55 protein-coding genes, 4 tRNA genes and 1 riboswitch (1 of these 60 running past the window's edge) are annotated in these 54,599 nt (G+C 72.4%); of the genes, 23 read left to right on the top strand and 36 right to left on the bottom strand.

What is annotated here, in order from left to right; genetic code table 11:
• The 5 genes from ACUXPL_RS03205 to ACUXPL_RS03225 all read left to right on the top strand — a co-directional run.
• Window positions 1-449, top strand: a 449-nt coding sequence (locus ACUXPL_RS03205; RefSeq protein ID WP_454181912.1) for an arsenic resistance protein, incomplete at its 5' end; no start/stop codon positions are given.
• Between the two features lie 23 nt (window positions 450-472).
• Complete coding sequence (locus ACUXPL_RS03210) at window positions 473-901, top strand: arsenate-mycothiol transferase ArsC (RefSeq protein WP_002855764.1); 429 nt, start codon at window positions 473-475, stop codon at window positions 899-901.
• 28 nt (window positions 902-929) lie between these two features.
• Window positions 930-2,267 (top strand): FAD-dependent oxidoreductase, encoded by a 1,338-nt coding sequence (locus ACUXPL_RS03215; RefSeq protein ID WP_454181914.1) that lies wholly within the window; start codon window positions 930-932, stop codon window positions 2,265-2,267.
• Between the two features lie 98 nt (window positions 2,268-2,365).
• Window positions 2,366-2,725: a Cd(II)/Pb(II)-sensing metalloregulatory transcriptional regulator CmtR gene (gene cmtR / locus ACUXPL_RS03220; protein WP_041102738.1), complete on the top strand. Its 360-nt coding sequence runs from the start codon at window positions 2,366-2,368 to the stop codon at window positions 2,723-2,725.
• Window positions 2,722-3,318 (top strand): cadmium resistance transporter, encoded by a 597-nt coding sequence (locus ACUXPL_RS03225; RefSeq protein ID WP_002855767.1) that lies wholly within the window; start codon window positions 2,722-2,724, stop codon window positions 3,316-3,318. Before cmtR ends, ACUXPL_RS03225 begins: the two co-directional genes overlap by 4 nt.
• Before the next feature lie 378 nt (window positions 3,319-3,696).
• Here the strand turns inward: ACUXPL_RS03225 and ACUXPL_RS03230 are convergent, their stop codons facing one another.
• From ACUXPL_RS03230 to ACUXPL_RS03285, 12 genes are all read right to left on the bottom strand, one after another.
• The gene (locus tag ACUXPL_RS03230; protein WP_260493016.1) at window positions 3,697-3,825 is read right to left on the bottom strand and encodes a hypothetical protein; all 129 of its coding nucleotides are present in this window, start codon (window positions 3,823-3,825) and stop codon (window positions 3,697-3,699) included.
• A gap of 236 nt (window positions 3,826-4,061) precedes the next feature.
• A complete protein-coding gene (locus ACUXPL_RS03235; protein WP_454181916.1) occupies window positions 4,062-4,280 on the bottom strand; it encodes a hypothetical protein in 219 nt (72 codons plus the stop codon).
• A gap of 238 nt (window positions 4,281-4,518) precedes the next feature.
• Window positions 4,519-5,001, bottom strand: coding sequence for a 6,7-dimethyl-8-ribityllumazine synthase (ribH, locus tag ACUXPL_RS03240; protein WP_454181918.1), 483 nt, complete (start codon window positions 4,999-5,001; stop codon window positions 4,519-4,521).
• Window positions 4,998-6,311 carry a bifunctional 3,4-dihydroxy-2-butanone-4-phosphate synthase/GTP cyclohydrolase II gene (locus ACUXPL_RS03245; RefSeq protein ID WP_010078769.1) on the bottom strand — a complete coding sequence of 438 codons (1,314 nt, stop codon included), beginning with the start codon at window positions 6,309-6,311 and terminating at the stop codon, window positions 4,998-5,000. The genes ribH and ACUXPL_RS03245 overlap by 4 nt, the downstream gene beginning before the upstream one ends.
• Complete coding sequence (locus ACUXPL_RS03250; protein WP_454181920.1) at window positions 6,308-6,964, bottom strand: riboflavin synthase; 657 nt, start codon at window positions 6,962-6,964, stop codon at window positions 6,308-6,310. Before ACUXPL_RS03250 ends, ACUXPL_RS03245 begins: the two co-directional genes overlap by 4 nt.
• On the bottom strand, window positions 6,965-8,098 hold the full coding sequence (ribD, locus tag ACUXPL_RS03255) for a bifunctional diaminohydroxyphosphoribosylaminopyrimidine deaminase/5-amino-6-(5-phosphoribosylamino)uracil reductase RibD (protein ID WP_454181922.1): 1,134 nt from the start codon (window positions 8,096-8,098) through the stop codon (window positions 6,965-6,967). It abuts the gene before it with no gap.
• Window positions 8,095-8,799 (bottom strand): nicotinamide riboside transporter PnuC, encoded by a 705-nt coding sequence (pnuC, locus tag ACUXPL_RS03260; RefSeq protein WP_004167571.1) that lies wholly within the window; start codon window positions 8,797-8,799, stop codon window positions 8,095-8,097. The genes ribD and pnuC overlap by 4 nt, the downstream gene beginning before the upstream one ends.
• Before the next feature lie 82 nt (window positions 8,800-8,881).
• A riboswitch (FMN riboswitch) is annotated at window positions 8,882-9,026 on the bottom strand.
• A 94-nt stretch (window positions 9,027-9,120) separates the two neighbouring features.
• A complete protein-coding gene (gene rpe, locus ACUXPL_RS03265) occupies window positions 9,121-9,792 on the bottom strand; it encodes a ribulose-phosphate 3-epimerase (protein ID WP_406891075.1) in 672 nt (223 codons plus the stop codon).
• Window positions 9,793-9,808: 16 nt separating this feature from the next.
• Window positions 9,809-11,440, bottom strand: a complete 1,632-nt coding sequence (locus ACUXPL_RS03270; RefSeq protein WP_454181924.1) for an RsmB/NOP family class I SAM-dependent RNA methyltransferase — start codon at window positions 11,438-11,440, stop codon at window positions 9,809-9,811.
• Window positions 11,437-12,519, bottom strand: coding sequence for a methionyl-tRNA formyltransferase (locus tag ACUXPL_RS03275; RefSeq protein WP_454182416.1), 1,083 nt, complete (start codon window positions 12,517-12,519; stop codon window positions 11,437-11,439). The genes ACUXPL_RS03270 and ACUXPL_RS03275 overlap by 4 nt, the downstream gene beginning before the upstream one ends.
• Window positions 12,520-12,533: 14 nt before the next feature.
• Window positions 12,534-13,109, bottom strand: a complete 576-nt coding sequence (def, locus tag ACUXPL_RS03280; RefSeq protein WP_454181926.1) for a peptide deformylase — start codon at window positions 13,107-13,109, stop codon at window positions 12,534-12,536.
• Entirely contained in the window at window positions 13,106-14,095 is a 990-nt protein-coding gene (locus tag ACUXPL_RS03285; protein WP_454181928.1) for a cytochrome, read from the bottom strand. The genes def and ACUXPL_RS03285 overlap by 4 nt, the downstream gene beginning before the upstream one ends.
• Window positions 14,096-14,253: 158 nt before the next feature.
• Here ACUXPL_RS03285 and ACUXPL_RS03290 point away from each other — a divergent pair.
• The 4 genes from ACUXPL_RS03290 to ACUXPL_RS03305 all read left to right on the top strand — a co-directional run bounded on the left by ACUXPL_RS03290 (window position 14,254) and on the right by ACUXPL_RS03305 (window position 14,651).
• A tRNA-Gly gene (locus ACUXPL_RS03290) sits at window positions 14,254-14,327 on the top strand.
• An 18-nt stretch (window positions 14,328-14,345) separates the two neighbouring features.
• A tRNA-Cys gene (locus tag ACUXPL_RS03295) sits at window positions 14,346-14,416 on the top strand.
• Window positions 14,417-14,474: 58 nt separating this feature from the next.
• Window positions 14,475-14,546 (top strand) — tRNA-Val (locus ACUXPL_RS03300).
• A 28-nt stretch (window positions 14,547-14,574) separates the two neighbouring features.
• Window positions 14,575-14,651: transfer RNA gene (locus tag ACUXPL_RS03305), tRNA-Gly, on the top strand.
• Window positions 14,652-14,748: 97 nt separating this feature from the next.
• Here the strand turns inward: ACUXPL_RS03305 and ACUXPL_RS03310 are convergent.
• Window positions 14,749-15,003: an SIP domain-containing protein gene (locus ACUXPL_RS03310; RefSeq protein ID WP_454181930.1), complete on the bottom strand. Its 255-nt coding sequence runs from the start codon at window positions 15,001-15,003 to the stop codon at window positions 14,749-14,751.
• A gap of 160 nt (window positions 15,004-15,163) precedes the next feature.
• On the opposite strand from ACUXPL_RS03310, the gene ACUXPL_RS03315 reads away from it, so the two are divergent.
• Genes ACUXPL_RS03315 through ACUXPL_RS03330 form a run of 4 tightly spaced genes read left to right on the top strand, consistent with a single transcriptional unit; the run spans window position 15,164 to window position 20,563 of the window.
• Window positions 15,164-16,759, top strand: a complete 1,596-nt coding sequence (locus tag ACUXPL_RS03315; RefSeq protein ID WP_454181932.1) for a pyridoxal phosphate-dependent decarboxylase family protein — start codon at window positions 15,164-15,166, stop codon at window positions 16,757-16,759.
• Window positions 16,756-18,081, top strand: coding sequence for a lysine N(6)-hydroxylase/L-ornithine N(5)-oxygenase family protein (locus ACUXPL_RS03320; protein ID WP_454181934.1), 1,326 nt, complete (start codon window positions 16,756-16,758; stop codon window positions 18,079-18,081). The genes ACUXPL_RS03315 and ACUXPL_RS03320 overlap by 4 nt, the downstream gene beginning before the upstream one ends.
• 5 nt (window positions 18,082-18,086) lie before the next feature.
• Window positions 18,087-18,731, top strand: coding sequence for a GNAT family N-acetyltransferase (locus tag ACUXPL_RS03325; RefSeq protein ID WP_454181936.1), 645 nt, complete (start codon window positions 18,087-18,089; stop codon window positions 18,729-18,731).
• Window positions 18,728-20,563: an IucA/IucC family protein gene (locus ACUXPL_RS03330; RefSeq protein WP_454181938.1), complete on the top strand. Its 1,836-nt coding sequence runs from the start codon at window positions 18,728-18,730 to the stop codon at window positions 20,561-20,563. The genes ACUXPL_RS03325 and ACUXPL_RS03330 overlap by 4 nt, the downstream gene beginning before the upstream one ends.
• Window positions 20,564-20,631: 68 nt before the next feature.
• Here the strand turns inward: ACUXPL_RS03330 and zapE are convergent, their stop codons facing one another.
• The gene (gene zapE / locus ACUXPL_RS03335; protein ID WP_454181940.1) at window positions 20,632-21,687 is read right to left on the bottom strand and encodes a cell division protein ZapE; all 1,056 of its coding nucleotides are present in this window, start codon (window positions 21,685-21,687) and stop codon (window positions 20,632-20,634) included.
• 222 nt (window positions 21,688-21,909) lie between these two features.
• Here zapE and ACUXPL_RS03340 point away from each other — a divergent pair, with 222 nt between their 5' ends.
• Genes ACUXPL_RS03340 through ACUXPL_RS03350 form a run of 3 tightly spaced genes read left to right on the top strand, consistent with a single transcriptional unit; the run spans window position 21,910 to window position 23,825 of the window.
• Complete coding sequence (locus ACUXPL_RS03340) at window positions 21,910-22,803, top strand: sulfurtransferase (protein WP_350745284.1); 894 nt, start codon at window positions 21,910-21,912, stop codon at window positions 22,801-22,803.
• 37 nt (window positions 22,804-22,840) lie between these two features.
• On the top strand, window positions 22,841-23,299 hold the full coding sequence (locus ACUXPL_RS03345; RefSeq protein WP_454181942.1) for a SufE family protein: 459 nt from the start codon (window positions 22,841-22,843) through the stop codon (window positions 23,297-23,299).
• A gap of 7 nt (window positions 23,300-23,306) precedes the next feature.
• The gene (locus tag ACUXPL_RS03350) at window positions 23,307-23,825 is read left to right on the top strand and encodes an aminoacyl-tRNA deacylase (RefSeq protein ID WP_010078782.1); all 519 of its coding nucleotides are present in this window, start codon (window positions 23,307-23,309) and stop codon (window positions 23,823-23,825) included.
• 20 nt (window positions 23,826-23,845) lie between these two features.
• Here the strand turns inward: ACUXPL_RS03350 and pgsA are convergent, their stop codons facing one another.
• The 5 genes from pgsA to ACUXPL_RS03375 all read right to left on the bottom strand — a co-directional run bounded on the left by pgsA (window position 23,846) and on the right by ACUXPL_RS03375 (window position 31,298).
• Window positions 23,846-24,457: a phosphatidylinositol phosphate synthase gene (gene pgsA / locus ACUXPL_RS03355; protein ID WP_406926342.1), complete on the bottom strand. Its 612-nt coding sequence runs from the start codon at window positions 24,455-24,457 to the stop codon at window positions 23,846-23,848.
• Window positions 24,457-25,137 (bottom strand): HIT family protein, encoded by a 681-nt coding sequence (locus ACUXPL_RS03360; RefSeq protein ID WP_454181945.1) that lies wholly within the window; start codon window positions 25,135-25,137, stop codon window positions 24,457-24,459. Before ACUXPL_RS03360 ends, pgsA begins: the two co-directional genes overlap by 1 nt.
• Entirely contained in the window at window positions 25,134-27,152 is a 2,019-nt protein-coding gene (gene thrS / locus ACUXPL_RS03365; RefSeq protein WP_098471648.1) for a threonine--tRNA ligase, read from the bottom strand. Before thrS ends, ACUXPL_RS03360 begins: the two co-directional genes overlap by 4 nt.
• A gap of 109 nt (window positions 27,153-27,261) precedes the next feature.
• Window positions 27,262-30,975 (bottom strand): DNA polymerase III subunit alpha, encoded by a 3,714-nt coding sequence (locus ACUXPL_RS03370; protein ID WP_454181947.1) that lies wholly within the window; start codon window positions 30,973-30,975, stop codon window positions 27,262-27,264.
• Window positions 30,972-31,298 carry a DUF6504 family protein gene (locus tag ACUXPL_RS03375; protein ID WP_036338972.1) on the bottom strand — a complete coding sequence of 109 codons (327 nt, stop codon included), beginning with the start codon at window positions 31,296-31,298 and terminating at the stop codon, window positions 30,972-30,974. Before ACUXPL_RS03375 ends, ACUXPL_RS03370 begins: the two co-directional genes overlap by 4 nt.
• 444 nt (window positions 31,299-31,742) lie before the next feature.
• Here ACUXPL_RS03375 and ACUXPL_RS03380 point away from each other — a divergent pair, with 444 nt between their 5' ends.
• Together ACUXPL_RS03380 and ACUXPL_RS03385 are read left to right on the top strand one after the other, a co-directional pair.
• On the top strand, window positions 31,743-32,468 hold the full coding sequence (locus ACUXPL_RS03380) for a DUF6318 family protein (RefSeq protein ID WP_454181949.1): 726 nt from the start codon (window positions 31,743-31,745) through the stop codon (window positions 32,466-32,468).
• A 473-nt stretch (window positions 32,469-32,941) separates the two neighbouring features.
• Entirely contained in the window at window positions 32,942-33,412 is a 471-nt protein-coding gene (locus tag ACUXPL_RS03385; protein ID WP_087113816.1) for a PKD domain-containing protein, read from the top strand.
• A 68-nt stretch (window positions 33,413-33,480) separates the two neighbouring features.
• On the opposite strand, the gene ACUXPL_RS03390 is transcribed toward ACUXPL_RS03385, so the two are convergent.
• The 3 genes from ACUXPL_RS03390 to ACUXPL_RS03400 form a co-directional block, all read right to left on the bottom strand.
• On the bottom strand, window positions 33,481-34,071 hold the full coding sequence (locus tag ACUXPL_RS03390; protein WP_454181951.1) for a hypothetical protein: 591 nt from the start codon (window positions 34,069-34,071) through the stop codon (window positions 33,481-33,483).
• Between the two features lie 109 nt (window positions 34,072-34,180).
• Window positions 34,181-35,038 carry an SOS response-associated peptidase gene (locus ACUXPL_RS03395; RefSeq protein WP_454181953.1) on the bottom strand — a complete coding sequence of 286 codons (858 nt, stop codon included), beginning with the start codon at window positions 35,036-35,038 and terminating at the stop codon, window positions 34,181-34,183.
• Between the two features lies 1 nt (window position 35,039).
• The gene (locus tag ACUXPL_RS03400) at window positions 35,040-35,285 is read right to left on the bottom strand and encodes a hypothetical protein (protein ID WP_454181955.1); all 246 of its coding nucleotides are present in this window, start codon (window positions 35,283-35,285) and stop codon (window positions 35,040-35,042) included.
• Window positions 35,286-35,489: 204 nt separating this feature from the next.
• Here ACUXPL_RS03400 and ACUXPL_RS03405 point away from each other — a divergent pair, with 204 nt between their 5' ends.
• From ACUXPL_RS03405 to ACUXPL_RS03415, 3 genes are read left to right on the top strand one after another with little or no spacing between them, the layout of a single operon-like run.
• Window positions 35,490-36,584, top strand: a complete 1,095-nt coding sequence (locus tag ACUXPL_RS03405) for an S-(hydroxymethyl)mycothiol dehydrogenase (protein ID WP_406905476.1) — start codon at window positions 35,490-35,492, stop codon at window positions 36,582-36,584.
• Window positions 36,584-37,240, top strand: a complete 657-nt coding sequence (locus ACUXPL_RS03410; RefSeq protein WP_454181957.1) for an MBL fold metallo-hydrolase — start codon at window positions 36,584-36,586, stop codon at window positions 37,238-37,240. The genes ACUXPL_RS03405 and ACUXPL_RS03410 overlap by 1 nt, the downstream gene beginning before the upstream one ends.
• Before the next feature lie 32 nt (window positions 37,241-37,272).
• The gene (locus ACUXPL_RS03415; protein ID WP_454181959.1) at window positions 37,273-37,893 is read left to right on the top strand and encodes a uridine kinase family protein; all 621 of its coding nucleotides are present in this window, start codon (window positions 37,273-37,275) and stop codon (window positions 37,891-37,893) included.
• A gap of 31 nt (window positions 37,894-37,924) precedes the next feature.
• Here the strand turns inward: ACUXPL_RS03415 and ACUXPL_RS03420 are convergent, their stop codons facing one another.
• The 9 genes from ACUXPL_RS03420 to nrdH all read right to left on the bottom strand — a co-directional run bounded on the left by ACUXPL_RS03420 (window position 37,925) and on the right by nrdH (window position 46,961).
• Window positions 37,925-38,695, bottom strand: coding sequence for a lipoate--protein ligase family protein (locus tag ACUXPL_RS03420; RefSeq protein ID WP_454181961.1), 771 nt, complete (start codon window positions 38,693-38,695; stop codon window positions 37,925-37,927).
• A complete protein-coding gene (locus tag ACUXPL_RS03425) occupies window positions 38,692-39,558 on the bottom strand; it encodes a thioesterase family protein (RefSeq protein ID WP_454181963.1) in 867 nt (288 codons plus the stop codon). The genes ACUXPL_RS03420 and ACUXPL_RS03425 overlap by 4 nt, the downstream gene beginning before the upstream one ends.
• An 88-nt stretch (window positions 39,559-39,646) precedes the next feature.
• Window positions 39,647-40,324, bottom strand: a complete 678-nt coding sequence (locus tag ACUXPL_RS03430; protein WP_195081814.1) for a methionine ABC transporter permease — start codon at window positions 40,322-40,324, stop codon at window positions 39,647-39,649.
• Entirely contained in the window at window positions 40,321-41,415 is a 1,095-nt protein-coding gene (locus tag ACUXPL_RS03435; protein ID WP_454181966.1) for a methionine ABC transporter ATP-binding protein, read from the bottom strand. Before ACUXPL_RS03435 ends, ACUXPL_RS03430 begins: the two co-directional genes overlap by 4 nt.
• 3 nt (window positions 41,416-41,418) lie before the next feature.
• Complete coding sequence (locus ACUXPL_RS03440; protein WP_406890940.1) at window positions 41,419-42,324, bottom strand: MetQ/NlpA family ABC transporter substrate-binding protein; 906 nt, start codon at window positions 42,322-42,324, stop codon at window positions 41,419-41,421.
• Window positions 42,325-42,833: 509 nt separating this feature from the next.
• Entirely contained in the window at window positions 42,834-43,817 is a 984-nt protein-coding gene (nrdF, locus tag ACUXPL_RS03445) for a class 1b ribonucleoside-diphosphate reductase subunit beta (protein WP_205812506.1), read from the bottom strand.
• A 245-nt stretch (window positions 43,818-44,062) separates the two neighbouring features.
• Window positions 44,063-46,189, bottom strand: coding sequence for a class 1b ribonucleoside-diphosphate reductase subunit alpha (gene nrdE / locus ACUXPL_RS03450; protein ID WP_454182418.1), 2,127 nt, complete (start codon window positions 46,187-46,189; stop codon window positions 44,063-44,065).
• Between the two features lie 47 nt (window positions 46,190-46,236).
• Window positions 46,237-46,704 (bottom strand): class Ib ribonucleoside-diphosphate reductase assembly flavoprotein NrdI, encoded by a 468-nt coding sequence (gene nrdI / locus ACUXPL_RS03455; protein WP_454181968.1) that lies wholly within the window; start codon window positions 46,702-46,704, stop codon window positions 46,237-46,239.
• 11 nt (window positions 46,705-46,715) lie between these two features.
• A complete protein-coding gene (gene nrdH, locus ACUXPL_RS03460; RefSeq protein WP_036313172.1) occupies window positions 46,716-46,961 on the bottom strand; it encodes a glutaredoxin-like protein NrdH in 246 nt (81 codons plus the stop codon).
• Window positions 46,962-47,372: 411 nt separating this feature from the next.
• On the opposite strand from nrdH, the gene ACUXPL_RS03465 reads away from it, so the two are divergent.
• A complete protein-coding gene (locus ACUXPL_RS03465; RefSeq protein WP_036338933.1) occupies window positions 47,373-47,678 on the top strand; it encodes a GNAT family N-acetyltransferase in 306 nt (101 codons plus the stop codon).
• A 9-nt stretch (window positions 47,679-47,687) separates the two neighbouring features.
• Here ACUXPL_RS03465 and ACUXPL_RS03470 read toward each other — a convergent pair whose 3' ends face one another.
• From ACUXPL_RS03470 to ACUXPL_RS03490, 5 genes are all read right to left on the bottom strand, one after another.
• A complete protein-coding gene (locus tag ACUXPL_RS03470; RefSeq protein ID WP_454181970.1) occupies window positions 47,688-48,737 on the bottom strand; it encodes a hypothetical protein in 1,050 nt (349 codons plus the stop codon).
• A 196-nt stretch (window positions 48,738-48,933) separates the two neighbouring features.
• Window positions 48,934-50,004: a DUF305 domain-containing protein gene (locus tag ACUXPL_RS03475; RefSeq protein ID WP_454181972.1), complete on the bottom strand. Its 1,071-nt coding sequence runs from the start codon at window positions 50,002-50,004 to the stop codon at window positions 48,934-48,936.
• Window positions 50,005-50,126: 122 nt separating this feature from the next.
• Entirely contained in the window at window positions 50,127-51,002 is an 876-nt protein-coding gene (locus tag ACUXPL_RS03480; RefSeq protein WP_454181974.1) for a class F sortase, read from the bottom strand.
• A gap of 157 nt (window positions 51,003-51,159) precedes the next feature.
• Window positions 51,160-52,335, bottom strand: coding sequence for an Ig-like domain-containing protein (locus tag ACUXPL_RS03485; protein WP_454181976.1), 1,176 nt, complete (start codon window positions 52,333-52,335; stop codon window positions 51,160-51,162).
• A gap of 65 nt (window positions 52,336-52,400) precedes the next feature.
• Window positions 52,401-53,309, bottom strand: a complete 909-nt coding sequence (locus ACUXPL_RS03490; RefSeq protein WP_454181978.1) for a LysR family transcriptional regulator — start codon at window positions 53,307-53,309, stop codon at window positions 52,401-52,403.
• A 146-nt stretch (window positions 53,310-53,455) separates the two neighbouring features.
• Between ACUXPL_RS03490 and gabT the strand changes: the two genes are divergently transcribed.
• Window positions 53,456-54,599 carry the 5' portion of a 4-aminobutyrate--2-oxoglutarate transaminase gene (gene gabT, locus ACUXPL_RS03495; RefSeq protein ID WP_454181980.1) on the top strand. Its footprint extends 179 nt past the window's final position, so 1,144 of the gene's 1,323 nt are visible here — the first part of the coding sequence; its start codon is at window positions 53,456-53,458; the stop codon falls past the right edge of the window.

The raw sequence follows: 54,599 nt of genomic DNA on the forward strand, positions 1-54,599 counted from the left end.
TCGGTGAGCGAGCCAAGGGTCGGACCTGGTACGAGGAGCGGTTCCTCCCGAAGATCGGCCCCTGGGCGCTGTACGGGCTGCTGTTCACCATCGTGCTGCTGTTCGCCCTCCAGGGCGACGCGATCATCTCCGCACCGGGAGACGTGGCCCGCATCGCCCTGCCGCTGCTGGTCTACTTCGTCGTCATGTTCCTGGGGTCCTTCCTGCTCGGCCGCGCGATCGGCCTCGACTACGCGAAGTCCACGACCGTCGCGTTCACGGCCTCGGGCAACAACTTCGAGCTCGCCATCGCCGTCGCCATCGGCACCTTCGGAGTCACCTCCGGCCAGGCCCTCGCCGGCGTCGTCGGCCCGCTGATCGAAGTCCCCGTCCTCGTCGCCCTCGTCTACGTCGCCCTCGCTATGGGGCGGCGCCTGTTCCCCGGCGACACCACCGCCCCCACCCGATGACCCCACAGAAGGATGTCCTCCCGATGACCACGAAGCGCCCTTCAGTCCTGTTCGTCTGCGTGAAGAACGGCGGCAAGTCCCAGATGGCCGCCGCCCTCATGCGCCATCACGCCGGGGATGAGGTCGACGTGCATTCCGCCGGCACCCGCCCGGGCACCGCCATCAACGCCCAGTCCGCGGAGGCGATCGCCGAGGTCGGCGCGGACATGTCCTCCGCCGTCCCGCAGCCGGTCACCCCCGAGCTGCTGCGAAGCGTCGACCACGTGATCGTCATCGGCGACGAAGCCGTCATCAAACCCGTCGAGGGCATGACCGCGCCGGTCACGACCTGGCACACCGATGAGCCCTCTCAGCGCGGCATCGAAGGGATGGAGCGGATGCGCTTGGTCCGCGACGACATCGACACCCACGTCCGCAAGCTCCTGACCGACCTCACCGGCACCGCGAACTGACCGCCGCGCAGCAAGGAGACTCATCATCTTGACCACCGCAACGAACTCACATCCCATTGTCGTCATCGGCGCTGGCCCCATCGGCCTTGCCGCCGCTGCCCACCTCTCTGAGCGCGGCCTGCCGTTCCTGATCCTCGAGGCCGGGACCGCGGCAGGAGCCGCGATCGCCGAGTGGGGGCACACGCGGCTCTTCTCGCCGTGGCAGTACAACCTCGACGCCGCCGCACAGCGTCTCCTCGAAGCTGCCGGCTGGACCGCACCCGACGCCGACGTTCTCCCGACCGGTCACGAACTGCGCGAGCATTACCTCGAACCGCTCGCGCAGCTTCCCCAGCTCGCCGAGTCGATCCGCTACGGGGCGCGGGTCAGCGCCGTCTCCCGCGCCGGCATCGACAAGACCCGCACCGCACGCCGCGAGGAGACCCCCTTCCTCGTCCGGATCCAGACCACCGACGGGCACAGCGAAGACGTGCTCGCCTCCGCGGTCATCGACGCCTCCGGCACCTGGTCCACGCCCAACCCCCTCGGACAGGCCGGGCTCCTTGCTCCCGGCGAGCAGCAGGCCCGCGCCGCGGGCCACATCACCGCGCCGCTGCCTGACGTGCAGGGCCGCGACCGTGACCGCTTCGCCGGCAAGCGAGTCATGGTGACCGGTGCCGGCCACTCAGCCGCCAATACCCTGCTGGACCTCGCGGGCCTGGAGGCCGACACCACCATCATTTGGGCCGCTCGCACCGCAGACCTCACCCGCGTCTACGGGGGCGGCGACCAGGACGAACTCGCAGCCCGAGGAGCGCTCGGCTCGCGACTGCGCCAGCTGGTCGACTCCGGACGCATCGAGGTCCTCACCTCCTTCACCATCACTCGCTTCAGAGCCGACGACACGTTGACCGTCCACGCTGTGACCCCGGACGGGGAGCGAGAAGTGAGCGTCGATGTGCTGGTGCCCGCCACCGGGTTCCGCCCTGATCTCGGAATGCTCTCCGAACTCCGCCTGGCCCTGGACCCGGCCGTCGAAGCACCGTCCCAGCTGGGGCCGCTGATCGATCCCGAGTTCCACTCCTGCGGATCCGTCGAGCCTCACGGTGAGCGAGTCCTCGCCCACCCGGAGACGAACTTCTACATCGTGGGGATGAAGAGCTACGGCCGCGCCCCCACCTTCCTCATGGCCACCGGCTACGAACAGGTCCGCTCCATCGCAGCAGCCCTGGCCGGCGACCGCAAAGCAGCCGACGCAGTCCACCTCGAACTACCCGAGACCGGCGTATGCACCACCGACCTCGGTGGCAGCTGCGACGCCCCAGCCCCAGCCGGCGACGCCTGCTGCAGCAGCCCGCAACTGATCGAGCTCTCCGTCGGCCGATGAGCAAACAGCGGGACGGCACGACGTTCTGTGCCGCCCCGCTGGGGCATAGCTTTACGAGGCGACACTGTAAGTTCAGCTCATACTGTATAGTTCAGTGAATGCTGACTATTGCCTCTCGTGTTGACGTGATGAACCGGTTGGGCCGGGCGATGGCCGACCCCACCCGGTCGCGGATCCTGATGACCTTGCTGGAACGGCCGGCATACCCGGCCGAACTGGCGCGGGACTTGGGGCTGACCCGGTCGAACGTGTCGAACCACCTGGCGTGCTTGCGAGACTGCGGGATCGCGGTCGCCGTTGCCGAGGGCCGCCAGACCCGGTACGAGATCGCCGATGCACACCTGGCGCGGGCGCTGACTGCTCTGGTCGAGGTCACCCTCGCGGTGGATGAGAGTGCCCCGTGCCTGGACCCGGCCTGCTCCGTGCCCGGCTGCTGCGAGAAGGGGGTGGGCGCGTGATCCTGTCCTCAGCCCTCCAGGCGATCGGTCTGTTCCTGGTTACCAACATCGACGACCTCATCGTGCTATCCCTGTTCTTCGGCCGTGGTGCGGGCCAGCGTGGGACCACCGTCCGAATCCTGGTCGGCCAGTACCTCGGCTTCGCCGGCATCCTGGGTGCGGCAGTGCTCGTGTCCTTGGGCGCGGGCGCGTTCTTGCCTCCGGGGGTCATCCCCTACTTCGGGCTCATCCCGCTGGGCCTGGGAGTGTGGGCGGCCTGGCAGGGGTGGCGCAGAGGCGAAGACGATGATGACGCCAAGATCGAGGGCAAGAATGTCGCCGTCTGGACCGTGGCCGGGGTGACCTTCGCCAACGGCGGGGACAACATCGGCGTCTACGCCCCGGTCTTCCTCAGCGTCGGCCCGGGGGCTGTGGCTGCCTACTGCATCGTGTTCCTGGCCCTGGTCGCGGTGCTGGTGGGCCTGGCCAAGTTCGTCGCCACCCGCAGACCGATCGCTGAGGTCCTGGAGCGCTGGGAACACATCCTGTTCCCCATCGTGCTGATCGGCCTGGGTTTCTTCATCCTGGTCAGCGGCGGGGCCTTCGGTTTCTAACCACGCTTCCTGATCGGCGGCCACCACCACAAAGAGATCTCCGGGCATTGTCGATGCCGACGTCCTGGCGATCGTTGCTGGCCCCAGCTTGCGAACAGTGTCGTTCCTGGATGGACGGTCCTTGCCGCCACGTATCTCAGCAAGAATGCCGCCACATACCTGCAACAGTCACAGCCAGACGGCCGAAGACTGACGTCAATCAGTGCGCCACAACACCGGCCCCAGCAGGGTTTGTAGCAGACGCCTTTCAGCCTGCCCACGTTGCGCAGGGAACACGGGGCCAGCACCCAGGACGCACAGGGGTCCTCAGCCCTGGAAGGGATAGGCGTCTCCGATGGCCTGGAGGATCAGCTCAGACCCCTCGACCTGTCGCACCGGTCAGTGCATCAGGTGCGCGCGGACCAAGGCCTCGATGACTGCTGCTTGGCCGGGCGTTGCCGGGTTCGTTGCGGCCTTTCGACGCACCACGTCGCGGATCGCTTCGGGCACCCGCACGTTCAGCGCCACGGTCGGCGCCCCACGCCGGGCCAGGGGCGCGTACCCGCCGGCCGGGACCGAGGCTGTTGCCGGTTCTGCGGGGATCACCGCTCCGGGGGCCGGGGTCTGGGGGGCCGGGGTGGGCTTGCGTCGCTGTGCTCGCAGGCTCAGGTCGGGTTCGAACTGCTTCTCGTTCGTGCGGTGATCCTTTCGGAGATGAGGCCAGCCAGGTCGGCGTAGGCGGTGGCGACGGGTTCGCCCTTCTCCTAGCGGCCCAGCCAGTCGCAGGCCAGACGCGCTTTGGGGACGATGGAGCAGGCCAGCACCAGGGGGGTGAGCAACAGCCCGGTCTCGCGCAACTCCTCGACGGCGACGGTCTGATCCTTGGGAGTGATGTGATCTCGATAGTCCGAGACGACGATCCCCACCTCGGCCAGCCGGTCTGCAGCTCGCCGCAAGGCCATGGACTGCTTGAACGCGGCCACGCTCCGGCGATCGATGACGGGCCGTGGATGCCCCGAGCAAGACGAAGGGCGGGGGCTTCGCGTCTCCGCCTCGACCGTCGGGTCCCCTCCCCCTCCGGCCGACCCCATCCATGACGGCGAGCGGCTGCCGGCGTTCCGGACGGGCACGGCTGACCGGCCGGCGCTCACCCCCACCGGCCCCTGGGACAGGGCCCCATCAAGAGCAGCCGACTCACCAGGCCGCCCCGCCCGGCCATCCTCAGTCCCGCGGCGTGACCGAGCGCAGGGCGAGCTCGGTGAGCACCGCCGCCTCGAGGGCCTCACGGCCCTTGTCCTCGCGGGATCCGGGCAGGCCCGCCCGGTCGCGGGCCTGCTGCTCGGTGTCCACGGTGAGCACGCCGAAGCCCACGGGAACGCCTGTGCGCACCGAGACCTCCGTCACGCCCTGGGTCACGGACTGGCACACGTAGTCGAAGTGCGGGGTGTCCCCGCGCACCACGACACCGAGGACCACGACGACGTCGAAGCGCTCCGCCAGCCGCGCCGCGGCGACGGTGAGCTCGACGGTGCCGGGCACGCGCACGAGCACGGGCTCCAGGCCCAAATCCGCCGCGGCGGCCTGCGCCCCGGCGATCAACCCGTCCATGATCTCGGTGTGCCACTGGGCGGCGACGATCGCCACGTTCAGGCCGGTCCCAGCGGCGGGGTCGGGGGTGAAGGTCGGGGCTCCGGCGCCGCTCATGGGGTGTCCTCCTGGTGGGTGGGGTGGGTCGGGTCGGTGGTCGGGTCATCGGCCGGCGTGGCGGGGCCGCCGGTGGCCGTCGGCGGTTCGAGCACGCGGTCCGCCAGGGCGTGGGCCATGCGGTCCCGCTTGGTGCGCAGGTAGACGACGTTGTGCTCGGTGACGGGCGTGGGGGCCGGGACACGCTCGACGACGTCGATGCCGGCCGCCCGCAGCCCCGCGACCTTCGCGGGGTTGTTGGTGACCAGGCGGATGCGCCGATGGCCGGCGGCCGTGAGGACGGCGGCAGCCCCGGCCCAGTCGCGCGCCTCGGCGGGCAGACCGAGGGCGAGGTTGGCCTCGACGGTGTCCATCCCCTCCTCCTGGAGCCGGTAGGCGCGGATCTTGTTGGCCAGGCCGATGCCGCGTCCTTCGTGGCCCCGGAGGTAGAGGACGGCGCCGCCCTCGGCCGCCGCGCGGGCCAGGGCGTCCTCGAGCTGGGGGCCGCAGTCGCAGCGCAGGGAGCCGAGCACGTCGCCGGTGAGGCACTCCGAGTGCACGCGGACGGTGAGGGGCCGCTCCGGGTCGGTCTCCCCCGCCACGAGCAGCAGGTGCTCGGCCCCGGTCTCGGCGTCCACGTGCACGCTCACGCGGAACAGGCCGTGCCGGGTCGGCAGGGTGGCCTCGGCGGGGACGGCGGTCAGGGCCGGCGTCGTCTCTTCCAGGTGGGCCACGAGGTCCTCGATGGAGATCAGCACGAGGCCGTGCTCGTCGGAGAACTCCCGCAGGGCGGGCAGGCGCATCATGGTGCCGTCGTCGTGGACGAGCTCGGCGATGGCGGCCACGGGCGCGACGCCGGCCAGGCGGCACAGCTCGACGCCGGCCTCGGTGTGGCCGCGGCGGGCCCGGACGCCGCCGGGGACGGCGCGCAGGGGGAACACGTGACCGGGCCGGGTCAGGTCACCGGGGGCGGCACCGGGGTCGGCGAGCACGCGGAGGGTGCGGGTGCGGTCGGCGGCGGAGATGCCGGTGGTGACGCCGGCGGCGGCGTCCACGCTCACGGTGTAGGCGGTGCCCTTGGGGTCCTCGTTGACGGTGGTCATGGGCGGCAGGGCCAGACGGTCGGCCAGGCCGGCCGGCAGGGGCGCGCAGATGACGCCCGAGGTGTGGCGGACGGTGAAGGCGGTGACCTCGTCGGTGGCCAGGGCGGCGGCGTAGATCAGGTCGCCCTCGTTCTCGCGGTCGGCGTCGTCCACGACGACGACGGGCCGGCCGGCGGCGATCGCGGCGATCGCCGCGGGGACGGGGTCCAGACGGATGTGCTCGCTCACGGACGGGCCTCCTCGGTGGGTGCGGCGGGGGCGGACGGGATGAGCGCGAGACGCTCGGCGTACCGGGCGAGCACATCGGTCTCGAGGTTGACGCGGTCGCCCGGCCGCAGGGCGCCCAGGGTGGTGGCCTCGAGCGTGGCCGGGATGATGCCGACCTCGAACCAGTGCGCGGCCGCGCCCGGGTCGGAGACGGCGGTGACGGTGAGGGAGACGCCCTGCAGGGCGATGGCCCCCTGCGCGGGGACATAGCGCGCCAGGCGGGCGGGCAGGCCGATGCGCAGGGTGGTCCAGGCCCCGTGTGGGGTGACCGCGAGGACCTCGCCGGTCCCGTCCACGTGGCCCTGGACCACGTGCCCGTCCAGGTGGTCGGTGGGGCGCAGACAGCGCTCGAGGTTGACCCGGTCCCCCGGGGCGCGGTCGCCGAGGCTGGTCATCCGCAGCGTCTGGCCCATGAGGTCGGCACGGAACACACCGGGGCGCTCCGTGGGCTCGTCGAGGGCCGTGAGGCACACGCCGTCGACGGCGAGCGAGCCGCCGGCGGGCAGCCCGTCGAGGGCGCCGCCGGCGTCGAGGGTCAGCAGGGCGGTGTCGGCGGCCGTGTCGTGCTCGAGGGCGACGACGGTGCCGAGATGGGTGACGATGCCGGTGAACACTCAGTCCTCCTGGAAGCGGGTCGGGGCGGGGGCGGTGGGCAGGCGCGGGGCCGGCACGGGGCTCAGGTGGGTCCAGACGTCGTCCCCGAGGGCACGGACGGGGCCACCCTCCGCGGGGTCAGGGTGCCAGCGCAGTGCCCCGGACAGCGTGGCGATGTCCAGGCCGGCGACGGCGGCGCGGCCCGGGCCGAGCAGCAGGGGCGCGGTGTAGACCATCAGCTCGTCCACGAGGCCGGCGCGCAGCCACGCGCCGAGCACACGGGGCCCGCCCTCGATGAGCACGTGCTCGGCACGGCGGCCGTGGGGCCAGGGCCCGGGATGGGCGGCGAGCGCGGCGAGGACGGCGTGCGGGTCGTGGTCCGGCACGTGCAGCAGGACCGGGTGCGCGCGCAGGGCGGCGCCGTCGGGCACGGGCCGGTGACCCTGGACGACGGGCACGGGCTGGTGCGCGAGTTCGGCGCCGGCGGCGTCACGGGCGGTGAGGCGGGGGTCGTCGGCCAGCACGGTCCCCGTGCCGACGACGATGGCGTCGACGCGGGAGCGCACCTCGTGGGCGTGGACGCGGGAGTCCGGGCCGGTGATCCACTGGCTCGTGCCGTCGGCGGCCGCGGCGTGGCCGTCGAGGGACTGGGCGAGGTGTCCGGTCACCCACGGACGGCCTGCGTCGCGGACCTCGCGCCAGCGGGCGGTGAGCGCGAGTGCGGCCGCCTCGCCGGTGGGGCTGGTGACGTGCACCCCGTGCGCGGCGAGGCGGGCCGCGCCGCCGCCGTCGTGGCCGGTGGGGTCCGCGACGGCGTAGCGCAGTGCGCCGATCCCCGCGTCCAGGACGGCCTGCGAGCAGGGGCCGGTGCTGCCGGTGTGGTCGCAGGGCTCGAGGGTGACGTGCAGCGTCAGGCCGGCGGGGTCGAGGGCGGCCAGGGCCGGATCCGTGGAGCGGGCGGCCCGCCAGCGGGTCAGGGCGTCGACCTCGGCGTGGGCGGTCCCCCGTCCGCGGTGGTGGCCGACGGCCAGGACGCGGCCGGCCTCGTCGGTCAGGACGGCCCCGACGAGGGGGTTGGCGCCGCGCACGCCGCGCAGCGCGGCGCGGACGGCGAGGTCCATGGGGTCGGCGGACGGGGTCTCGGCGGCGCTCATCGGGCGACGTCCCCCTCGGGGCCGTCGGGCAGCAGCGTCTCCACGGCGGGCTTGTCCCGGTCTGTGGCGCGCAGCCACACGAAGAAGCCGATCAGGGTGAAGGCGCCGTAGAAGGCGTACATCACGGCCGAGGCGTAGTAGCCGGTGCTCCACAGCAGGGGCACGCCGACGACGTCCACGGCCACCCAGATCAGCCAGAACTCCACCCAGCCGCGCGCCATGCCGTAGGTCGCCAGCAGCGATCCCACGAACGTCCAGGCGTCCGCCCACACCGGCTCCCACGAACCCAGCGCGCGGAACACGGGGGTGAGGGCGACGGTGCCGACCGCCATGGCCGTCACGAGGAACACGCGCCCGCGCCAGCCGGCCCACTCCGGGGTGATGGCGGGAGCGTCCTCGGCGTGGCCCCGGCGGGCCTGACGCCAGCGCGCCCAGCCGTAGACGGAGACGGCGATGAACATGACCTGTCGGCCGGCCTGCCCGAGCAGGGTGGCGTGATCGGCCCCCGTGAACAGGGAGGCGAGGAAGACCGTCAGCAGGATGAGGTTGCCGAGGATGCCCACGGGCCAGGCCCAGACCCTGCGCGCCATGCCGCCCAGGGCGGAGGCGAGGCCGAAGACGTTGCCCAGCACCTCGCGCATGAGCAGGCCGCCGCCGGCGACCGGGATGGTCCAGTTGAACGCGTCCACCAGCCAGTCCATGACCGTGACGCCACCTCCTCGGATCGGGACTCCGAGGGGTGCGCTCCGCAGCCCTCCCGCGCAGGGCGCGGAACGGCTCCGCCGCGTGCCTCTCCCATCCCGACTGTACGGTCGGCACCGGAATTCCACCGGTCAGGCCGCCCGGCGCCGCCTCGGATGAGGACGGGCCGTGCGGTTAGCGGGCTGTCACCGCCGGTGCGGACTTCCACCGCATCTCGGAGCACGTTGCTGTCCTGCAGTATCGCACGCCCGGCCGGCCGCGCATGCCGGACGTCACCGGGCGACGTACGGCGCGGCGGGCGGGCGACCGCGTCTCCGGGGTCAGTGGCAGGCGCGGGCGGCGGCGGTGCGCAGGCCGACGAGCGCGGCGTCGGGGTCCTCGGCGCCGAACACCGCGGAGCCGGCCACGAACACGTCGGCCCCGGCCTCGGCCGCGCGTTCGATGGTCTCGCGGTTCACGCCGCCGTCGACCTGGAGGGCCAGCGGGGTGGGCCCGCCGTCGAGGGCGCGGCGGGCCCGACGGATCTTCGGCAGCACGACGTCGAGGAACGCCTGCCCCCCGAAGCCGGGCTCCACGGTCATCAGCAGGAGCATGTCCAGCTCCGGGAGCATGTCCAGGTAGGGCTCGACCGCGGTCGCCGGCCGCAGCGCCATGCCGGCCTTCGCTCCGGCGGCGCGCAGCTCCCGGGCCAGCCGGACGGGCGCCGCCGAGGCCTCCGCGTGGAAGGTCACGGACTCGGCCCCCGCCTCCGCGTAGCCCGGCGCCCAGCGGTCGGCGTCCTCGATCATCAGGTGGATGTCCAGCGGCAGGTCCGTGGCGCGGCGGATCGCCTCGACCACGGGCAGGCCGAGAGTGAGGTTCGGGACGAAGTGGTTGTCCATGACGTCCACGTGCACCGCGTCCGCGCTGGGGATGCGGGCCAGCTCGTCGGCGAGGCGGGCGAAGTCCGCGGACAGGATCGAGGGGTGCAGGCGCGGGGCGCGGGCGGTCATGGTCGGGTCCTCTCGGTCAGGCGCCGGGGGCGCGCAGCAGGGCCAGGAACATGGCGTCGGTGCCGTGCCGGTGCGGCCAGAGCTGGGCCGTGCGGGCGACCACGTCTTCCGGCTCCGGCGCGCCGGCGGGTTCTGCCTCGTCCAGACGCAGGTCGTCGAGCGCGACGGCGTCGAGGGCGGTGCGGGCGTCGAGCAGCTCCAGCTCGGGGTGGCGGCGCATGAGGTCCTGGACCTGGACGACGGTCTCCGCGACGTGCGGGGAGCAGGTGGCGTAGGCGAGCACGCCGCCGGGGGCCAGGACGGCGACCGCCGCGTCGAGCAGCTCGGCCTGCAGGCCGGTGAGCTCGGCGAGGTCGGCCGGGGTGCGGCGCCAGCGCGATTCGGGACGACGGCGCAGCGCACCGAGGCCGGTGCAGGGGGCGTCCACGAGGACGCGGTCGAACGCCGGGGCTGCCTCGGGGGCGTCGGCGAGCGTGCGGCCGTCCCCGGCCCGGACGGTCCAGGCGCCGGCGGGCACGGCGGCGAGTGCCTGCCGGACGAGGTCGGCGCGGTGCGGGGCGACCTCGTTGGCCACGAGCGTCGCCCCCCGCTCGGCGGCGAGGGCGGCCAGCAGGGCCGCCTTGCCGCCGGGGCCGGCGCACAGGTCGAGCCAGCGCTCGGCGCGACCCTCGGCCGCGGGAACGGGCGCCTGGGCCAGGGCGCGGGCGGTGAGCTGGGAGCCGGCGTCCTGGACGCGGAGCACGCCCTCGCGCACCCCGGGCAGGCGGCCGGCGTCGCCGCCGGAGTGCAGGGCGGAGTCCGGGGCCAGCGGCCCGGGCTCGGCGCCGTCGTCGAGGGCCGCGGCGAGTGCCTCGGCCCCGCCAGCCACGGGCAGGGCGACGAGGTTGACCACGGGCGGGGCGTTGTCCGCCTCGAGCAGGGCGGCCAGCTCGGCGTCGCGGTCGGCGGTGTGGCGGGTGCCGCGGTGGGCGGCCAGGGCCTGGCGCAGCGCGCGGACGATCCACACCGGGTGCGAGGTGCGGACGGCCAGGGCGGCGTCGCCGCCGTCGGCGGGGGCGACGTCGGCCAGCCACTCCTCGAGGGGGCGTTCGGCGACCCGACGCAGCACCGCGTTCACGAACCCGGAGGCGCCGGCCCCGATCTCGGCGCGCACGAGGGAGACGGTGGCGTCGAGGGCGGCGTGGGCGGGCACGCGCATGCCCAGCAGCTGGTGGGCGCCGAGCCGCAGGGCGTCGAGCACGGGCGGGTCGATCCTCTCGAGCGGGCGGTCCACGCAGCGGGCCAGGATCGCGTCGTACAGGCCGAGCCCGCGCAGGGTGCCGTAGGCGAGTTCGGTGGCGAAGCCGGCGTCGCGCCGGTCGAGGCGGGCCTGGCGGATGCGCGCCGGGAGGACCAGGTTCGCGTACGCGTCCTCGGCGTGAACGGAGCGGACCACCCCGAACGCGACGCGGCGCGCCGGGTCGGCGGTGCGGGAGCGCTGGGACGGCGCCTGCGCCGAGTACTTCCGTCCCGCGCCCGAGCGACCCCGGTTGCGGGTGCGCCCCTGCGCGTCGCGGCGGTCCTGGGCGTCCGGCCGGGGTGCGCGGCCGCCTTCCCCGCGGGCCCCTCGCTCTCCCCGGCCCTGTCCTGCCTGTCCTTCGCGGCTCATGCGCGTGCCTCCTCGTCCTGTGCCGCGGCGTTCCGCGCGGCCTCGCGTGCCGCCGCCCGGGCGGCGGCCTCCTGGCGGGCCTGTTCTTCGTGGTGGGCGAGCGCCTCCCCGGCCAGCAGCGCGGCCCCGGCGGCGGCGCCGCGCGCCCAGTCGGCGGCCGGCATCAGCTTCCTGCCCGCCGGCTGGACGCGGGAGAGCCGGACGGCCCCGCCGGCGGTGCGCAGCCAGGCGGCCTTCGCGGCCATCAGGATCTGCCCGGGAGCCGCGGCGTCGAGGGCGGAGGGCCAGCCGTCGTCACCGGCGCGGACCGGGGCGACGCCGTCGAGCTTGAAGCGGGCCGGGGCGGCGCCGTCGGCGGCGGTCAGCCAGCCCCAGGCGCCGGGCTCCGGGGTGACGCCGTTGATCCGGGCGGCCACCTCGGCCGCCGGGCGGGCGGGGTCCACCAGGCCGTCTGCGGCCGTGAGCTTCGGCGCGTGGGTGGGTTCTCCGCGCTGGGGCGTGGCCGTCGCGGTGCCGGCCGCCAGGCGGTCGAGCACGTCGATCACGAGCGGGCCGCCGCGCTCGGCGAGGTCGGTGAGCACGGCCCCGGCGGTCTCGTCGGCCGCGACGGGGCGGGTGAGCCGGGCGAAGACGGGCCCGGTGTCCAGGCCCTCTTCGAGCTGGAACACGTCGGCGGCGATCTCGGTCTCCCCGGCCATCACGGCGCGCTGGACGGGGGCGGCGCCGCGGTAGGCCGGCAGCGCGGAGAAGTGCAGGTTGAGCCAGCCGTGGCGCGGGATCTGCAGGGCCTCGGCGGGCACGAGCGCCCCGTAGGCGACGACGACGGCCACGTCCGCCTCGAACGCGCGGATCGCCTGGAGGACATCGGCGCCCCCGGGTCCGCGGAGTCGGTCGGCCTTGAGCACGGTCAGGCCGGCCTCCTCGGCCACGACCGCGACCGGCGACGGGGTCAGCACCCGCCGGCGCCCGACCGGGGCGTCCGGCCGGGTGAGCACGCCGACGACCTCGTGGGGCGAGTCGAGCAGGGCGCGCAGCACGGGCACGGCGGTCTCGGGCGTGCCGGCGTAGAGCACGCGCAGGGGTGTCGGGACGGTCATCGGGCGGCTCCTGTTCCGGCGGCGGGGGCGCCGAAGACCGAACTGACGGCGGCGGCGCGCGCGGCCCCGATGCGGCGAGCGGCGCGGTCCACCTCACCGGCGCGCATGCGGCGGCGGGCCTCCCGGCGTTCCTCGCCGTCGAGGCGGTCGACGTAGAGGATCCCGTCGAGGTGGTCGGTCTCGTGCTGGAGACAGCGGGCGAGCAGTCCGGTCCCCCGGTGCTCCACCGGGTTCCCGTCCACGTCGGTGCCGCGGACGACGGCCTCGGCGGCGCGCGCCGGGTGGTAGCGCAGCCCGGGCACGGACAGACACCCCTCGCCCGGCTCCCGCAGCGCCTGCCCGGCGGTCTCGAGCACGGGATTGACCACATGCCCGGCGACGCCGGCGACGTCGAACACGAAGACGCGCAGACCCACGCCCACCTGGGGCGCGGCCAGGCCCACACCCCCGACGGCGTGCATCGTCTCGATCATGTCCGCCACGAGGGCGCGCACGTCCGCACCCGCGGGCACGGGCGACGCGGCGGTGCGCAGGACGGGGTCGGGGACGGTGCGGACGGGCAGGACGGTCACGCCGTCACCCTATCGCCGCCCTCGGCGGCGGACGCCGGGCGCGACGACGAACCGTCGGGCACCACGTCCGGAGCGGCGTGGGAGCCGCCGCCGAACGCCGCGGCGCGCACGGCCTGCAGGCCGGTGGCCGCCGACGCCGGGACCGACGGCGGAGGCGGGCCGATGACGCGGAGCGCGGGGCCGGCGTCGTCCACGGCCTGCGCGTGCTTCCAGACCTGGCGCAGGGCCCAGAACTTGTGCCAGTGGCGGGGCAGCACGCCCGGGTTGGCCTGGTGCACGGCGACCTCGGTCTCCCCCAGGGCGACGCCGAGCAGCATCTCGGCCTGGCCGTGCCGCCACTCCTCCCAGGTGCCGGCCTCGGGATCCACGAGGGACTCCTCCGCCTTCAGGCCGGCGGTCAGCTGCATGACCACCTTGGGGTCGAGCGCCTTGACCCGTCCGTCCCGCCCCGTGCCCTTCGTCTTGTAGTCGATCAGGCACAGCCGGCCGCCGATCCGGGCGACAAGGTCCAGCGTGCCCGCGTAGCCCACCGTGTGGTTCCAGACGGTGATCTCGGCCGCGATCGGCCGGACGTCGTAGAGGTCCCACCACTCGTCGAAGCGGTCCGCGTAGGCGCCCTCGCCGTGCTCGATCAGCCGGGCCCGGGCCTCCGCCATGGTGTGGGGGCGGCCGAGGGCGCGCTGGGCGACCTGCTCGGCGTAGTCGTGCACGCGGTCCCCGCGCTCGGCCGCGGCGTCCCGGTAGCGGGCGGCGGCGTCGGCGGACTGCCGGGCCACCTGCTTCAGGCGCGCCGCGGAGCCCACGGATTCCGTCAGGCGCGGATCCTGGGTCACGGACTGGGCCGCCATCCACCCGACCCAGCCGTCCAGGTCCGTCTTCTCCATGCCGATCACGGTGGTGATGGACGGGACCTCGGGCAGGCCCGAGAGGGAGCGCGCGTACATGCGTCCGTGGGGGGTCTGATGCGCGAGGCGTGGCTGGGTCATGGTCAGCCATTCTGGCAGGGTCCGCGGACCCCCGACGGGGTGGCCCGACACGCCAGCGGACGCCGATTTTGCATCCGGGCGGAGATGGCCTAGAGTTCTTTCTCGTTGGAAAACGCAGGTGAGCGGCTCAAACGAGCGGATCCCGGCGGCACCGACACGCGGATGTAGCTCAGTTGGCTAGAGCGCCACCTTGCCAAGGTGGAGGTCGCGAGTTCGAATCTCGTCATCCGCTCGCTCAACCTTCACCCCTGGTCGGGTGGCCGAGAGGCGAGGCAGCGGCCTGCAAAGCCGTATACGCGGGTTCGAATCCCGTCCCGACCTCGCAGGCTTCTCCGACCGGGAGTGGCGGCATGTTCACCACCTCCTCGGAGGTGGACGAGCGCGATTGGCGCAGCGGTAGCGCGCTTCCCTGACACGGAAGAGGTCACTGGTTCGAACCCAGTATCGCGCACGGAGACGATCCGCGAGGATCGACTCAGGCGGATGTAGCTCAGTTGGCTAGAGCGCCACCTTGCCAAGGTGGAGGTCGCGAGTTCGAATCTCGTCATCCGCTCCACACACGAAGGGCCCCTCCTGACGGAGGGGCCCTTCGTCGTTCCGGGGCGTGTGGTCGGCCTCGCGCGCGGAGCCCGGACGCCGACCGTCGGACGGGATCAGAGCCGCGGGCCGTCCACCCGCCAGTAGCCGCTGAACATGATCGCGCGCTTCGGTGCGATGCCGCGGCGGACGATCACCCGCCGCGCCGCCGTCGCGAGCGATTGCTCGCCGCGCGCCCACGCGTGGTCACGGCCGGGCACCTCCAGGACGACGTCCATCCGGCCCCCGCGCGGCGTGCGACCCTGCGCGGCGGGTCGGGCATCACGAGCGCCCACCCCGGCAGGCGGGATGAGGACGGCGGAGCTCGTCATCCGGTCCTCGTAGGTGGGTCTGACCGACCCAGCAGCACTCTCTTTGAATACGTCACAAGATCGTTGCGTATTTGCTTTCTTAGGTAAGGCTTCCCTACTGTGCGGGACGTCCTGGCGCACGCCGCCCGGAGCCGACGACCCCCTCACGGAAGGCCCTCCCATGCCCCCTCGCCTGTTCGGACTCGGCGATCCCGCCGCCTACCTCGACGCCACCGGCAGGGCGGCCCAGGTGGCCGTCGACACCGCCTACGACCGCGCGGGGGTCCACCCCGACACCCCGTCCATGCACCTGGCCGACGCCGTCGACGCCGTCGACTTCTCGCATCCGACGGGCAGCCTGGACGACGCCCTCGCGGAGGTCGCGGAGCTCTACGCCCACCAGACCACCGCCTACCACCACCCGGGCTACGCCGCTCACCTCAACTGCCCGGTCCTGCTCTCCAGCACCGCGGCGGACACCGTGCTCGGGGCGCTCAACACGGCGGTCGAGTCCTGGGACCAGGCCCGCTCCGCGGCGCTCATGGAGCAGCGGCTCCTGGCCGAGGTCGGACGCTGGTGCGGGTTCCCCGCCGGCGACGGCGTCTTCACCTCCGGAGGGTCGGCCTCCAACCTGCAGGCCATGACGCTGGCCCGCGGCCGCGCCGTGCAGCGTCTCACCGGCCACGCCGGGCTCGCCGACCTGCCCGCCAAGGCGCTCGGCTCGCTGCGCGTCTTCGTCAGCGCCGCCACGCACTACAGCATCGCCAAGGCAGCCGGCCTGCTCGGACTGGGCCGCCACGCCGTGGTCGTCGTCCCCACCGACGCCGCCGGGCGCCTGGACCCCGGGGCCCTGGCCGCGGCGGTCGAGCGTGAGGTGGCCGCCGGTGCCGTGCCGATGGCCGTCGTCGCGACGCTGGGGACCACCGACCGCGGCGCCATCGACCCGCTGCCGGCCATCGCCGACGCCGCCGAACGCCACGGGATGTGGGTCCATGCGGACGCGGCCGTGGGTGGGATCCTCGCCGTGAGCGCGGCGACGCGCCACGAGGTGCCGGGACTGCACCGTGCGGACTCGGTGACGATGGACTTCCACAAGACGTTCTACGTGGGGCTGGCCTGCAGCGCGCTGGTGGTGCGGGACGCCGAGAGCCTGCGCCATGTGACGGTGCACGCGGACTACCTGAACCCAGAGGACAGCGTCCATCCGAACCTGGCGGATCGGTCGCTGCAGACGAGCCGCCGGTTCGACTCGCTCAAGCTGTGGCTGACGCTGCGGGAGCATGGGGCCGAGGCGGTGGCGTCCCTGTTCGCGGGGGCGCGCGAGCGCACGCGGCGCGCGTGCGGGATCCTGCGGGCCCGGCCGACGTTCGCGGTGCTGGAGGATCCGACGCTGGTGACGGTGCTGTTCCGGGTACGGGCCGAGGGACTGTCGGAGGAGGAGTGCACGGCGGTGCAGGCGGCGACGCACCGGGAGCTCGTGGCCGGCGGGCGCGCGCTGATCGCGACGACGGTGGTGGACGGGGTGCCCCATCTGAAGTTCACGATCCTGAACCCCGCGGTCACCTCGGGCGAGCTGGAGGCGCTGGTCGACGTCGTGGAGGAGGCGGCGCTGCGGCACGTCGACGCGGTGCGGGCCGGCCGTCATCGGAGGCGCCGGGTGGCGCGGACCCGTCCGCATGTCCCGTCGGCCTCCGTGTCCTGCACGCTTCCCTCGTCGGCGGGAGCACGTCCGTCCGCGGCGCGCGTGGACGAGCACGGCGAGCAGGTGTGCGCATGAGCCCGGCGTCCACGTCCCCCCGCCGCGTGCTCGCGATCGGGCTGGGCCCGTTCAACCTGAGCCTGGCCGCGCTGGCCCACCCGCTGCCCGACGTCGAGGTGGAGGTGGTGGAGAGCCGCGACGCGTTCGTGTGGCACCCGGGCATGATGTTGCCGGGCGCGCAGATCCAGGTGCCGTTCCTCGCGGACCTGGTGACGTTCGCGGACCCGACCTCCCCGTACTCGTTCCTGGCGTATCTCAAGGCGATGGGCCGGCTTCACCGCTTCTACATCCGGGGTTCCTGGTACCCGCTGCGGCGGGAGTTCTCGGACTACTGCGCGTGGGTGGCGGCCCAGCTGCCCGGCATCGCCTACGGGACCACGGTGACGGCGGTGCGGTGGGACGAGCAGGCGGACGAGTTCGTGGTGGAGGCGGCGTCCGCGGCCGGGACCAGCACGCACCGGGCCGACCACGTGGTGGTGGGCACGGGCACGGTGCCGTCCCTGCCCGTGCCGCTGGCACGCGTCGCGGAGGAGTCGGTCCGGGTCGGCGCGTCCCCCGTGGTGCACACGGGCGAGTACATGGGCCGGCGCGAGGACATCGCCGGGGCCGGGTCGGTCCTGGTGGTGGGCAGCGGCCAGTCGGCGGCGGAGTGCGCCCTGGACCTGCTGAACGCGGGCCACCCGGACCTCACGTGGGTCACGCGCTCACCCCGGTTCTTCGGCATGGAGGTCGGCCAGCTGACGCTCGAGCTGACCTCGCTGGACTATGAGCGGCACTTCGCCACTCTGCCCCGGGCTCGGCGGGACGAGATCAACGCGTCCCACCGGTCCCTGTACAAGGGGATCAGCGAGTACACGATCGAGGACGTCTACCACGCGCTGTACGAGCGCCAGGTGGGTCCGCTGGACCCGGCCCGGCTGTGGCCGGGCACGTCGGTGGCGGACGCCCGCCTGGTCGCGGGCCAGGGCGCGCCCCGGGTGGAGGTCACCCTGCGCGACGAGGAGACCGGGGTGACCGCGCGGCACGTGGTGGACCGCGTCGTCGCGGGCACGGGCTACCGCCACCCGGACCATCCGTTCCTGGAGCCGGTGCGGCACCTGCTGCGCGTGGAGGACGGTCGGACGACGGCGAACGCGGACCACGCGATCGACGTGAGCGGCCGCCGGATCTTCGTGCACAACACCGCCGAACAGCCCCTGGGTCTCACCGGCCCGGACCTGGGCATGGCGGCGGAGCACAGCGGCCGCATCCTCAGCACGATCGCCGGCCGCCAGGTCTACGCGCAGGCCGAGTCGATCGCGTTCCAGGACTTCGGTGCCGTCGCGGCGGGCGTCCGGTGACCGCCGTGACGCCGCCGCAGACCACCGTGGACGGCGCGGCCGCGAGCGCGGCCCGTCGTGTGGAGCTCCGTCCCGTGGGCGCACAGGACCACCCGCTGCTGCACCGGTGGGTGACGTCCCCGCACGCCGTGTACTGGGAGATGACGGAGGCGGGCCTGGCCGACGTCGTGGCCGAGTACGAGGCGATCGCCGCGGACCCGCACCACCACGCGCATGTGGGGCTCGTGGACGGGACCGCGACCTTCCTGGTGGAGGTCTACGACCCGGCCCACTCGGAGCTGGCCGGACGGTATGCGGGTGCGCCCGGCGACGTCGGCCTGCACGTGCTCGTCGCCCCGACGGACACCCCGGTGCCCGGGACCACGGACCTGGTGATGGCCGCGGTGGTGCGCTGGTGCCTGGCCCAGCCGGGGGCGCGGCGCGTCGTCGTCGAGCCCGACGAGCGCAACGCCGCCATCCGGGCGAAGAACCTGGCCGCCGGGTTCACCGAGCTCGGGCCCGTGGCGCTGGGCTCCAAGACGGCGATGCTCTCGATCGCCACGCCCGAGTCCTTCGCCGCCAGCCGGATCGGCGCCCTCGCCGCCGGACTGGACCTCACCCTCCCCGAACCCCCGTTCCTCCTCACCCCCGACAGGAAGGTGTCCGCATGACCACCGTCCCCCCGTCCTCCCCGTCCCGCCTGGACGCGCTGACGGCGCCGACCGCCCGGCGCGCCCACCGGCTGCTCGTCGCCAAGGCGATCCGCGAGTTCACCCATGAGCGGCTCCTGGCGCCGGTGCGCGGCGAGCAGGTCGACGACGCCGGCCGCCACGCCTACACGCTCACCCTGGGCGGGGTGCGGTGGACGTTCACCGCGCGTGCCCTCCCGCTCGAGCACCTCGGCGTGGATCCGGACTCGGTGCGCCGTGCCGGGGATCCGGACGCGGTGGCCGTCGACCGCTTCGTCCTCGATGCGGCCGAGGTGCTCGGGCTGGCCGGCGAGGCGCTGGACGTCTACCTCGAGGAGCTCGCCTCCACCTTCGCCGCCCGGTGCCACACGCTGGCCGGCGAGCGCCCGTCCGCCACCGACCTGGTGGACGCGGACTACACGGCGGTGGAGGCCGCCATGAGCGAGGGGCACCCGGGCTTCGTGGCCACCAACGGGCGCATCGGCTGGGGGGCCGCGGAGTACGCGATGTTCGCTCCCGAGGGCGGGCAGGCGCTGCACCCGGTGTGGCTCGCGTTCCCCTCCGAGCTCGGGGGACGGTGGACCTGGCCCGAGACCGCGAGCGCGGGCGCCGCCGTGCCGGCGCTGCCCGCGCCGATCACCGAGGCGGTGGCGGGCCTGTGGGCGGAGCGGGCGGTGGCCCTCGACGTGGATCCGGAGGCGTACACGCTGATCCCGGTGCACCCGTGGCAGTGGGAGCACCGGATCCAGGTGGCGTTCGCCCCCGACCTCGCCGCGGGGCGGCTGGTGCACGTGGGCGAGGACCCGGACGCGTTCACGGCCATGCAGGCGGTGCGCACCCTGTTCAACGCCAGCGACCCGCACGCCCCGCAGCTGAAGACGGCGTTGTCCGTGCAGAACATGGGGTTCGTGCGTGGCCTCTCCCCCGCGTACATGTCCGTCACCCCGGCGATCAACGCGGTGGTGGCCGACCTCGTGGACTCCGACCCCCTGCTCACGGGGTGGGGCTTCGGGGTGCTGCGGGAGTACGCCTCGGCCGGGTACACCGGGGACGCCTTCCATGCCGTGGGCTCGAAGGGTCCTCGCACGAAGATGCTCGCCGCCCTGTGGCGGGAGAGTCCGCTGCCGCGCCTGGCGGAGGGCGAGCGGGTCATGACCATGGCGGCGCTGCTGCACCGGGACGGCGAGGGCCGCTCCGTGGCGGGGGCACTCGTCGAGCGCTCGGGGCTGACGGCGGCGCAGTGGCTGCACGGGGTGGTCACGGCCTACGTGACCCCGCTGGTGCATCTGGCCGCCGCCTACTCGACCGTGTTCATGCCCCACGGGGAGAACATCGTGCTCCGCCTGCGTGAGGGACGGGTCACCGGCGCCTTCCTCAAGGACATCGGGGAGGAGGTGGTGGTCGGCGCGGACGGCGTCCCGCTCACGGAGCAGACCCGGCGCATCCGCATCGACCTGACCGACGAGGACCTCTCCCTCTCCTTCTTCACGGACATGCTGGACGGCGTGCTGCGCCATCTGGCCGACGTGATGGACGCGGACGCCCTGCTGCCGGCGGAGGAGTTCTACGCCGTGGTGGGGCGGGTCCTCGCCGAGTACACGGCCCTGGGGGTCGCGGATGTGGAGCGCCTCGGCCTGGACGCGGAGGACTTCGCGCACTCGTGCCTGAACCGGCTGCAGCTGCGGAACGCCACGCAGATGGTGGACCTGACGGACCCGTCGGGCTCGCTGCTCTACGCCGGTCGCCTGGCCAACCCGGTGGCCGCACCGCTGCGCCGCGCGCTGGCGGAGCTCCGGCAGGACACCGCGGCATGAGCGTAGGCCGGCGACGGCGCGCACCCGCCTCGGTGCGCGCCGTCGCCGTGCCGGTCAGGGGCGGTGGCTCACTTGTGCTCGGCCACGCCCGTCTGCCCCTCCCGGACCAGGGCGGTCATGCGGGAGACCGTGCGGAAGTACTTCTTCATGTACCCGCCGTGCATCATCTCCTGCGTGAACAGGGCGTCGAAGGGCACGCCGGAGGCGAGGACGGGCACGTCCTTGTCGTACAGGCGGTCCGCGAACACCACGAAGCGCAGGGCCGTGGCCTGCTCCGTGATGGTGTGCACGTCGTGGAGGGCGAGCACGTCCACGTCCTTGACGAGCTCGCGGTAGCGGGAGGGATGCACGCGGGAGAGCATCGCGGTGAGGTCCGCGAAGTCGTCCACGGCGAGCACGCCCGCGTCGGGGAAGTTCTCCTGGGCGGTGGCCTCGACGGCGGCGTCGTCCAGCGGCGACGGGGCGGCAGAGAGGCCGCGGTGGCGGTAGTCCTCGCCGTCCACGCGGATGACCTCGAACTGGTCGGCCAGGACCTGGATCTCGCGCTTGAAGTCCTGCGCCGCGAAGCGCCCCTCGCCGAGCGAGCCCGGCAGGGTGTTGGAGGTCGCCACCAGGCGCACGCCGGCGTCGGCCAGCTCGCGCATGAGGCGGGACATCAGCACGGTGTCCCCCGGGTCGTCGAGCTCGAACTCGTCGATGCACACGAGGGTGTACTCCTTGAGCTCGTCCACCGCCTTGCGGAAGGACAGGGCGCCCACGAGGTTGGTGTACTCCACGAACGTGCCGAACGCCTTGGGCCCGGGGGCCGCGTGCCACGTCGAGGCCAGCAGGTGGGTCTTGCCGACGCCGAAGCCGCCGTCGAGGTAGATCCCGGCCGGCCCCGCCGCCCGCTTCTTCCCGCCGAACAGGCCGCCGAGGAACCCGCCGCCCGTGCCGCCCCGGCCGAGGTCTGCCGCGAACCGGCGCAGCCGCTCCACGGCCTGTGCCTGCGAGGGGTGCGCGGGGTCCGGGATGTAGGTGTCGAAGGACACCGTGCCGAAGCGGTACGAGGGGTGGAAGCCGGCCAGCAGCTGGTCCGGGGTGACCTGCGGCGAACGGTCGGCGAGGTGGACGATCTGAGCCACGGGACACTCCCAGGGTCGACGACGGGGATTCCGGCCCATGCTATCGGGCCGCGGACCCGACCCATGTGACCTCGCGTGTCCTGGACTGAGGGGCCCCTACCCTCTTACGTGACACCGACGTGCCGTAATCTGGCGCGCAGGGCACGGACACGGAACCCGCCGTCGTCGTGCCGCCCGCCCCGGGCCCGTGCGGGCCCGCCCGACGCGAAGGAAGGCAGTGCCATGACCGATACCGCCGCGAAGTTCTCCGAGTACGCCCACCCCGAGAAGCTGGTGTCCACGCAGTGGGTCGCCGACCATGTCGGCGACGAGGACGTCGTGGTCCTCGAGTCCAACGAGGACGCTCTCCTCTACTCCACCGGCCACATCCCCGGCGCCCAGCGCGTCGACTGGCACACCGAGCTCAACGACCCCGTCAGCCGCGACTTCGTCGGCCCCGAGGCCTTCGCCGAGTTCGCCGCCTCCAAGGGGATCTCCCGGGACACCACCGTGGTGTTCTACGGCGACAAGTCCAACTGGTGGGCCGCCTACGCCCTGTGGGTGTTCACCCTCTACGGCCATGAGGACCTGCGCCTGATGGACGGCGGCCGCGACAAGTGGATCGCGGAGGGACGCGAGACCACCCGCGAGGTCCCGACCGTGGCCCGCGCCGAGTACCCGGTGATCGAGCGCGACGACCACACCGAGCGCGCCGCCCGCGAGGACGTCCTCAAGGCCATCGGGACCACCCCGCTGATCGACGTCCGCTCCCGTCCCGAGTACACGGGCGAGACCACGCACATGGCCGGCTACCCGCAGGAGGGCACCCTGCGCGGCGGCCACATCCCCACGGCGGCGTCCGTGCCGTGGGCGTCCGCGGCCAACGAGGACGGCACCTTCAAGTCCCGCGCCGAGCTGGAGCAGGTCTATCGCACCGACGCCGGGCTGCAGGAGGGCGACGACGTGATCGCCTACTGCCGCATCGGCGAGCGGTCCTCCCACACGTGGTTCGTGCTCAAGTACCTGCTCGGCCACGAGGACGTCCGCAACTACGACGGCTCCTGGACCGAGTGGGGCAACGCCGTGCGCCTGCCGATCGCCGTCGGCGAAGAGCCGGGCGAGGCCCCCGCGCGCTGAGCCCTCGGCACGGCGTGGATCACTAGACTGGGACACCATGACCGAGAACCACGCCGTGCCCGCCGCCCTGGCCGAGATCATCGACGACTTCGCCGGGGTGCCCGATCCCGAGAAGCTCGAGCTGCTGCTGGAGTTCTCGGACGAGCTGCCGGTGCTGCCGGAGCGCTACGACGGCCACGAGGCCGAGATGGAACAGGTCGTGGAGTGTCAGACCCCGCTGTTCCTGGCCGTCGAGCTCGAGGGCGAGCCCGGCCCACAGGCCCCGGTCCGCCTCTTCATCACCGCTCCCCCGGAGGCGCCCACCACGCGCGGCTTCGCCTCCGTGCTCACCCAGGGCCTGGACGGGCTGAGCGCCCTCGAGGTCCTGGACGTGCCCGAGGACATCCCCACCCGCCTCGGTCTGGCCCAGGCCCTCACCCCCCTGCGGCTGCGCGGCATGTCCGCCATGCTCGGCCGCATCAAGCGCAACGTGCGCGAGCAGGTCGGGATCGCCTGAGTCCGCCGTGGGCCAGCGCAAGAAGGATCGCGGCGCCCGGCACGGGGCGGCCACGCCGGCCGTCGCCGCCCTCGAGGCCGCCGGGGTCCCGTACCGGCTGCATACCTTCGACGTGGCCCTCGACGCCGGCGGCGAGCGGTTCGGAGTCCAGGTCGCCCGGGCGCTCAGCGTGCCCGCCGACCGACTGTTCAAGACGCTGATGGTGGCGGACCCCGACGGCGCGCTCGCCGCGTGCGTGGTGCCCGTGTCCGGTCAGCTGGACCTGCGGGCCGCCGCCGCGGTGCTGGGCGTGAAGCGGCTCGCCCTGGCCGATCTGGCCGTCGTCGAACGCCGGACCGGCTACGTGCGGGGCGGCGTCTCGCCCCTGGGCCAGCGCCGGCCCCACCCCGTCGTCCTGGACTCCTCCGCTCTCGACGCGGAGCTCATGTACGTCTCCGGCGGGCAACGCGGCCTGGATGTGGAGATCGCCCCCGCCGACCTCGTGCAGGTGACGGGCGCCGTCGTCGCGGAGATCGCGGCGGGGTGACGGGCGGGGCCTGTGGCCGGTCAGGCGTCGTCGCGCGCCTGGCGGCGCACCACGGCCATGCGCTGGCCGACGGTGACCAGGGAGGCGGCGGCGAGCAGCCCCAAGGTGACGGCCAGGACGGCCGGGGGCAGACCGAGGCCGGTGAGGCCGGCGACCACGAGGGTGGCCACGAGCCGTTCGGCGCGCTCGGCGATGCCGACGTGCGCGTTCCAGCCGAGGGCCTCCGCCTTGGCACGCACGTAGGAGACGAGCATGCCCAGGGCGAGGCAGGCCGCGGAGAGCGCGCCGACCGCGGGTGCGGCGCCGACGCCGAAGCCCCACAGGCACAGCCCGAGGAACACGGCCGCGTCCTGCACGCGGTCCAGGGTGGAGTCGAGGAACGCGCCCCACCGGCCGGTGGACCCGGCCTCGCGCGCCATGATCCCGTCCACCAGGTCCGAGAACACGAACGCGGTGATGAAGAGCGTGCCCCAGAACAGGTGCCCCAGGGGGAACAGCACGAGCGCGCCCAGGCTCACGCCGAGCGTGCCGATGACCGTCACGGTGTCCGGGCTGACCCCGGCCCGCAGGAGCGTACGGGCCACCGGGGTGAACAGGCGGGTGGTGACGCCGCGCGCGTGACGGTCCAGCATCAGGCGGGGTCTCCGGCCCCCGGGCGAGGATGCTCGGCCGCGGCACGGGCGTTGGCCGCCCGGCGCGCGGCGTGGTCCCGGGCGGCCCGGTCCCAGACGCCCGCGAGGATCTGCCGGGTCTCCCCCAGGGTCTGCGACATGTTCTTGGTCCGGGCGATGATCGGCAGGAAGTTGCCGTCGCCGGTCCACCGCGGCACCACGTGCTGGTGCAGATGGGCCGCGATCCCGGCGGCGGCCACCGCCCCCTGGTTCATGCCGAGGTTGTAGCCGGACGCGCCGGCGGCCTGGCCGAGGGCGAGCATCGCCGTCTGGGTCAGCTCCGCCATCTCGGCGGCCTCCTCCGTGGTGGTGTCCGTGTACAGGGGCACATGGCGGTAGGGGCAGACGAGCAGGTGACCGGGGTTGTACGGGTACAGGTTCAGCACCACGTAGGCGGTGCGGCCGCGGTGGACGATGAGGGAGTCCTCATCGTCGCGCCGCGGGGCCGCGCAGAACGGGCAGGTGTGCACGTCCTTGACCTGGCCCGTCCCCTTGGACACGTACGCCATGCGGTGGGCGTTCCAGAACCGCTCGAAGGCGTCCGGGGCGCCAGGCAGCTCGAAGCCGTCCGTGGCGGCGGCGTCCGCCGACGGGCGGGCCTGCGCCCGCGCGTCGGATCCGCCGGTGCCGGGGCTGGTCATGGGGTGACCTCGCGCTCGCGCACCGCCTTCACGATGCGTTCGATCGCCTCCTCCACCGGCACGCCGTTGTCCTGGGTGCCGTCGCGGAAGCGGAAGGACACGGCGTTCGCCTCCCTGTCCTCGCCGCCGGCGATCAGCACGAACGGCGCCTTCTCCTTGGCCGCGGTGCGGATCTTCTTCGGGAAGCGGTCCGAGGAGTCGTCCAGGCGCGCCCGGATCCCCTCGGCGCGCAGCTTCGCGACGACGTCGTCCAGGTAGTCGTTGAATGCCTCGGCCACCGGGATGGCCACGACCTGCTCCGGGGCGAGCCAGGCCGGGAACGCGCCGGCGTAGTGCTCGGTGAGGACGCCCAGGAAGCGCTCGATGGAGCCGAAGAGGGCGCGGTGGATCATCACGGGGCGCTGACGGGTGCCGTCGGCGGCCTGGTACTCGAGGTCGAAGCGCTCGGGCAGGTTGAAGTCCAGCTGGATGGTGGACATCTGCCACGTGCGGCCGATGGCGTCCCGGGCCTGGACCGAGATCTTCGGGCCGTAGAACGCGGCGCCGCCCGGATCCGGGACGAGCTGCAGACCGGAGGCCTCCGCGACCTCGGCGAGGGTGCGGGTGGCCTCCTCCCAGATCTCGTCGGAGCCGACGAACTTCTCCGGATCCTTCGTGGAGAGCTCGAGGTAGAAGTCGTTGAGGCCGTAGTCCTTGAGCAGGTCGAGGACGAAGTTGAGCGTGGTGGTCAGCTCCTCCTTCATCTGCTCGCGGGTGCAGTAGATGTGGGCGTCGTCCTGGGTCATGCCGCGCACGCGCGTGAGCCCGTGGACCACGCCGGACTTCTCGTACCGGTACACGGAGCCGAACTCGAACAGCCGCAGCGGCAGCTCACGGTAGGACCGGCCGCGGGAGCGGTAGATCAGGTTGTGCATGGGGCAGTTCATCGGCTTGAGGTAGTAGTTCTGCCCCTGGCGGGTGATCTCGCCGGTCTCGGGATCACGGGCCTCGTCGATGTGCATGGGCGGGAACATGCCGTCCGCGTACCAGTCGAGGTGGCCGGACACCTCGTAGAGGTGCTGCTTGGTGATGTGCGGGGTGTAGACGAACTCGTAGCCGGCCTCGGTGTGGCGCCGACGGGAGTAGTCCTCCATCTCCTTGCGGATGATGCCGCCGCGCGGGTGGAACACGGGCAGGCCGGAGCCGAGCTCGTCCGGGAAGGAGAAGAGATCCAGCTCGGCGCCGAGCTTGCGGTGGTCGCGGCGCTCGGCCTCGGCGAGGCGCTCCTGGTAGGCCTTGAGGTCGTCCTTGCTGGCCCACGCGGTGCCGTAGATGCGCTGCAGCTGCTTGTTCTTCTCGTTGCCGAGCCAGTAGGCGGCGGCGGATCGGGTGAGCGCGAAGCCGTTGCCGATGAGCTTGGTGGAGGGCAGGTGCGGGCCGCGGCAGAGGTCGCACCACACGGCGTCGCCGGTCTTGCGGTCCACGTTGTCGTAGATGGTGATCTCCCCGGCCCCGACCTCCACGGAGGCGCCCTCGCCGGCGGTGTCCGCGGCGTCCTTCTTGCCGAGCAGCTCGAGCTTGTAGGGCTCGTCCGCCATCTCGGCGCGGGCGGTCTCCTCGTCCACGACGCGGCGGCGGAAGGTCTGGCCGGACTTCACGATCTTCTGCATGAGCGAGGAGATCTGCTTGAGGTCCTCGGGGGTGAAGGGCTCGTCGACGTCGAAGTCGAAGTAGAAGCCGTCCGTGATGTACGGGCCGATGCCGAGCTTGGCGCCCGGGCGCAGCTGCTGCACGGCCTGGGCCATCACGTGGGCGGTGGAGTGCCGCAGCACCTCGAGGCCCTCGGGCTCCGTGATGTCCACCGACTCGACGGACGCGCCGGCGGGGATCTCGCGGGCCAGGTCCCAGAGCAGGCCGTCCACCCGCATGACGGCGGTGGTCGGCTTCTCGCGGAAGAGGTCGAGGCCGGTGGTGCCGTGCGTCACCTCCCGCAGCTCTCCGTCCACGGTCAGCAGGATGTTCTTCGGCTCCGACACGGTGCTCCTTCGAGGTCTGGCTTCGGGATCGGTGGCGTACGGGGGCCACCGTCGGCCGCGTCCCATTCTAGGGGCGCGGCCGGACGGCGGGGCACGGAGACGGGCGGTCTCATCTGTCCGGGGTGGGCAGCAGCTCCCACGTCTCCGGGTGGGGCACCGGGATCGGGGTGTGATCCGGCGCGGGACGGCCGGGTGCCGCGCGGTCAGGTGCCGTGCGGCCGGGGTGGGCCCCGCCGGCCGGCCCGACGTCGGTGCGCACCTTCACGGGCCAGCCGCCCGTGCCGTGGTGCGGGATGTCCGGCAGGGGCTGCGCGCCGTTGCCCGCCCGGCCGCTGCGGCGCGCGGCGGCGGCTCGGCGGTCCGCCGCGAGCCAGTCCCGCCACTGCTGCCGGGTGGCGTCCAGGTAGTCGGGGTCCGGGAGCGTCTCGGGCCGGTGCAGGTCCCAGGCGCGCACGGCCTGGACGGACACGGCCCGGTCGCCGGTGCGCCGGACGGTGCCCTCGATCAGCAGGAGGCGGGCGGAGAAGAGCATCTCCCCCGAGGCGTGCTGGGCCTCGGTGAAGAAGGAGGCGTCCACGCAGCCGGTGCCGTCGTCCACGGAGAGGAACACCACCCGCTTGCCGCTGCGCATGGGCGGGGTCTGGGTGGCCACGCGCACCCCGGCCACGAGCACCCGGGACTGCGTGCGCAGCCCGAGCAGGTCCTTCGCCCGGGTGACGCCGAGCGCGTCCAGGTACGGGGCGTGGGAGTCCATGAGGTGGGCGGTGACGTCCAGGGCGGTGAGCTCCAGCTCGGTGCGGACCCGGGCGGCCGGGGCCGGGTCCGGGAAGAGCGGGGCGAGGGCGCTGAGCTCGGTGTCCGGCAGGTCCAGGGCCAGCTGGCCCTCCACCTGCCGCGGACGGGCGGACCGCGAGCGCGGGGCGGTGCGGCCGGGGGCGGTGCCGCGGGTGGTGGAGTGCTGGAGTTCGAGGTGGTGGACGAGGTCGGTGCGGGAGGCGCCGCCGGGTGGGAGGAGGCAGTCGAGGGCGCCGAGCTGGGCGAGGCGTTCGAGGTTGCGGGCGGTGGGGCGGGCGCGGTCGCGGACGTCGGCGAGGGAGCGGTAGGGGCGGCCGGCGTCGAGGCGGTCGGTCTCGGCTTCGCTGAGTCCGGAGAGGCTGGTGAGGGGCAGGCGGATGCCCCAGCGGCCGGGGGCGCCGTCGTCGACCTCGGGGTGGGCGGGGACCCATTCGACGTGGACGTGGCGGGAGGAGGCGTTGACATCCACGGGGAGGACGGGGATGCCCATGCGGCGGGCCTCGGCGACCATGAGGCGGGCGGGGTACATGCCGGGGTCGTGTTCGAGGATGGCGGCCATGAAGGCGGCGGGGTGGTGGGTCTTGAGCCAGGCGGAGTGGTAGGTGGGGACGGCGAAGGCGGCGCCGTGGGCCTTGCAGAAGCCGAAGGAGCCGAAGGCGGAGAGGGTGGCCCAGACCTCGTCGATGACGTCGAGGGAATAGCCGCGGGCGAGGGCGCCGGCGCGGAAGGCCTCTTCGACGAGGTGTTCCTGCGGGCCGCCGAGGAGGCGGCGGTGCTCGTCGGCGCGGGCCAGTCCGCAGCCGGTCATGACGTCCATGGTGCGCAGGACCTGTTCGTGGAAGACGGTGACCCCGTGGGTCTCGGCGAGGACGGGCCGCAGGTCGGGGTGCGGGTAGTGGGCGGGTGCCCAGCCGTGCCGCTGTTCGAGGAAGGGCCGGACCATGTCGGACTGCATGGGGCCGGGGCGGAAGAGGGAGATGTCCACGGTGAGGTCGTTGAACTCGCGGGGGGCGAGTTTGCCGACGAGTTCGCGCTGGCCCGGGGACTCGATCTGGAAGCAGCCGAGGGTGTGGGTGGTGCGGATCATCGCGTAGGTGGCGGCGTCGTCGAGGGGCACCTGTTCGAGGTCGATGCGCTCGCCCGTGGTGCGTTCGACCTCGGCGATCGTGTAGGCGATGGCGGACTGCATACGCACGCCGAGGATGTCGAGCTTGAGGAAGCCCATGGGGTCCATGTCGTGCTTGTCGAACTGGCTCATGGGCAGGCCCATGCCGGAGGGCTGGACGGGGGTGCGGTGCAGCAGGGCGGCGTCGCCGAGGATGACGCCGCAGGGGTGCATGGAGATGTGGCGGGGCAGGCGGTCGAGGCGTTCGGTGAGGTCGACGAGCAGGTCCAGCTGGCGGTCGCCCTCGGCGCGGCCGGACTCGATGCGGCGGGAGAGGCCGCCGAGTTCGGGCATGCGCTGGAGGGCCTCGCGGAAGTTCGAGGCGGAGAAGCGCCAGAGCTGCTTGGCGATGGCGTCCACCTCGGGTTCGGGCATGCCGAGAGCGAGGCCGGCGTCGCGGACGGCGCCGCGGGCCCGGTAGGCGTTCTGCATGCTCATGAGGGTGGTGCGCTCGGCGCCGAAGCGCTCGACGACGGCGTGGTAGATCTCGTGGCGGCGGGCGGATTCCACGTCGATGTCGATGTCCGGGAGGGTGGAGCGGTCGGTGGAGAGGAAGCGCTCCATGATCAGGCCGTTGGCCATGGGGTCGACATGGGAGATGCGCAGGGCGTGGTTGACGAGGGAGGAGGCGCCGGAGCCGCGGGCGGCCACGCGGATGCCCATGCCCTCGATGAGGTCGACGACGGCGGCCACGGTGAGGAAGTAGGAGGAGAAGCCGAGTCGGGTGATGATGCCGAGCTCGTGTTCGGCGCGGTCCTGCAGGTCCCGGGCCGCCTGGCTGGTGCCGGGGAGGCCTCCCCCGGTGTGGAGGTGGGGGTAGCGGGCGAGGAGGCCGGTGCGGGTGCGCTCGCGCAGCACGTGCTCCGGGGGGCCGTCGATGCCGATGACGGCGGCCTCGGGGACGCGGGGCACGCCCCAGCCGAGGTCGGTCTCGGGGTCGAGCGCGCAGGCCTCGGCGAGGCGGCGGGTGGCCTCGAGCAGGGGGGCGGGGCGGTCGTCGGCGGTGGCGGCGACCTCGTGGGCGATGCGGTGCATGGCGGCGGTGGACTTGAGCCAGCCCTGTCCGTTGGGCTGCAGGTCGTGGAGGGCGTCGAGGGAGCTGAGGGCGCGGACGGCGTCGAGGACGTCCGCGGTGGCGGCACCGTCCGGGGCCGCGTAGCGCACGGCGTTGGTCAGGACGGCGGGGATGCGGGCCTGGCGGGCGGCCCGGAGGGTCTTCACGGCGTGCCCGGTGTCGAGGCGGCGGCCGGGGGCGGAGAGGTGGGTGACGACGTCGGCGTGGGGGCTGCCTGCGGGCAGGGCCGCCTTCCAGCGGCGCAGGGCGGCGAGGCCGGCCGCGTACCGGCGGCGGGCCAGGTGGCGGCCGACGTCCGAGTCCGGGCCGAGGAGGACGAACAGCTCGGGGGTGGGCGGGTTGTCCCGGTTGGCGGCGGTGGGGACACGGCCGGCCGCCGCGGCGGCGAGCTCGGCGACGCTGGCCCAGGGGCTGCCGCCCGCCGCTCCCCCGGTGGTGCGGGCGTGGGCGGCGGAGACGAGCTCGCACAGGGAGCGGTAGCCGGATCCATGACAGCCTCCTCGGGCGAGCACGACCACGCGGCCGGCGTCCTCGTCCTCGCTCCACCGGACGGCCAGGTCCACGCCCACGATCGGGGTGATGCCGTGGCGCAGGCAGGCGCCCACGTGTTTGGCCATGCCGTAGAGCCCGTCCCGGTCGGTGCAGGCCAGCAGGTCCATGTCCGCGGCTGCGGCGGCGGCCACGAGGTCCTCGGGCCAGCTGACCCCGTAGTGGGCGCTGAACGCGGAAGCGACGTGCAGGTGGGCGAAGGGTGCGGCGGTGCGTCCGGCCGCGGCGGCCCGGCTCATGCCGACCGCCTCAGGTCCTGGGCGTGCTCGTGGACGCGCACGAGCCGCCACCGGCCGGAGTCCAGGTGGTGGGCGACGTCGAGGGTCTGCAGGGGCGCGGCGCCGGCCCGGGCCAGGCGGACCTGCAGCCGCCACATCTCGTGGTCCACGAGACCGGCGCCGCGGCCCTTCTCCGCGCGGACCTCCTCTGCCCACCAGCGGCGCCGCTCGAACCAGCGCACGGGGCGCTCTGCGAGGACGTAGTCCCGCCCGTTCCAGCGCAGCCCCTGCGGGGTGCCGTCTGCCCCGCACTCCACCGCCACCGACTGTGTGAGGACTCCCATTCTGCTTCTCTCCCTGTGCACTGCTGACCGGACCGACGACGGGGTGCCGTCGCGCGATGGGAGCGCGGCCCGTCCGGCGGACCGGACGCGGGGAAGAAGTGGGAAGGTGGGGCCGCACCCCCGATCGTACTCGAACATGTGTTCGAATGCGATGGGTGCGAAGGTAGGGCGGCCGCCGGACACGTTAAGGACGCATCGCCCCGAGACAGGAGGGGCCGAGTCCTGGCCGTGGGCCTCGACCCCGACACTGGGGTGCACATGCACGAGAAAATCGCCTCTTGGGCCGGAAGAAGTGCGCCGGCACGGTCCTGTGGACAATGCGAGCAGGACCACAATCCGTCTGCGTATACTCCGAACCAACCGGGCCTCGCATGCCACGGGCACCGCGCTGCGGGATCAGCGCGGGAGGCGCGGACACACGACGGACGTCCAGTTGGAGGGGAAATGTCTCTCACCGCACCCGGGCGCGCCCTGCGCCGCCACCGATTCGCCCAGGCCGGCACGCTCAGCGTGGCCTTGGCGCTCGCACTGACCGCCTGCGGCGGGCCGTCCGAGCCCGCCGAGTCGTCGACGACGTCGCCCTCGTCCGCCAAGCCCGCCGTCGAGACGTCCGCGCCCGCGAGCACGAGTGAGACCGCAGGCGTCAGCTCATCCCCCACGGCCACGGAGAGCGGGTCCGGCGAATACGTTCCCGCGTCTGCCGACGGTCCCGCTCAGAACGTGCCCAAGCCGGAGATGCCCGCCGCCATGAAGGAAGAGACCAAGGAGGGCGCCGAGGCGGCGATTCGCTACTTCTGGGACGCGCACTACTACGCCGAGCAGACCGGAGATACAGAACTCCTCGACTCGCTCTACAGCGAGTACTGCGAGTTCTGCACGGTCCGAAGCGACAGCATTGGTGGAATTTATAAGGACGGTGGCTGGTACACCGGTGCCGAACCTCGAATTGACTCGATGCTCACTGCACCGTCGGAGAACGGGTACGTCTCGACGTTGCTCATCACGACTGACGCTGGGACCGGGTATTCCAGCGATGGCTCTATTCCAGAGGACGCTCGAGTCGCCCATGCGTCGAAGCAGCCCTGGATAGCGGAGGTCTCCTTCGACACTGATAACGGCCGCTGGGTAATTGATGAAATGACCTACGAGGGCGGAGACCCGTCTCAGTGAAGCGCCAGGCACTGATTGCTATAGCAGCGGCTATTTCGCTAGCTAGTATCGGAGCGCCAGGCGCCTGGGCCGTCACCTCGTCTCCCTCCGCCACCTGCAAATCGACAAATATAAATTATTCCGCCCGATCAGACTCCTTTAATGGAACTTCTCACTGCAATAATGAAAGAAGATCTGATCGCAAAAGTGGCGTGAATACTGGGAGTAAGAGCCCGGGCTCCGGTAGAGACTCCCACCTAGAGCACAAGACGGTCAGTGCATGCTTCTCGGGGCAGCTGGGCAATCCGGATTTCGAGAGTTGCCGAGAGCAAGAGGCGAACTTCTGCCCCGAGGGTTCGTGGATCCGGGCGCAGACCGTAGACACTCGTCAGCCTGATGCTAATCCCGCCTATGGCGCCCCTAAATGTTGGACGGCCAAGGCCTCCAGCAACGGCGCCCCGCCCGTCTCCATCGACGAGGTCCGCACGCTCCTCGTGCTGAAGCCTGAGATCCGGTCGGACAATGGCGGACGCGGGATCCGCAATGCGGAGACCAACTTCTACGCAGACGCCGAGACGCGCACGCTCGTCACCACCCTCAACGGGGTCGAGGTCGAACTCCGCGCCACTCCGGTGAGCTTCCACTGGGATTACGGGGACGGCTCCCCCACCAAGACCACCTCGGTCGCAGGCCAGAGCCAGCCGGAGTTCAACGTCCCCACCCCCACGAGCCACGTGTACGAGGACACCGGGCAGTACACGGTCCGCCTCACCACCGTCTACATCGGCGAATACCGGGAGGCCGGGGGCGAATGGGTGCTCATCCCGGGCACCATCAGCCTCGACTCGGCCCCCGTCACTGCGAACATCTGGCGCACCATCACCCGCAATGTCGCCGATGACTGCAGCGTCGACTCCTCAGCCTGGGGCTGCACCGGCCCCATCGAATCCGCTCCGGCCGGCTGAGGACGGACCGCGGGGCGGCCGACGGTTTCCCGTCCACCGCCCCGCGGCCCCCTCGTCGGCCGGGTGCGTCAGACCCGGCGCACCCACCCCCGGGCCGCGAGCACGAGTCCCGCGCCGAGGGCCGCGAGCGCTCCGAGCGCGCCCGCCGGAACCTCACGCCCGGTCTCGACCGTGTCCGGGGTCGTGTGGGCGTCCTCCCCCGCCGGCACGTTCAGGGCCCGGGGCTTCTGTCCGTCCGCGAGCGACTCAACGCGTGCATAGAGGTCGGACCGCTCCGCGTCCTGGGTGATGATGACGTCCTCACTCTTGGTCACACCGTCCAGCGACCAGTCGAGGACGAGGCGGTCGTCGGTCGGGTATGTCGCGTCGGCCAGGTAGCGGAACCCGGTGAAGGATTTCGACGTGGTGTCGCGCCAGACGGTGCCCCAGCGCGGACCCCACGAGAGTTCCGCGACCGACGCGTCGTCGCCCAGGCCTTCAGCCCGGAACGGCAGCAGCGCGCCCGGCTCGGTGTGCTCCAGTGTGAGGAACCGCTCGGGGTAGTCCCCAAACACGGGGTCGGCCCGGCTGTACGCGCCCCACTGGTAGACGAACCCGGCAGAGGGGCCTATGTTGCCCTCCGGAGTGCCGGCGGCCTCGTCGTAGAGGGCGGCGGCCACAGGGGTGCCGCCCCCACGGACAGGGTGAACAGGAGATGACCGTCTCCGGCCTCACCGCGGCACCGCGCTTCCGTGCGTCACGGGCAGGTCATCCCCGTCGTCCCGTCTCTCAGAGCAGCGTTCCCTGCTGCTCTCTCATCTCCTGGGTGAGCTCCGGCCCGTTGTTCCGGACGTTCCCCACGGCGCCCCCCACGGGCCGCAGCGACCAGCCCGCCGCGACGTCGTACGCGCCGGCGCACACCTGGCCCACGAGGGCGTCGACTTCTTCGGCGGACCCGAGCGTGCCCGGGGTGAGCCACCGGTCCATCGTCTCGGCGTCCATGGGCACGGGCAGCCGGTCGTGCAGCTGGCCGAGTGCGGCGAGCACCGGATCGTCGTCGTCCGCGTCGGGCGCGGCCATGGTGAGGATCGTCGTCGAGAGGACCCAGGCGTCCTCCCCCGCGGCCTTGGCCTCGGGGTCCTGCCACCACTCGTACAGGCCGGCGAACCAGATGACCGGTCCCTCGCCGTCCCCGGCCCCGGCCGGGTGCACGTAGTAGGGCTGCTTCTTCGCGGCCCGCCCGTCGGGACCCTTGGCGCCAGGCTCCGGCGTCTTCCACTCGTAGTAGCCCTCCACCGGCACGGCGCAGCGGCGGGCGCGGACGGCGGCCCGGAACGTCGGCTTGGAGGCCACGGTCTCGGAGCGCGCGTTGAACGCACGGGACCCCACGGACAGCTCCTTCGCCCACGGCGGAACCAGGCCCCATCGCGCCACGTGGATCCGCCGGGTCACCACGGCACCGTCCCCGCCGTCGCCCCCGCGGGAGCCTCCGGCGCCGACGTCGTCCGCGTGCGCCACGAGGATCGGCACCTCGGCTGTCGGCGCCACGTTCCAGCTCTGGCGCAGCACCAGATCCTCATTCGTCTCGGCGTCACCCAGGGCCACCAGGTCGCTCGTGGCGCGGGCCATCACGTAGCGGCCGCACATCTCAGCGGTCCCTCCCGTCCCGGCTGCGCTCGACATACATCCACGCGATGCCGAGGGCGAAGCCCATCATCGCGCAGCCGATCACGGTGCCCCAGGGCCTCTCGGTGCCCAGTCCGAACACCACCCCCAGGCCGACGCCGATCAGCAGCCCCACCAGTGGGATGCGCCACTGCGCGAGCGTGCCAGCACCGGCCGGAGCCTCGCGGGCCTCGTGCGCCTCATCCTCGTCTCTGCCTTGTCGTGCCACGGTTCGCCCCTCCGTTCGCATCGGTGTTGCGGGTCAGGTTGCAGTCTCCCCTGGCCGCCGCGGTGACGCCACACATCAGGACCCCGGCTGCTCACCGATGCGTCGCACAGGGTCCTGTGATGGGATGGGCAGAACGAGCCCGCACGCCGCGCCGCCCCACGCATGCGCGGCATCGGGCAGAACCCCACCACCAGGAGGAACAGCGTGTCCCAGAAGGTCCGCGGCGTCGTCGCCATGGCGAAGGATGCCCCCGTCACCATCGAGACCATCGTCATCCCCGATCCGGGACCCGGCGAGGCCGTCGTCGACATCAAGACCTGCGGCGTCTGCCACACGGATCTGCACTACCAGCAGGGCGGGATCGGGGACGAGTACCCGTATCTGCTCGGCCACGAGGCCACGGGTGTGGTCTCCGCGATCGGCGAGGGCGTCGACCACGTCAAGGTCGGTGACACCGTGATCCTCAACTGGCGCGCCGTGTGCGGCGAGTGCCGCGCGTGCCGGAAGGGCGAGCCGAAGTACTGCTTCAACACCCACAACGCGACCCAGAAGATGACCCTCGAGGACGGCACGGAGCTGTCCCCGGCCCTGGGCATCGGGGCGTTCGCGGACAAGACGCTCGTCCACGCCAAGCAGTGCACCCAGGTCGACGGCGTCGACACGCCCGAGGAGCAGGCCGCGGTCGGCCTGCTCGGGTGCGGGATCATGGCCGGCATCGGCGCAGCCATCAACACCGGCGAGGTCAAGCGCGGCGAGTCCGTGGCCGTGATCGGCTGCGGCGGCGTCGGCGTGGCCTCGATCGCCGGGGCGAAGCTCGCCGGCGCCACCACGATCATCGCGGTGGACATCGACGCCAAGAAGCTCGCCAAGGCTGAGGAGCTCGGCGCCACCCACACCGTGAACTCGAAGGACGAGGACCCCGTGGAGGCCATCCGCGCGGCGACCGGCGGCTTCGGCGCCGACGTGGTCATCGAGGCGGTCGGCCGCCCGGAGACCTACGAGCAGGCGTTCTACGCCCGGGACCTGGCCGGCCGCGTCGTCCTGGTGGGGGTGCCCACCCCCGGCATGGAGCTGAAGCTGCCCCTGCCGGAGGTGTTCGGCCGCGGCGGCGCGCTGAAGTCCTCGTGGTACGGCGACTGCCTGCCGGAGCGCGACTTCCCGATGCTCGTGGACCAGTACCGCCTGGGCCGCCTGCCGCTGGACGAGTTCGTCACGGAGACCATCGCCCTCGATGAGGTGAACGAGGCCTTCGAGACGATGAAGTCCGGCGACGTCCTGCGCTCGGTGGTGGTGCTCTGATGGCGCGCATCGATCACCTGGTCACCTCCGGCACGTTCTCCCTGGACGGGGAGACGTTCGACGTGGACAACAACGTGTGGATCGTCGGCGGCGCGGAGCAGTGCGTCGTCATCGACCCGGCCCATGACGCCTCGGCCGTCTGGAAGAAGGTGAACGGCCGCCAGGTGCTGGCCATCGTCCTCACCCACGGCCACGACGACCACATCCGCCAGGTCCAGGAGTTCCGCCAGATGGTGGACGCCCCCGTGCTGCTCCACCCCGCAGACCGCATGCTCTGGGACGACGTCTTCCCCGACGAGGAGCCCGACGGCGCGCTCGCCGAGGGCGACGTCCTGCGCGTGGCCGGCGTCGAGCTGCGGGTGCTGCACACCCCCGGCCACTCCCCCGGCTCGGTCTGCCTGTACGCGCCCGCCCTGGGCGAGGCCGGCGACGACGGCACCCCGACGGGCGTCCTGTTCTCCGGCGACACCCTGTTCCAAGGCGGGCCCGGCGCCACCGGCCGCTCGTACTCGGACTTCGACACGATCATCGAGTCCATCCGCGAGCGCCTGTTCCCGCTGCCGGAGGCCACCGTGGTCCACACCGGCCACGGCGACTCCACCACGATCGGCACGGAGAAGCCGCACCTGCAGGAGTGGATCGACCGCGGCCACTGAGGACGCGCCGAGGTGGGGAAGAATGGTCCCCCGTGACCCTCCTCCCCGCCTCGCCCCCTCCCTCCGTGATCCTGCTCGGCGGCGCGTCGGGCTCCGGCAAGTCCTACCTGGCCCGGCGGCACGGCCGGCCCCACCTCTCGCTCGATGCGTTCTACCGTCCGCAGTCCGACGACGGCGCCGCGGGCGGGCCCGGCCCCGTGTTCCCGCGCACCCCGTATGGCGAGATCGACTGGGATCACCCCGGAACGTGGGATGAGCAGGCGGCGGTGGACGCGGTCGTCGAACTGCTTGAGGACGGCGCGACACGCGTGCCCGACTACGACATCTCCACGTCCTCCGTCCGCGGGCACAGCACCGTCGCGCTCGAGCCGGGCGGGGTGATCGTGGCGGAGGGCATCTTCGCCGAGCGCATGCCCGCCGCCCTGGACCGGGCCGGTGTCCGCTACGCGGCCTGGTACATCGACCAGGCGCGGACCACGACGGCGGCCCGCCGGTTCGTGCGCGACGTCGCCGAACGCCGCAAGCCGGTGCCGTTCCTCGTGCAGCGGGGCTGGTCCCTGTACCGGACGGACGCGGCCCGCCGGACGGCGGCGGTGGCAGCCGGCTTCACCCCGCGACGCAAGCGGGAGATCATCGCGGATCTCACGGCCTGACGGCCCTCCCGCAGCCGGGCCGCCCGTGCCCTCAGCCGGAGGTGCCCGCGCCGAGGACGGCGAGCTCCTCGTCCACGACCTCGAGCCCGGCGGCGGCGGCCCACGCCGTGTACTCCTCCCGCAGGGCCGCGGCGAACGCGGGGACGCTCACCCCGGGGCGCACGTCCTCGGCCGCGCCCGCCGTGCGGGGGTCCATGTCCAGGCCGAGCTCCCGGTAGACGTCGACGAGCACGGCCCGCAGCGGGGCGGGGTCGGACACCACCACGTGGGTGGAGAACAGGAACGCCCCCTTCACCACGCGTTGCGCGGAGCCGGCCAGCTTCACGGGGTACGTCGGCGCAGGCCCCTGCACGGAGAACTCGCCCGGGCAGTACTCCCCCGGGATCTCGCCCACGGAGGCGGGCACGTCCATGCGCGCGAACGCCCGCACGAACAGGTCGGCGAACTCGGCGAACCGGGCCTGCTGCGTGAGTGCCGCGTCCTCCTGCTGGCTCAGGTGGTCCACCACCAGGCAGCCGTGATGGTAGGCCGCCGCCCGCCCGCCGGCCCGGCGCACCGCCGGCTCGAAGCCGTGGGCCCGGGCCGCTGCGGCCGCGGCCGCGAAGCCGGGCAGCCGCGCGTCACGCTGGCCGAACGCGACCGTCGGTTCGGGCACGTAGATGCGGATCAGATCGTCGAGGGCCCTTCCCTCGGCCGCTGCGGCGCGGAAGACGGCCAGCTCGCCCATGGCCCAGTCGAGGTCGTCAGCGGCCCCGAGGGTCCGCTCCTGCACGGCCCAGCGCAGCCGGGGAGCTGGGCTCACAGGCCGCCCTCGACCGGCCAGGAGCGCAGGGTGAGGGTCTGCTCGACGTGGGCGAAGGGGCCGTCGTCGTCGTGGAGGACGGTGCTGGTCAGGCCCACGCCGTCCGGGCCCACCGTGACCTGCCCCGAGAGGCCGAGCCAGTGGCCGGTGGGCTCGCGGTACAGGTGGATCTGCAGGTCCACGTTGGGGAAGAACCACCCGCCCGGTTTCGCCGGCAGGGCCGGGGCGATCCCGTTGGCCGCATCGGTGAGGCTGATCAGTCGGACCAGGTCGCTCGTGCTCTCCCCCGCCACCATCTCGCGGTCCGTGGTGAGCCACACCCGGCCGTGGCCCGGCCCGTGGCCGGGCAGGATGACGCCGTCGAGGGAGGCGATGTACCCGCCTCCCCATCCGTGGAGCGCGTTGTGCGCCTGCGCCTGCGAGCGCGGCGGGAGGGGCTCGTCCGGCAGCTGGGCGACGGCGGAGGTGTCCGAGGTGGACAGCAGCCAGGCGCGCAGGGTCAGCACGGTGCGGCCCCGGGCGTGGAGCACGGACTCGACGAGCTCGATGGTGCGCCCCGGACGCAGGGTGCGCGTGACCACCTCGAGCTCGCCCGACCAGAGCGTGCCCAGGATGTCGTAGGAGAGCCGTCCCACCCGCAGCCCGGGAGTGGTCTCGTGCGCGGCCACCTCGTGCAGCAGCAGGCCCGAGACGGCGGCCATGTGCATCTCCTCCTGCCGCCATGCGCCCTGGGCGTGCACGGTGGAGCGCACGCGGGAGGTGCGGACGCCGTCGGCGTCCACGGCGGGCTCGCCGAGGCGGACGTAGAAGGCCAGGGGATCGTCGGCGACGGAGGTCGCGGGGGTGGAGGTGATGTCGGTCATGGGCCGAAGTCTGCCAGAACGACGACGACGGCCGGTGACGTCCCCGCGGGGATGTCACCGGCCGTCATGGCGTGGGCCGAGCCGGGGTTCAGCGGCGCATGACCTTGCGGGCGATGCCGTTGCCGATCAGCTGCAGCGCCTGGACGAACACGATCACCACGACGACGGCCAGCCAGGTGACCTCCGGACGGAACCGGTTGTAGCCCTCCACGATGGCGAAGTTGCCGACGCCGCCACCGCCGATGATGCCCGCCATGGCGGACATGTCCACGAGCGAGATGATCACGAACGTGAAGCCGAGGATCAGCGGGCCGAGGGCCTCGGGCAGCACCACGGTGCGCACGATCCGCATGCGGGAGGCCCCCATCGCACGGGCGGCCTCGATGACGCCGGGGTCCAGCGAGACGAGGTTCTGCTCCACGATGCGGGCGATGCCGAACGTGGACGCCCAGATCATGCAGAACACCACGGCGGTGTTGCCGATGCCGGTGCCGAGCGTCGCGATGGTCAGCGGCTGCAGGGCAGCGATGAGGATGACGAACGGGATGGGCCGGATGAGGTTCACGATGAAGTTCGTGACGACGTAGACGGCACGGTTGGCGAAGATGCCACCCGGACGCGTGGTGTAGAGGACGAGCCCGACCAGCAGGCCGAGGACGCCGCCGACGACGAACGCCCAGCCGACCATGTAGAGGGTGTCCCCCACGGCGGTCAGGAGTTCGGGGCCGTAGTACCCCCAGTCGAGGTTCTGGAATCGGTCGATCACTGGTGCACCTCCTGCACGTCCCCGGCGCCGGCCAGGTCCGCGACGAACGCGTCCACTGCGGCGGCCTCGCCCGTGAGCGCCACGGTGAGCAGGCCGTACGCGGAGTCCTTGGTGGCGGACATGCCGCCGTGGGCGATCTCGAAGCCGACGCCGCGCGCCGATGCGGTGCCGAGCACGGCCGAGACCGCGGCGGCGTCCTTGAGCGAGACCATGATCAGCCGGCCCTCGGTGCGCGCCCGGATGCGGGCCACCTCCTCGGCATTCGGCCGGTCCTTGAGCGCCGTGGCCACGAAGGACGCGGCGTCGGCGGAGTGGGCGGGCCGGGAGAAGAGGTCGTAGACCTTGCCGGACTCCACCACGCGGCCGGTGTCCATCACGGCGACGCGGTCGGCGATCGAGCGGATGACCTCCATCTCGTGGGTGATGGCCACGATCGTGACCCCGAGCTCCTCGTTGACGCGGCGCAGCACGGAGAGCACCTCGTGGGTCGTCGAGGGGTCGAGGGCGCTGGTGGCCTCGTCCGCGAGCAGGATCTCCGGCTCGGCGGCGAGCGCGCGGGCGATGCCGACGCGCTGCTTCTGGCCGCCCGAGAGCTGCTCCGGGTAGTGCTTGGCCTTGTCCGCCAGGCCGACGAACTCGAGCAGCTCCGCCACGCGTGCGCGGCGCTTCGACCGCGGCCAGCCGGCAGTGTCCAGGGCGAACTCGATGTTCCCGGCCACCGTGCGGGAGGTCAGCAGGTTGAACTGCTGGAACACCATGCCGATGCGGGTGCGCAGCGGACGCAGCTTCGCTTCGGACAGGTGGGAGACCTGCTGGCCCAGCACCGTGACGGTGCCCGACGTCGGCTTCTCCAGCCCGTTGATCATGCGGATCAGGGTGGACTTGCCGGCCCCGGAGAAGCCGATGACGCCGAAGACCTCGCCGCGGTTCACGGTGAGCGAGACGTCGTCGACGGCCGTGACGCCGCGGCCCTTCTTGGCTCCGAAGACGCGGCTGACGTGGTCGAAGACGATGACCGGCTCCCCCGGGGCGCCCTCAGCGGGGCGCCCCGGGGTGACCGCGTCACGGTTGGACGTATGGGAACCTGCCATGGATCAGGCGCCCTGCTTCGCGGTCGCGTCCTGGTACTGCTTCAGGGTCTCGTCGATCTGGGCGGTGTCGAGCTGCACCGGCACGCTCGTGTCGGAGGAGAGCTTCGCGGACTCATCCAGCACGGCCTGCTCGTGGTACAGGGCCGCGATCTTCTTGTAGGTCTCGTTGTCGCGGTCCTCGCGACGCACGGCGAAGCCGTTGACGTACGGCTTGGCGGAGTCGTCCTCGGGGTCGTCCTTGAACAGGGCGGTGTTCGTGTCGATGCCGGCGTCCGCCGAGAAGGTGTTGTTGATGACCGAGCCCTGGACGGACTCGAGCGCGTTCACGGTCTGCGCGGCGGCCACGGTCTGGACCTTCACGGTGGAGGCAGCCTCGTCGATGTCCCTCGGCTCCGGGCGGATGGTCTCGTTGGACAGCTTCAACAGGCCGGCGGCGACGAGCACGTTGATGGCGCGGGCCTGGTTCACGGTGTCGTTCGGGATGGCGACGGTGTCGCCCTTCTGGAACTCGGAGACGTCCTTGTACTTCTTGGAGTACAGGGGCAGCGGGATGATCTCGGTGGTCCCGATCAGCGTCAGGTCCTTGCCGGAGGCCTGGTTGTAGTTGGCCAGGTAGGCGATGTGCTGGAACCAGTTCATGTCGATGTCGCCGTTGTCCAGCGCCGGGTTCGGCTGTGAGTACTCGGTGAAGTTGCGGATCTCGACGTCGATGCCGTGCTTCTCCTTGGCGAGCTTCACCAGGGCGCGGTGCGTCTCGTTCTCGGACACGACGCCGATGCGCACGGTCTGGGCGCCGTCGTCGCCCTTCTTCTCGGCCTGCGAGTTGCAGGCGGTCAGGGCGAGCGCGCCGACGGCGGCCAGGGACAGGCCGGCGAAGGAGCGGCGGGAGATGTTCGAGGGGGTCGTCATGGGGTTCTCCTTGGAGGACGGTGCGACGTCGCCGGCGCGGGTGGGCACGGCGGGTGCGGAACGGTGCGGGGTGGGCCGTGCGGTGGGTGATTCCCCGCGGGGCACAGCACGGCGGGCGGGGGCGAGAGACGCCCCGAACCGGAGGCCGGGATCCTTTCGAACGCTGCTCTTGCCCGTCCCCCAGTCACCGCGAGCTCCCCCCCCGAGGGGTCTGCACGCAGCGGAGGCGGGCCGCTTCTCGGTCCGTTGCCACCCGTGAACATGGGGTTGGCGAGCGGCTCGTCGTGGGACCACGTGAACCCGCCGAGGCGGGGTCCACAGCCGCTTCTCCTGAAGCTGGGCCCAAGCCTATCGCAGCGTGTGCGCTCCATCGTGCAGGCCGATGACGCGCAGCGTCATACTGCGGGGCCCGGGGCCGACGTGTGATGCATCTCGCGAGACGACGACGGCCGGGCGCCTCCACGGGAAGGCGACCGGCCGTCGTCGGGACGGGGCTCAGACGGACGGGATCAGAAGTCCCAGTCCTCGTCCTCGGTGTTCTCGGCCTTGCCGATCACGTAGGAGGAGCCGGAGCCGGAGAAGAAGTCGTGGTTCTCGTCCGAGTTCGGGGAGAGCGCGGAGAGGATGGCGGGGTTCACGTTCGTGGTCTCGGCCGGGAACATGGGCTCGTAGCCCAGGTTCATCAGCGCCTTGTTCGCGTTGTAGTGCAGGAACTTCTTCACGTCCTCGGCCAGGCCGACGGCGTCGTAGAGGTCATGGGTGTACTCGACCTCGTTCTCGTACAGCTCGAACAGCAGCTCGAAGGTGAACGCCTTGAGCTCCTCCCGCTTCTCCTCCGGCAGGGTCTCGATGCTCCGCTGGTACTTGTAGCCGATGTAGTACCCGTGCACGGCCTCGTCGCGGATGATCAGGCGGATCAGGTCGGCGGTGTTGGTGAGGCGGGCGTGCGCGGAGAGGTACATGGGCCAGTAGAAGCCCGAGTAGAAGAGGAAGGACTCGAGCAGGGTGGAGGCGATCTTCTTCTTGTACGGGTCCTGGCCGTCATAGCGCTCCACGATCAGGCGGGCCTTGGCCTGCAGGTTCCGGTTCTCACGGGACCAGCGGAACGCCTCGTCGATCTCCGGGGTGGAGGCCAGCGTGGAGAAGATCGAGGAGTACGACTTCGCGTGCACCGACTCCATGAACGCGATGTTCGTGAGGACGGCCTCCTCGTGCGGGGTCATGGCGTCCGGGATGAGGGAGACGGCGCCCACGGTGCCCTGGATCGTGTCCAGCAGCGTCAGGCCCGTGAACACGCGCATGGAGAGCAGCCGCTCCTCATCCGTGAGGTGGGACCAGGACTGGACGTCGTTGGACAGCGGCACCTTCTCCGGCAGCCAGAAGTTGTTGACGAGGCGGTTCCACACCTCCACGTCCTTCTCGTCCTGAATGCGGTTCCAGTTGATCGCCTCGACGAGGTGGGACTGCTGGGTCTCGGTCACGGCAGGGCACATCCTTCAGAAGAATTCGTTGAGAATCCGCGGATTCCGGGGGCTCTCGAGAGCACGGTCATCGGGGCGCGGGTCCGGGTCAGTCTAGGCCGCAGGGGCAGCGGCAGCCACTCGGGAAGGTCCGGGCTCACGACGTCGTGGGCCCGCCCCGTCCGGGTACGCCGGCTCCACTTCGAGGCGGGAAATCGAGCGCAACCGCGCTCAGAAGCGCGGAATACGCGGGATTTCCCGCCTCGAAGGGTCGGCTGTCAGAGCATGCAGCTCACGCAGCCCTCGACCTCGGTGCCCTCCAGCGCGAGCTGGCGCAGGCGGATGTAGTAGATCGTCTTGATGCCCTTCGTCCACGCGTAGATCTGCGCGCGGTTCAGGTCACGGGTGGTGGCCGTGTCCTTGAAGAACAGCGTCAGGGACAGGCCCTGGTCCACGTGCTGCGTCGCCGCGGCGTACGTGTCGATGATCTTCTCGTAGCCGATCTCGTACGCGTCCTCGTAGTACTCGAGGTTCTCGTTGGTGAGGTACGGCGCCGGGTAGTACACGCGGCCGAGCTTGCCCTCCTTGCGGATCTCGATCTTCGAGGCCACCGGGTGGATCGACGAGGTCGAGTTGTTGATGTAGGAGATCGAGCCCGTCGGCGGGACGGCCTGCAGGTTGCGGTTGAAGATGCCGTGCTCCATGACGGAGGCCTTCAGCTCACGCCAGTCGTCCTGCGTGGGCAGGGCGATGCCGGCGTCCGCGAACAGCTCGGCGACGCGCTCGGTGGCGGGCGCCCACTCCTGATCCGTGTACTTGTCGAAGAACTCCCCGGAGGCGTACTTCGAGTCCTCGAACCCACCGAACCGCTGGCCGGTCTCGATGGCGATCCGGTTCGAGGCCCGCAGCGCGTGGAACAGCACCGCGTAGAAGTACATGTTCGTGAAGTCGATGCCCTCCTCCGAGCCGTAGTGGACGCGCTCGCGCGCCAGGTAGCCGTGGAGGTTCATCTGCCCCAGGCCGATGGCGTGGGAGGCCGCGTTGCCCTTGGCGATGGACGGCACCGACTGGATGTCGGACATGACCGACACGGCCGTCAGCGCACGGATCGCGGTCTCCACGGACCGACCGAAGTCCGGCGAGTCCATGGTCTTGGCGATGTTCATCGAGCCGAGGTTGCAGGAGATGTCCTGGCCCACGTGGGCGTAGCTCAGGTCCTCGTTGTACTCGGAGGCCTCGGAGACCTGCAGGATCTCGGAGCACAGGTTGGACATGGTGATGCGGCCCTTGATCGGGTTCGCGGCGTTCACGGTGTCCTCGAACACGACGTACGGGTAGCCGGACTCGAACTGGATCTCGGCGATGGTCTGGAAGAACTCGCGCGCGTTGATCTTGGTCTTCTTGATCCGCGCGTCGTCGACCATCTCGTAGTACTTCTCGGTCACGGAGATCTCGGAGAACGGCACCCCGTAGACACGCTCGACGTCGTACGGCGAGAACAGGTACATGTCCTCGTTCTTCTTCGCCAGCTGGAACGTGATGTCCGGGATCACGACGCCGAGGGAGAGGGTCTTGATGCGGATCTTCTCGTCCGCGTTCTCGCGCTTGGTGTCGAGGAAGCGGTGGATGTCCGGGTGGTGCGCGTTGAGGTACACCGCGCCGGCGCCCTGGCGCGCGCCGAGCTGGTTGGCGTAGGAGAAGGAGTCCTCGAGGAGCTTCATCACGGGGATGACGCCGGAGGACTGGTTCTCGATCTGCTTGATGGGCGCGCCGTGCTCGCGGATGTTGGTCAGCGAGAGGGCCACGCCGCCGCCGCGCTTGGACAGCTGCAGGGCGGAGTTGATGCCGCGGGCGATCGACTCCATGTTGTCCTCGATGCGCAACAGGAAGCAGGAGACGAGCTCGCCGCGCTGCTTCTTGCCCGAGTTCAGGAACGTGGGGGTGGCCGGCTGGAAGCGGCCGGCGATCATCTCGTCCACCAGGTGGGTGGCCAGCTCCTGGTCGCCGCGGGCGAGGTGGAGGGCGACGACGGCGACGCGGTCCTCGTAGCGCTCGAGGTAGCGCTTGCCGTCGAAGGTCTTCAGGGCGTACGAGGTGTAAAACTTGAACGCACCGAGGAAGGTCGGGAAGCGGAACTTCGCCTTGTAGGCACGATCGAACAGGCCCCGGATGAACTCGAACGGGTACTGCTCGAACGTCTCGGTCTCGTAGTAGTCGTTCTTCTGCAGGTAGTCGAGCTTCTCCTCCAGGTCATGGAAGAACACCGTGTTGGTGTTGACATGCTGCAGGAAGTACTGGCGCGCGGCCGCGTGGTCGGCCTCGAACTGGATGCGACCGTCCGCGCCGTAGAGGTTCAGCATGGCGTTGAGCTCGTGATAGCCGAGGTTCTGCCACTCGGCGGGCATGTTCTTCGCCTGGCGGATGAGGTCCGCCTCGGTGGGTGCGGTGGTGGTCATGTCCACAGTCCTTCCAGGCCGCCGCGGACGCGTTCGACGTCGTCGGGCGTGCCCATCAGCTCGAATTTGTACATGAGGGGGACCTGGCACTTGCGGGAGATGATGTACCCGGCCAGGCAGTAGCCCTCATGGAAGTTGGTGTTCCCGGACGCGATCACGCCCCGAATCCAGTGACGGTTCTCCGGGACGTTGAGGAACTTGATCACCTGCTTCGGGACCGCGCCCGGCCCGCTGCCCCCGCCGTAGGTGGGGGTCATCAGGACGTACGGGGCGGTGGCCCCGAGGGTGGGCTCCCGGGTGATCAACGGCAGTCGAGCCACCCGGTCCTCGGGCAGCTCGAGCTTCTCGACGAAGCGGTGCGTGTAGTTGGAGGCGGAGGAGAAGTAGATCAGTCCCGCGTCGGTGGGGACGAGCCCCTGCGCCTCGGCCGAGCGGATGTGGCTCGGGCCCGCGGCGACGGTCATGTCGGCTCCGGTCAGGCCACCGATGCCGCGGCGGACTCGGCGAGCTCGGCGATCTTGTCCGGGCGGAAGCCGGACCAGGAGTCGGTCTCGGTGACGACGACGGGGGCCTGCATGAAGCCGAGGGCACGGACGCGCTCGAGGGCGGCGGGGTCCTGGGACATGTCCACGACCTCGTAGGCGATGCCCTTCTTGTCCAGTGCACGGTAGGTGGCGTTGCACTGCACGCAGGCCGGCTTGGTGTACACGGTGACGGTCATGGCGATCCCTGTTCCTTCGTGGTCTCTGGTGGTCTGCGGGTGTCGGCGCGGCGTCCGCGAGGTGAATCACGGGGCGTGCCGAACATCTGCGTCGATACTACATCTAGTGATCACGGCCGGGAACCATCCCTACATGTAGTAGTCACACCACTGTAGTTACGTATCCCCACCCTCTGCCCATCCTGTCCACACCCTGCTGTGCGGGACGATCCGCGCGGACATGCGGGACACGCCGGGACCGGGGTCGGCTGTCCACAGCCGGTGGAGATCTCGGGGCCGGGTTCCCACAGCCGGAAAGTCGAGTTCGCCACGTCTGCGGGCGGCGTGTCCGGCCCCCGCGGACCACTACATGTAGGAGCCCGCCGCCGACCGGCGTCGGAATACCCGGTCACCACCGGGGGTTGCCCCGGCATGAGCACCTCCCCCACCGTCACCCGCAATGACGCCGAGTCCCGCTACGAGCTCCATGACGGCGGCACACTGCTCGCCGTCCTCGACTTCCGGGACAACGGCGCGGCCGTCTCCCTAAACCGGGCGTTCACCATCCCCGTGCACCGCGGCCGGGGCCACGCCGCCGCGCTGACTGCGGGCGCCGTCGAGGACATCGCGACGAACGGCGGCCCCGCAGGGGGCCGCCGCATCGTGCCGATGTGCTGGTACGTCGCCCAGTGGTTCGACGAGCACCCGGAGAAGAGCGCGCTGCTCGCGCCCCGCTGACCGGAGCGGTCAGGCCGCGACGCGGTGCCGGCGCGCCACGGCCAGGACGCCCGCGGCCAGCACCACGAGGGCGGCGGGCCACGCCGCCGGACCACGCCCGGTCTCGACCGTGTCCGGCACCGTGTGCTCGCCCTCGGCCGGGTCCGCAGGGGTCTCGGGCTTCGCCGGCGAGGTGGGGGTGTCGGGATCGGCCGGCTGGCCCGGAGCCGGAGCGTCGTCGAACAGGCCGGCCACGGGGAAGGTCACGAACCCCGGGATCCGCCCGTTCTCCCAGTCATAGAGGTCCACGCGGGGATCGCCGAACCGCACGGTCACCGTCCGCGTCGTCGTCACGCCGTCCCTCGTGGCCCGCAGGGTGACGGTGTCGGATCCGGTGAAGCCCTCGGGCGCCTGGTACACGTAGCCGCGCGGCCCGCCGGTCTCCTCCTCCGTCACCTCGACGACCCTGCCCTCGGCCGGGCCCGCGACGAGCGTCAGCGGCGCCGCCTCATCGCCCGTGTACGAGGAGATGAACACGTGTCGCTCCCCCGGCGCCGCGAGCAGGGTGGTGTCCCAGGCGGTGGGGAGCATGTGGAAGCCGAGCTCATGACGCTGGTCGGCGCGCAGCGGCTCGCCCGGGTCAGCGTCGGTGAGGTCGGCGTCCGGGCCGTAGGTGAGGGCGGCCACCTCGCCGCCCAGGACAGAGAGGGTGTAGACGACGGGACCGGTCCCCGACTCTCCCAGGCTCCGCCGGGCCGCGGCGACGTCGAAGTCACCGCGCTCCAACTCGTCGTCGTACGTGAACGGGACCTCGGTCTCGGCGCCGCGGGCCTCCCCCTCCAGCGCCGGAGCCACCGTCAGGCGGACGTCGGACTCGTCCACCTCGAACTCGGTGCCGAAGGAGGCCCCGGTCTCACCCTCCGCGCTGGCCACGAGGAAGGAGCCGCCGGGCAGGCCGTGCTCGGCGGTCCATCCGGCGGGGTGGGCGGGTGAGGCGAGGGCAGGGGTCGCCCCCACGCCGGTGAGAAGGACGCCGGCGCCCAGGGCGGCGGCAAGGCGGGTCGATCGGGCGGTGCGCATCGTGCTCCTCCAGGGGTGCGGTGCTGCGACGGGCCGAAGGGCTCCCCGGCTCGGACGCCCGAGGTCGACCGGGTGCCGCACTCGCCGCGTCGGCACGAACCTACGCCGCACGGACGTGAGGCGGGTCACTGTCCGGTTTCGAAGCGCTATCGACTCGGTCACGGCGCCGCCCGATGCGGACCGACCGGCCGGTGTGTCAGCGAGACGCGCTGGGCGAGGGGCTTGCCCCGGAGGAGGGGCGCGGTGTGGCCTGCGCCGTGTCGGCCGGGCTGGGCGACGGGCTCGCCGATGCGGCGTCCCGCCCCCGCTGGTCCTCGGCGTCCCGGCCGGACGCGCTGGCAGAGCCCGACGCGCTGGAGGAACTGGGCGAGCTCGACGACGGCAGCACCGGCTTCTGGGTGGCGCGGAAGTTGCGCACCCGCTGCACCGGCTCGGGGACGAAGTCCGAGGGGACGGAGCCGCCGTTCGCGCCGGTGCCCTCGATCTTGATGGGGCCGGTGAACCCGGACGGGTCCGCCGTGCGCGCCCCGCTCGACCCGATCACGCCCATCTCCGCGAGCGTCTCGGCCAAGCTCTCCAGCTCCTTGCGGTGGCCCTCGACCACGCTGGAGGCCAGCTCCTTGGCCGCGTCGTCCGAGCCGTCCTCCGCCTCCGTGGCGGAGATCGTCAGCGCGCCCTGATAGAGGCGGTGCATCTGGAGCAGGTAGATCCGTCCCGCCTCCTCCGGCTCGGCGGCGGTCAGCACGTTCTTCTCCCGGTCGGACAGGAGTCCGGCGCGCAGCTCGTCGCCCACGATCTGGGTCGGCTCCGCGTCCTCCGTGGACTCAGGCTGGGCAGACGGGGTCGACTCGGCACCCGCACCGCGCACGTCATCCGAGGGGACGCCCCAGCCCTCGAGCATCGACTCGAGCCGGCCCGCCCGCTCCTCGTGCTCGGACTTCATCCGCTCGGCGGTGGCCCGGATCTCCTGGTCCACGCCGTCCTTGCCCAGCACCTGATCGGACTGCTGGATCGCGTCGCGGTGGTTGCGCAGCAGCAGACCCGCGAACTGGATGTCCGCGGCGAGCGGGTCGGCGGACGTCTGGCTGGGGCTGGCCAGCACGCCCTCCAGGTAGGTGTTCCCCGCCTCCGTGCCACCGGTCTGTCCGGGCTCCTCGGCGACGCTGCAGCCGCCGGTGGCCAGGGTGATGCTCAGGAGCGCCCCTCCGACGGCCACGCTCCAGCGGCGGGGGTGCACGCGGGCGGGGGCGATGTCGGCTCGGCTCATGGGCGCAGGTCCTCTCGGCGGTCGTCACCCGGTCACGGGGTCAATGGCGGTCCGACGCGGTCGGCCGCCCCGGCCTCCCCAGGGTACCCCTCCGGCCTCCCGGCCCCGGGGTCGCCGCGGCCTCAGGCGACGCGGGTGGCCTGCACCACCCAGTTGTTGAAGGCGTTCCCGGCCATCCCGGTGCCCGGCACGAGGTCGCACGTGATCAGCGTGACCTTCGCGTCGTCGCCCCCGGGCTCCCATGCCCAGCGGTGCGCCGGATCCTGGGTGAGCGCCTCCTTCTCCACCGAGACCGCGTCCGTGTCCGCCTCGAAGGCGGCCTGCGTGCCGTCGTCGTACGTCACCACGACGACGGCGCCCGCCCGCACGTCGCCCAGGTTCCAGAACACGTCCCGCACGCCGTAGTAGACGACGTGCCCGGCCAGGACCCCCGCGTACGGGGAGCGCTCCCCCGGCGTGGTGCCCCACTGCGGCGGACCGTACCAGCCGACCGTCTGCGGATCCGGGTCCAGGTCGCCGCCCTCGTCCAACTGCGTCAGGTCGATCCCCGCTCCGACGATCTGCTCGCCGTCCTGGTGGACGTCCACGTGCACGGGCGTCGCCGTGATCTCGTCCCACGGGGCGGCGGGGCCGGAGAGGTGGGCAGCCGCGGCGGGGGCCGGCTCCTCGGTGGGGGTCGGCTCCTCGGACGGCGTGGGCTCCGCCGATGTGGGCGTGCCGGCAGGCTCCTCGGTCTCGATGGGAACCGCCGCCTCCGACGTGGGGGCCGCGGAGGACGGGGTCGGCGTCGGGGTCGGTGTGGCCGTCGGTGCGGGGCTGGGCGTGGAGCGTGCTGAGGACGACGGCGACGGGGTCGCGGACGCCGTGGCGCTGAGGGTGGGGGCAGCGCTGATCGGCACGGCGCCGACCGCCAGCACCCCGCGCAGCGCGAGGAACACGAGTCCCAGGCACAGCAACACCAGGACCACCCACAGGGCGCGTCGGACGGTGGTGTTCATGCGGGTTCTCCCCTCGTGTGCATCGGTCCGGCCCGCCCGGGGCCGCATCCGACGACGGCATGGTCTCACGCGCTCCGGCCTCAGCCCGGCGCGTCGTCCGTTCGGGACGGCCGAGGCGGCCGGGACGCGGGTGCGCCCCGGCCGCCTCGGCGCGGGCTCAGGCCAGGCCGAAGGTGCGGCGCAGGCGCACCAGAACGCCGGCGGCCAGGGCGCCGATGGCGGCCAGGCCCCACGCGGAGCCGTTGCCGGTCTCGACCGTGTCCGGGACGGTGTGGCCGTCCTCGGCCGGCTGCTCGGGGGCCGGGGGGACGGGCTCGTCCTCGTCGACGACCGGCTGGGCCGGCTGCTCGGGCTCGGCGGGCTCCTCGGGGGCCGGGGCGGGCTCCTCGGGGGCGGGGGCCGGATCGACCGGCTCCTCCGGGGCGGGCTCCTCAGGGGCGGGGGCCGGATCGGTCGACTCCTCCGGGGTGGGCTCCTCGAGGGCGGGGGCCGGATCGACCGGCTCCTCCGGGGCGGGCTCGGGTTCCGGCGCCGGCTCGGGCTCGGGCTGCGGCTCGGGGGCGGGCGCCGGGTCGATCGGGGTGGGCGTGGAGTCGCCCGGCAGGTCGAGCACCTCGACGGTGAACTCGACCGTGCGGGTGACGCCGTTCGCGGTCATCACCACGGTGAAGGTGTCGGTCCCGAGGAAGTCCTTCTCCGGGGTGTAGCCGAAGGAGGTCCCGCCGATCTCGACGGTCCCGTGCTTCGGCGCCACGGTGAGCTCGGCGTCGATCGGGCTCGGCACGCCGCCGTCCTCGGTCACGAGGGACTCGACGACGGTCGCGTTCTGGTCCGTGTAGACGCGCCACGTGGCGACCTCGGCCCAGTCCTCGAACGGGATGAACTCCTCGGCCTCGACCGGGGTCATGGTGCCGTCGGCGGCGAAGGCCGCGCCGAAGGCGAGCTGGCCGGCGCCGTAGACGTGCACCTCGTAGGGCTGCGCCAGGTCGCCGCCGAGGGCCCGCTCGATGTCGTGCATGAACACGGCACCCATGTCTTCCTCGGTGATGAAGTCGACCTGGATCTCGGTCTCCTCCCCCGACGCGGTGACGACGACGGCGCGGATGTCCTCGGTCGCGAAGTTGTCGTAGAGGACGAACTCCATCAGGTTGTCGTCCGCGCTGACGAACGTGCCGGACGGGGTGCCGTGCTCGGGCGTCCAGGTGGCGGCGTGGGCCGGGGCGGCGGCGACGCCGACGAGGACGGCGGCTCCGAGGGCGGCGGCGGACAGGCGGGCGGGGAACTGCAGGGACATGGGGTCCTCCGGTTCGGCGGTGCGGGTGACATGGATCATGGACGGCACCAGCCTATGTGGCGGATGTGCGAACGATGAGTTCCCGCTGACCGGTGGGCAGAAGTTCACCCAGACTTCACGCGGGCGGGCCCGTCCCCGGGGTCGGCATAGCGGTCCCAGATGAAGGCCTGCAGCCGACGGACGATCGCCTCCAGCGTCTCGGCGGCGAAGTGATCCCCCCGCCACGCCGCGTGCAGCCGCACCGTGAGCGTCCGCCCCTGCGCGATGACCCGCACCGGCGTCAGCCCGAAGGCCGGGTCCTCGGTGACGACGGCGACACCCGCCCCCGTCGCGACCAGGGCCTGGGCCACCCGCCCGGAGTTCGCCTCGGTGAGGGCCGGCGGCGTGAGGCCCGCCACGGCCACGGCGCCGTCGAGGACGCGCCGCGCCATGAAGGTGCGGGCGGGCGCGACGACAGGCTGGGCCACGAGTTCGTCGAGGGACACCCGCGTCCGTCCCGCCCAGGGGTGACCCGGGGCGACGTACGCCCAGACGGGCAGGTCCATCAGCGGCAGCGACGCGACGGAGGGCGGCGGCACCGTCGGCATCACCACCAGGTCGTGCCGCGCGACGGCGTCGAGCAGCGAGTCGTCCAGCTGGGTCTCCGCGACGCGCGGGCGCGGGTCCTCCTCCCCGAAGGTGGCCACGAACGGCAGCACGACGTCGATGAGAGTGGTGCCCGGCGCGGCCACGGCCACGTCCGTGAGCCGACCGGAGGCGAGCGCGCGGGCCGCCTGCTCCGCCCGGCGATGGGCGACGAGGACCTCGCGCGCCACCGGGAGGAACGCCTCGCCGGCCGTCGTCAGCTCGAGCCGGCCGCCGACCCGGGCGAACAGGGGTAGGCGCAGCTCACGCTGAAGCCGCTGCAGCTGCCGACTGAGCGCGGACTGCACGAGGTCCAGGCGGATCGCGGCCCCCGAGACCGTGCCGACCTCGGCCACGGTCACGAAGGCCCTGAGCAGTTTCTCTTCCATGCTGGATGAGCATAGCCGCCACGCCAGATCATCACTGGACGGCATGGACCCGACGCCCCACCATGGGAGGACGCGGCCCGACGCGTCGTCGTCGTTCCCACCCGTCGTCCCCGCTCCCCGTGAGCCGTTCCCAGGAGGCATCCCCTATGACCGCCACCCCCGACCTCGAGCAGACCCGCCACCTGGCCACCGAGCTGCCCGGCCCTCGCTCCCGTGAGCTCGCCGAGCGCCAGAAGGGCGCCGTTCCGGCCGGCGTGGCCACCACCATGCCGGTGTACGCGGCCCGCGCCGCGGGCGGCATCCTCGAGGACGTGGACGGCAACCGCCTGATCGACCTGGCCTCCGGCATCGCCGTCACCTCCGTGGGCGCCTCCCACCCGCGCGTCGTGGCCGCCGTCCAGGAGCAGGTCGCGCAGTTCACCCACACCTCGTTCATGATCACCCCCTACGAGGGCTACGTGGCCGTGGCCGAGCAGCTGGACCGCACCTGCCCGATCTCCGGCGAGACCCGCACCGCCCTGTTCAACTCCGGCGCCGAGGCCGTGGAGAACGCCGTCAAGGTGGCCCGCGCCTACACCGGCAAGCAGGCCGTGGCCGCGTTCGACCACGCCTATCACGGCCGCACCACACTGACGATGGCGCTGACCGCCAAGTCCATGCCCTACAAGCACAGCTTCGGACCGTTCGCCCCCGAGATCTACCGCGTGCCCGGCTCCTACCCGCTGCGCGACGGCCTGTCCGGTGCCGAGGCCGCGCAGCGTGCCATCTCCGCGCTGGAGAAGCAGATCGGTGCCGACAACCTGGCCGCCGTGATCATGGAGCCGATCCAGGGCGAGGGCGGCTTCATCGTCCCGGCCGAGGGCTTCCTGCCGGCCGTGGTCGAGTGGTGCAAGGCCAACGACGTCCTGTTCATCGCGGACGAGGTCCAGTCCGGCATCGCCCGCACCGGCGCCTGGTTCGCCTCCGAGACCGAGGGCATCGAGCCGGACCTGATGGCGACCGCCAAGGGCATCGCCGGCGGCATGCCGCTCTCCGGCGTCACCGGCCGCGCCGAGGTGATGGACTCCGTGCACCCGGGCGGCCTCGGTGGCACCTACGGCGGCAACCCCGTCGCCACGGCGGCGGCCCTCGCCGTGTTCGAGGCCGTCGAGGAGGACGGCCTCCTCGAGAAGGCCCGCCGGATCGAGCAGGTCATCCGCGAGCACTTCGAGCAGAACGCCGACGACCGCATCGCCGAGGTCCGCGGCCGCGGCGCGATGATGGCGATCGAGTTCGTGGACCCCGCCACCG

Source organism: Micrococcus sp. 140720015-1 (genome assembly GCF_053627595.1).

What these genes read in the sequence shown, in the direction of transcription:
- ACUXPL_RS03210 (WP_002855764.1), top strand. Translation starts at nt 473, where the DNA reads ATGACCACGAAGCGCCCTTCAGTCCTGTTCGTCTGCGTGAAGAACGGC.
- cmtR (WP_041102738.1), top strand. Translation starts at nt 2,366, where the DNA reads ATGCTGACTATTGCCTCTCGTGTTGACGTGATGAACCGGTTGGGCCGG.
- ribH (WP_454181918.1), bottom strand. Translation starts at nt 5,001, where the DNA reads ATGAGCGGCGCCGGAGCCCCGACCTTCACCCCCGACCCCGCCGCTGGG.
- ribD (WP_454181922.1), bottom strand. Translation starts at nt 8,098, where the DNA reads ATGAGCGCCGCCGAGACCCCGTCCGCCGACCCCATGGACCTCGCCGTC.
- pnuC (WP_004167571.1), bottom strand. Translation starts at nt 8,799, where the DNA reads ATGGACTGGCTGGTGGACGCGTTCAACTGGACCATCCCGGTCGCCGGC.
- rpe (WP_406891075.1), bottom strand. Translation starts at nt 9,792, where the DNA reads ATGACCGCCCGCGCCCCGCGCCTGCACCCCTCGATCCTGTCCGCGGAC.
- ACUXPL_RS03270 (WP_454181924.1), bottom strand. Translation starts at nt 11,440, where the DNA reads ATGAGCCGCGAAGGACAGGCAGGACAGGGCCGGGGAGAGCGAGGGGCC.
- ACUXPL_RS03285 (WP_454181928.1), bottom strand. Translation starts at nt 14,095, where the DNA reads ATGACCCAGCCACGCCTCGCGCATCAGACCCCCCACGGACGCATGTAC.
- ACUXPL_RS03310 (WP_454181930.1), bottom strand. Translation starts at nt 15,003, where the DNA reads ATGACGAGCTCCGCCGTCCTCATCCCGCCTGCCGGGGTGGGCGCTCGT.
- ACUXPL_RS03315 (WP_454181932.1), top strand. Translation starts at nt 15,164, where the DNA reads ATGCCCCCTCGCCTGTTCGGACTCGGCGATCCCGCCGCCTACCTCGAC.
- ACUXPL_RS03320 (WP_454181934.1), top strand. Translation starts at nt 16,756, where the DNA reads ATGAGCCCGGCGTCCACGTCCCCCCGCCGCGTGCTCGCGATCGGGCTG.
- ACUXPL_RS03330 (WP_454181938.1), top strand. Translation starts at nt 18,728, where the DNA reads ATGACCACCGTCCCCCCGTCCTCCCCGTCCCGCCTGGACGCGCTGACG.
- ACUXPL_RS03340 (WP_350745284.1), top strand. Translation starts at nt 21,910, where the DNA reads ATGACCGATACCGCCGCGAAGTTCTCCGAGTACGCCCACCCCGAGAAG.
- ACUXPL_RS03345 (WP_454181942.1), top strand. Translation starts at nt 22,841, where the DNA reads ATGACCGAGAACCACGCCGTGCCCGCCGCCCTGGCCGAGATCATCGAC.
- pgsA (WP_406926342.1), bottom strand. Translation starts at nt 24,457, where the DNA reads ATGCTGGACCGTCACGCGCGCGGCGTCACCACCCGCCTGTTCACCCCG.
- ACUXPL_RS03360 (WP_454181945.1), bottom strand. Translation starts at nt 25,137, where the DNA reads ATGACCAGCCCCGGCACCGGCGGATCCGACGCGCGGGCGCAGGCCCGC.
- ACUXPL_RS03370 (WP_454181947.1), bottom strand. Translation starts at nt 30,975, where the DNA reads ATGAGCCGGGCCGCCGCGGCCGGACGCACCGCCGCACCCTTCGCCCAC.
- ACUXPL_RS03375 (WP_036338972.1), bottom strand. Translation starts at nt 31,298, where the DNA reads ATGGGAGTCCTCACACAGTCGGTGGCGGTGGAGTGCGGGGCAGACGGC.
- ACUXPL_RS03380 (WP_454181949.1), top strand. Translation starts at nt 31,743, where the DNA reads ATGTCTCTCACCGCACCCGGGCGCGCCCTGCGCCGCCACCGATTCGCC.
- ACUXPL_RS03395 (WP_454181953.1), bottom strand. Translation starts at nt 35,038, where the DNA reads ATGTGCGGCCGCTACGTGATGGCCCGCGCCACGAGCGACCTGGTGGCC.
- ACUXPL_RS03410 (WP_454181957.1), top strand. Translation starts at nt 36,584, where the DNA reads ATGGCGCGCATCGATCACCTGGTCACCTCCGGCACGTTCTCCCTGGAC.
- ACUXPL_RS03425 (WP_454181963.1), bottom strand. Translation starts at nt 39,558, where the DNA reads ATGACCGACATCACCTCCACCCCCGCGACCTCCGTCGCCGACGATCCC.
- ACUXPL_RS03435 (WP_454181966.1), bottom strand. Translation starts at nt 41,415, where the DNA reads ATGGCAGGTTCCCATACGTCCAACCGTGACGCGGTCACCCCGGGGCGC.
- ACUXPL_RS03440 (WP_406890940.1), bottom strand. Translation starts at nt 42,324, where the DNA reads ATGACGACCCCCTCGAACATCTCCCGCCGCTCCTTCGCCGGCCTGTCC.
- nrdF (WP_205812506.1), bottom strand. Translation starts at nt 43,817, where the DNA reads ATGTGCCCTGCCGTGACCGAGACCCAGCAGTCCCACCTCGTCGAGGCG.
- nrdE (WP_454182418.1), bottom strand. Translation starts at nt 46,189, where the DNA reads ATGCCCGCCGAGTGGCAGAACCTCGGCTATCACGAGCTCAACGCCATG.
- nrdI (WP_454181968.1), bottom strand. Translation starts at nt 46,704, where the DNA reads ATGACCGTCGCCGCGGGCCCGAGCCACATCCGCTCGGCCGAGGCGCAG.
- nrdH (WP_036313172.1), bottom strand. Translation starts at nt 46,961, where the DNA reads ATGACCGTCACCGTGTACACCAAGCCGGCCTGCGTGCAGTGCAACGCC.
- ACUXPL_RS03465 (WP_036338933.1), top strand. Translation starts at nt 47,373, where the DNA reads ATGAGCACCTCCCCCACCGTCACCCGCAATGACGCCGAGTCCCGCTAC.
- ACUXPL_RS03470 (WP_454181970.1), bottom strand. Translation starts at nt 48,737, where the DNA reads ATGCGCACCGCCCGATCGACCCGCCTTGCCGCCGCCCTGGGCGCCGGC.
- ACUXPL_RS03475 (WP_454181972.1), bottom strand. Translation starts at nt 50,004, where the DNA reads ATGAGCCGAGCCGACATCGCCCCCGCCCGCGTGCACCCCCGCCGCTGG.
- ACUXPL_RS03480 (WP_454181974.1), bottom strand. Translation starts at nt 51,002, where the DNA reads ATGAACACCACCGTCCGACGCGCCCTGTGGGTGGTCCTGGTGTTGCTG.
- ACUXPL_RS03485 (WP_454181976.1), bottom strand. Translation starts at nt 52,335, where the DNA reads ATGATCCATGTCACCCGCACCGCCGAACCGGAGGACCCCATGTCCCTG.
- ACUXPL_RS03490 (WP_454181978.1), bottom strand. Translation starts at nt 53,309, where the DNA reads ATGGAAGAGAAACTGCTCAGGGCCTTCGTGACCGTGGCCGAGGTCGGC.